Origin of the sequence: Aliidongia sp. (assembly GCF_035943795.1) — a bacterium.
In the GTDB taxonomy this organism is placed as follows: Bacteria; Pseudomonadota; Alphaproteobacteria; order ATCC43930; family CGMCC-115725; genus Aliidongia.
Genome location: NZ_DASZBY010000153.1, coordinates 56,526 through 103,294, shown reverse-complemented (window position 1 = coordinate 103,294; position 46,769 = coordinate 56,526). Strand labels below are relative to the sequence as shown.

The 46,769-nt window shown below is 65.2% G+C and carries 53 protein-coding genes and 1 tRNA gene (1 of these 54 only partly in view); 35 read left to right on the top strand and 19 right to left on the bottom strand.

The genetic code is table 11. The features are described 5' to 3' along the window. Nucleotides 1–83 precede the first annotated feature (83 nt). From VGV37_RS29650 to VGV37_RS29640, 3 genes are all read right to left on the bottom strand, one after another. Nucleotides 84–509 (bottom strand): hypothetical protein, encoded by a 426-nt coding sequence (locus tag VGV37_RS29650; RefSeq protein WP_326883479.1) that lies wholly within the window; start codon nt 507–509, stop codon nt 84–86. Between the two features lie 107 nt (nt 510–616). Continuing rightward, entirely contained in the window at nt 617–1,093 is a 477-nt protein-coding gene (locus VGV37_RS29645) for a hypothetical protein (protein ID WP_326883478.1), read from the bottom strand. Beyond that, entirely contained in the window at nt 1,086–1,256 is a 171-nt protein-coding gene (locus VGV37_RS29640; RefSeq protein WP_326883485.1) for a helix-turn-helix transcriptional regulator, read from the bottom strand. Before VGV37_RS29640 ends, VGV37_RS29645 begins: the two co-directional genes overlap by 8 nt. A 160-nt stretch (nt 1,257–1,416) precedes the next feature. On the opposite strand from VGV37_RS29640, the gene VGV37_RS29635 reads away from it, so the two are divergent. Continuing rightward, nucleotides 1,417–2,043: a hypothetical protein gene (locus VGV37_RS29635; RefSeq protein WP_326883477.1), complete on the top strand. Its 627-nt coding sequence runs from the start codon at nt 1,417–1,419 to the stop codon at nt 2,041–2,043. A gap of 44 nt (nt 2,044–2,087) precedes the next feature. Here the strand turns inward: VGV37_RS29635 and VGV37_RS29630 are convergent. Continuing rightward, nucleotides 2,088–2,161 (bottom strand) — tRNA-Gln (locus VGV37_RS29630). Nucleotides 2,162–2,329: 168 nt separating this feature from the next. Here VGV37_RS29630 and VGV37_RS29625 point away from each other — a divergent pair. The 8 genes from VGV37_RS29625 (at nt 2,330) to guaA (ending at nt 10,965) form a co-directional block, all read left to right on the top strand. Beyond that, nucleotides 2,330–3,367 (top strand): Ppx/GppA phosphatase family protein, encoded by a 1,038-nt coding sequence (locus tag VGV37_RS29625; RefSeq protein ID WP_326883476.1) that lies wholly within the window; start codon nt 2,330–2,332, stop codon nt 3,365–3,367. 30 nt (nt 3,368–3,397) lie between these two features. Beyond that, nucleotides 3,398–4,141: an RlmE family RNA methyltransferase gene (locus VGV37_RS29620; RefSeq protein ID WP_326883475.1), complete on the top strand. Its 744-nt coding sequence runs from the start codon at nt 3,398–3,400 to the stop codon at nt 4,139–4,141. Between the two features lie 43 nt (nt 4,142–4,184). Next, on the top strand, nt 4,185–5,003 hold the full coding sequence (locus VGV37_RS29615) for a hypothetical protein (protein WP_326883474.1): 819 nt from the start codon (nt 4,185–4,187) through the stop codon (nt 5,001–5,003). A 55-nt stretch (nt 5,004–5,058) separates the two neighbouring features. Continuing rightward, nucleotides 5,059–5,826, top strand: coding sequence for a hypothetical protein (locus VGV37_RS29610; RefSeq protein ID WP_326883473.1), 768 nt, complete (start codon nt 5,059–5,061; stop codon nt 5,824–5,826). Nucleotides 5,827–5,933: 107 nt separating this feature from the next. Then, nucleotides 5,934–7,397, top strand: coding sequence for an IMP dehydrogenase (gene guaB / locus VGV37_RS29605; protein WP_326883472.1), 1,464 nt, complete (start codon nt 5,934–5,936; stop codon nt 7,395–7,397). A 54-nt stretch (nt 7,398–7,451) separates the two neighbouring features. Further along, complete coding sequence (locus tag VGV37_RS29600; RefSeq protein WP_326883471.1) at nt 7,452–8,861, top strand: RsmB/NOP family class I SAM-dependent RNA methyltransferase; 1,410 nt, start codon at nt 7,452–7,454, stop codon at nt 8,859–8,861. Next, nucleotides 8,858–9,394 (top strand): GNAT family N-acetyltransferase, encoded by a 537-nt coding sequence (locus VGV37_RS29595; protein ID WP_326883470.1) that lies wholly within the window; start codon nt 8,858–8,860, stop codon nt 9,392–9,394. The genes VGV37_RS29600 and VGV37_RS29595 overlap by 4 nt, the downstream gene beginning before the upstream one ends. Nucleotides 9,395–9,396: 2 nt before the next feature. Further along, nucleotides 9,397–10,965 (top strand): glutamine-hydrolyzing GMP synthase, encoded by a 1,569-nt coding sequence (gene guaA / locus VGV37_RS29590; protein WP_414638133.1) that lies wholly within the window; start codon nt 9,397–9,399, stop codon nt 10,963–10,965. Nucleotides 10,966–11,015: 50 nt separating this feature from the next. Here the strand turns inward: guaA and VGV37_RS29585 are convergent, their stop codons facing one another. The 4 genes from VGV37_RS29585 to VGV37_RS29570 form a co-directional block, all read right to left on the bottom strand. After that, nucleotides 11,016–12,458, bottom strand: a complete 1,443-nt coding sequence (locus tag VGV37_RS29585; protein WP_326883466.1) for a hypothetical protein — start codon at nt 12,456–12,458, stop codon at nt 11,016–11,018. After that, on the bottom strand, nt 12,455–13,783 hold the full coding sequence (locus VGV37_RS29580) for a KGGVGR-motif variant AAA ATPase (RefSeq protein WP_326883464.1): 1,329 nt from the start codon (nt 13,781–13,783) through the stop codon (nt 12,455–12,457). The genes VGV37_RS29585 and VGV37_RS29580 overlap by 4 nt, the downstream gene beginning before the upstream one ends. Beyond that, a complete protein-coding gene (locus VGV37_RS29575) occupies nt 13,780–14,169 on the bottom strand; it encodes a hypothetical protein (RefSeq protein WP_326883462.1) in 390 nt (129 codons plus the stop codon). Before VGV37_RS29575 ends, VGV37_RS29580 begins: the two co-directional genes overlap by 4 nt. Before the next feature lie 405 nt (nt 14,170–14,574). Continuing rightward, nucleotides 14,575–15,249: a Type 1 glutamine amidotransferase-like domain-containing protein gene (locus tag VGV37_RS29570; protein ID WP_326883461.1), complete on the bottom strand. Its 675-nt coding sequence runs from the start codon at nt 15,247–15,249 to the stop codon at nt 14,575–14,577. Between the two features lie 112 nt (nt 15,250–15,361). Here VGV37_RS29570 and VGV37_RS29565 point away from each other — a divergent pair, with 112 nt between their 5' ends. The 5 genes from VGV37_RS29565 to VGV37_RS29545 all read left to right on the top strand — a co-directional run bounded on the left by VGV37_RS29565 (nt 15,362) and on the right by VGV37_RS29545 (nt 19,578). Then, on the top strand, nt 15,362–15,727 hold the full coding sequence (locus VGV37_RS29565; protein ID WP_326883460.1) for a dihydrofolate reductase family protein: 366 nt from the start codon (nt 15,362–15,364) through the stop codon (nt 15,725–15,727). Between the two features lie 302 nt (nt 15,728–16,029). Further along, nucleotides 16,030–17,061: an RNA polymerase subunit sigma-70 gene (locus tag VGV37_RS29560; RefSeq protein WP_326883459.1), complete on the top strand. Its 1,032-nt coding sequence runs from the start codon at nt 16,030–16,032 to the stop codon at nt 17,059–17,061. 85 nt (nt 17,062–17,146) lie between these two features. Beyond that, the gene (locus tag VGV37_RS29555) at nt 17,147–17,725 is read left to right on the top strand and encodes a dihydrofolate reductase family protein (RefSeq protein ID WP_326883458.1); all 579 of its coding nucleotides are present in this window, start codon (nt 17,147–17,149) and stop codon (nt 17,723–17,725) included. Between the two features lie 231 nt (nt 17,726–17,956). After that, nucleotides 17,957–18,304, top strand: a complete 348-nt coding sequence (locus VGV37_RS29550) for a YciI family protein (RefSeq protein WP_326883457.1) — start codon at nt 17,957–17,959, stop codon at nt 18,302–18,304. 11 nt (nt 18,305–18,315) lie between these two features. Beyond that, nucleotides 18,316–19,578, top strand: coding sequence for an RNA polymerase sigma factor (locus VGV37_RS29545; protein WP_326883484.1), 1,263 nt, complete (start codon nt 18,316–18,318; stop codon nt 19,576–19,578). Between the two features lie 196 nt (nt 19,579–19,774). Here VGV37_RS29545 and VGV37_RS29540 read toward each other — a convergent pair whose 3' ends face one another. Then, nucleotides 19,775–20,224, bottom strand: coding sequence for a hypothetical protein (locus VGV37_RS29540; protein ID WP_326883456.1), 450 nt, complete (start codon nt 20,222–20,224; stop codon nt 19,775–19,777). A gap of 192 nt (nt 20,225–20,416) precedes the next feature. Between VGV37_RS29540 and VGV37_RS29535 the strand changes: the two genes are divergently transcribed. Then, nucleotides 20,417–20,962 (top strand): dihydrofolate reductase family protein, encoded by a 546-nt coding sequence (locus VGV37_RS29535; protein WP_326883454.1) that lies wholly within the window; start codon nt 20,417–20,419, stop codon nt 20,960–20,962. Between the two features lie 16 nt (nt 20,963–20,978). Here the strand turns inward: VGV37_RS29535 and VGV37_RS29530 are convergent, their stop codons facing one another. Beyond that, a complete protein-coding gene (locus VGV37_RS29530) occupies nt 20,979–21,914 on the bottom strand; it encodes a LysR family transcriptional regulator (RefSeq protein WP_326883453.1) in 936 nt (311 codons plus the stop codon). Nucleotides 21,915–22,044: 130 nt separating this feature from the next. Here VGV37_RS29530 and VGV37_RS29525 point away from each other — a divergent pair, with 130 nt between their 5' ends. The 5 genes from VGV37_RS29525 to VGV37_RS29505 all read left to right on the top strand — a co-directional run bounded on the left by VGV37_RS29525 (nt 22,045) and on the right by VGV37_RS29505 (nt 27,038). Then, nucleotides 22,045–22,776 carry an ABC transporter ATP-binding protein gene (locus VGV37_RS29525; RefSeq protein ID WP_326883452.1) on the top strand — a complete coding sequence of 244 codons (732 nt, stop codon included), beginning with the start codon at nt 22,045–22,047 and terminating at the stop codon, nt 22,774–22,776. Further along, nucleotides 22,773–24,176: an ABC transporter permease gene (locus VGV37_RS29520; RefSeq protein WP_326883451.1), complete on the top strand. Its 1,404-nt coding sequence runs from the start codon at nt 22,773–22,775 to the stop codon at nt 24,174–24,176. Before VGV37_RS29525 ends, VGV37_RS29520 begins: the two co-directional genes overlap by 4 nt. Next, complete coding sequence (locus tag VGV37_RS29515; protein WP_326883449.1) at nt 24,169–24,954, top strand: outer membrane lipoprotein-sorting protein; 786 nt, start codon at nt 24,169–24,171, stop codon at nt 24,952–24,954. Before VGV37_RS29520 ends, VGV37_RS29515 begins: the two co-directional genes overlap by 8 nt. After that, the gene (locus tag VGV37_RS29510) at nt 24,951–26,363 is read left to right on the top strand and encodes a hypothetical protein (RefSeq protein ID WP_326883448.1); all 1,413 of its coding nucleotides are present in this window, start codon (nt 24,951–24,953) and stop codon (nt 26,361–26,363) included. Before VGV37_RS29515 ends, VGV37_RS29510 begins: the two co-directional genes overlap by 4 nt. A 156-nt stretch (nt 26,364–26,519) precedes the next feature. Next, complete coding sequence (locus VGV37_RS29505) at nt 26,520–27,038, top strand: hypothetical protein (protein WP_326883447.1); 519 nt, start codon at nt 26,520–26,522, stop codon at nt 27,036–27,038. Nucleotides 27,039–27,316: 278 nt separating this feature from the next. Here the strand turns inward: VGV37_RS29505 and VGV37_RS29500 are convergent, their stop codons facing one another. After that, entirely contained in the window at nt 27,317–28,843 is a 1,527-nt protein-coding gene (locus VGV37_RS29500) for an FAD-dependent monooxygenase (RefSeq protein ID WP_326883446.1), read from the bottom strand. A gap of 294 nt (nt 28,844–29,137) precedes the next feature. Further along, nucleotides 29,138–30,079 (bottom strand): LysR family transcriptional regulator, encoded by a 942-nt coding sequence (locus VGV37_RS29495; RefSeq protein ID WP_326883445.1) that lies wholly within the window; start codon nt 30,077–30,079, stop codon nt 29,138–29,140. Nucleotides 30,080–30,210: 131 nt separating this feature from the next. Between VGV37_RS29495 and VGV37_RS29490 the strand changes: the two genes are divergently transcribed. Next, complete coding sequence (locus VGV37_RS29490; protein ID WP_326883444.1) at nt 30,211–31,584, top strand: MFS transporter; 1,374 nt, start codon at nt 30,211–30,213, stop codon at nt 31,582–31,584. A gap of 140 nt (nt 31,585–31,724) precedes the next feature. Further along, on the top strand, nt 31,725–32,462 hold the full coding sequence (locus VGV37_RS29485; RefSeq protein WP_326883443.1) for a DUF899 domain-containing protein: 738 nt from the start codon (nt 31,725–31,727) through the stop codon (nt 32,460–32,462). Nucleotides 32,463–32,547: 85 nt separating this feature from the next. Here the strand turns inward: VGV37_RS29485 and VGV37_RS29480 are convergent, their stop codons facing one another. Further along, a complete protein-coding gene (locus VGV37_RS29480; RefSeq protein ID WP_326883442.1) occupies nt 32,548–33,411 on the bottom strand; it encodes a GlxA family transcriptional regulator in 864 nt (287 codons plus the stop codon). Here VGV37_RS29480 and VGV37_RS29475 point away from each other — a divergent pair. The 5 genes from VGV37_RS29475 to VGV37_RS29455 all read left to right on the top strand — a co-directional run bounded on the left by VGV37_RS29475 (nt 33,325) and on the right by VGV37_RS29455 (nt 36,766). Then, nucleotides 33,325–34,425, top strand: a complete 1,101-nt coding sequence (locus VGV37_RS29475; RefSeq protein WP_326883441.1) for a dienelactone hydrolase family protein — start codon at nt 33,325–33,327, stop codon at nt 34,423–34,425. The genes VGV37_RS29480 and VGV37_RS29475 overlap by 87 nt on opposite strands. A gap of 208 nt (nt 34,426–34,633) precedes the next feature. Next, entirely contained in the window at nt 34,634–34,783 is a 150-nt protein-coding gene (locus VGV37_RS29470) for a CopG family transcriptional regulator (protein WP_326883440.1), read from the top strand. A 37-nt stretch (nt 34,784–34,820) separates the two neighbouring features. Beyond that, nucleotides 34,821–35,165 (top strand): hypothetical protein, encoded by a 345-nt coding sequence (locus VGV37_RS29465; protein ID WP_326883439.1) that lies wholly within the window; start codon nt 34,821–34,823, stop codon nt 35,163–35,165. Continuing rightward, complete coding sequence (locus tag VGV37_RS29460) at nt 35,162–36,037, top strand: class I SAM-dependent methyltransferase (protein WP_326883438.1); 876 nt, start codon at nt 35,162–35,164, stop codon at nt 36,035–36,037. Before VGV37_RS29465 ends, VGV37_RS29460 begins: the two co-directional genes overlap by 4 nt. A gap of 30 nt (nt 36,038–36,067) precedes the next feature. Further along, on the top strand, nt 36,068–36,766 hold the full coding sequence (locus VGV37_RS29455; RefSeq protein ID WP_326883437.1) for a hypothetical protein: 699 nt from the start codon (nt 36,068–36,070) through the stop codon (nt 36,764–36,766). Between the two features lie 14 nt (nt 36,767–36,780). Here VGV37_RS29455 and VGV37_RS29450 read toward each other — a convergent pair whose 3' ends face one another. Further along, nucleotides 36,781–37,434, bottom strand: coding sequence for a PQQ-binding-like beta-propeller repeat protein (locus tag VGV37_RS29450; protein ID WP_326883436.1), 654 nt, complete (start codon nt 37,432–37,434; stop codon nt 36,781–36,783). 10 nt (nt 37,435–37,444) lie between these two features. Beyond that, nucleotides 37,445–38,665 (bottom strand): hypothetical protein, encoded by a 1,221-nt coding sequence (locus VGV37_RS29445; RefSeq protein ID WP_326883435.1) that lies wholly within the window; start codon nt 38,663–38,665, stop codon nt 37,445–37,447. Nucleotides 38,666–38,910: 245 nt separating this feature from the next. On the opposite strand from VGV37_RS29445, the gene VGV37_RS29440 reads away from it, so the two are divergent. From VGV37_RS29440 to VGV37_RS29420, 5 genes are all read left to right on the top strand, one after another. Further along, a complete protein-coding gene (locus VGV37_RS29440) occupies nt 38,911–39,222 on the top strand; it encodes a hypothetical protein (protein ID WP_326883434.1) in 312 nt (103 codons plus the stop codon). Beyond that, nucleotides 39,219–39,707: an SRPBCC domain-containing protein gene (locus VGV37_RS29435; protein WP_326883433.1), complete on the top strand. Its 489-nt coding sequence runs from the start codon at nt 39,219–39,221 to the stop codon at nt 39,705–39,707. Before VGV37_RS29440 ends, VGV37_RS29435 begins: the two co-directional genes overlap by 4 nt. A 67-nt stretch (nt 39,708–39,774) precedes the next feature. Then, nucleotides 39,775–40,434: a glutathione S-transferase family protein gene (locus VGV37_RS29430; RefSeq protein WP_326883432.1), complete on the top strand. Its 660-nt coding sequence runs from the start codon at nt 39,775–39,777 to the stop codon at nt 40,432–40,434. A gap of 178 nt (nt 40,435–40,612) precedes the next feature. Beyond that, entirely contained in the window at nt 40,613–41,371 is a 759-nt protein-coding gene (locus VGV37_RS29425; RefSeq protein ID WP_326883431.1) for an SDR family oxidoreductase, read from the top strand. Further along, complete coding sequence (locus tag VGV37_RS29420) at nt 41,368–42,300, top strand: sigma-70 family RNA polymerase sigma factor (protein WP_326883430.1); 933 nt, start codon at nt 41,368–41,370, stop codon at nt 42,298–42,300. Before VGV37_RS29425 ends, VGV37_RS29420 begins: the two co-directional genes overlap by 4 nt. On the opposite strand, the gene VGV37_RS29415 is transcribed toward VGV37_RS29420, so the two are convergent. Continuing rightward, nucleotides 42,290–43,189 (bottom strand): LysR family transcriptional regulator, encoded by a 900-nt coding sequence (locus tag VGV37_RS29415; protein WP_326883429.1) that lies wholly within the window; start codon nt 43,187–43,189, stop codon nt 42,290–42,292. The two genes, VGV37_RS29420 and VGV37_RS29415, sit on opposite strands and share 11 nt — an antisense overlap. Before the next feature lie 102 nt (nt 43,190–43,291). Here VGV37_RS29415 and VGV37_RS29410 point away from each other — a divergent pair, with 102 nt between their 5' ends. Next, nucleotides 43,292–44,281, top strand: coding sequence for a zinc-dependent alcohol dehydrogenase family protein (locus tag VGV37_RS29410; protein ID WP_326883428.1), 990 nt, complete (start codon nt 43,292–43,294; stop codon nt 44,279–44,281). A 53-nt stretch (nt 44,282–44,334) separates the two neighbouring features. On the opposite strand, the gene VGV37_RS29405 is transcribed toward VGV37_RS29410, so the two are convergent. Genes VGV37_RS29405 through VGV37_RS29395 form a run of 3 tightly spaced genes read right to left on the bottom strand, consistent with a single transcriptional unit; the run spans nt 44,335 to nt 45,853 of the window. Then, the gene (locus VGV37_RS29405) at nt 44,335–44,808 is read right to left on the bottom strand and encodes an SRPBCC family protein (protein ID WP_326883427.1); all 474 of its coding nucleotides are present in this window, start codon (nt 44,806–44,808) and stop codon (nt 44,335–44,337) included. Then, nucleotides 44,805–45,158, bottom strand: a complete 354-nt coding sequence (locus VGV37_RS29400) for a metalloregulator ArsR/SmtB family transcription factor (protein ID WP_326883426.1) — start codon at nt 45,156–45,158, stop codon at nt 44,805–44,807. Before VGV37_RS29400 ends, VGV37_RS29405 begins: the two co-directional genes overlap by 4 nt. Then, nucleotides 45,155–45,853, bottom strand: a complete 699-nt coding sequence (locus tag VGV37_RS29395; protein WP_326883425.1) for a glutathione S-transferase family protein — start codon at nt 45,851–45,853, stop codon at nt 45,155–45,157. The genes VGV37_RS29400 and VGV37_RS29395 overlap by 4 nt, the downstream gene beginning before the upstream one ends. A 149-nt stretch (nt 45,854–46,002) precedes the next feature. Between VGV37_RS29395 and VGV37_RS29390 the strand changes: the two genes are divergently transcribed. Next, entirely contained in the window at nt 46,003–46,569 is a 567-nt protein-coding gene (locus VGV37_RS29390) for an XRE family transcriptional regulator (RefSeq protein WP_326883424.1), read from the top strand. Between the two features lie 4 nt (nt 46,570–46,573). Further along, nucleotides 46,574–46,769, top strand: the 5' end (the start) of a protein-coding gene (locus VGV37_RS29385; protein ID WP_326883423.1) for a GNAT family N-acetyltransferase. 332 nt of this gene lie beyond the right edge of the window; only the first 196 of its 528 coding nucleotides appear in the window; it begins with the start codon at nt 46,574–46,576; the stop codon falls past the right edge of the window.

Below are 46,769 nucleotides of genomic sequence, written 5' to 3'. Positions count from 1 at the left end.
GACCTTCGCCTTGAACTCAGCCGTGTACCGCTTGCGCGTAACCTTGCCCATCCAAACCCGTCCTTCTCATCGACGGGAACAGCTTAACCGACTGTCCGGATTTCAGGGGCCAGCTCTGTGACACCGTCGGGATCGAAGATGACCGCCGTAGCCGTGTCATATCCGGGCCGGTTCAGCACCGAACCATCTGGCCTCAAGGTCGGTGCGTTGATGACGCCCAGAAGGCGCCGAACGCGCCATTTTCCAAGCATCTCGAGATAGGTATCGGCGATCTTCTTGGGCGCATCTTTTGGGACCCAGCCATCCGATCTGGCATCCCATCCGAGCCACTGCGCGCAGCGGGTAAACTCGCACGTCAGGTAATTTACGCCCGCCCGGATGATGCGTGGCGTGCGGGCTGCCGCGTCGCCTGGAAGGTCGGCCATTGTCGCCGGCCGGACGATCCAATCGCCCCGCTGATAGATCTCGTAATCGTTGGCGATGATAGCGCTTTCGATCTCCTCGATCATGCGCGGCATTTCTCCATTGACGATGAAGATCTGCGGTCGGCCGTCATCGGGCGGCTTGGCCGACGGCTCCTTTTTGGTGCGGCGCCGGCCGGCTTTGTATTCTCTCATCAGGCACGGCCTTCCACTGACGTGGAGAGCAGGACCCTCGCGTCCGGCGCGAGGCGTTTGATTGCGGCGAGCCAGTCGGCCTCAAACCTCGCCGTCGTTTCGATCAGGATCGAGCGTTGGCCAGAGACGAGCGCCAATCCGGCCACAGACAGGGCGGCCTCGGTCGCTGTGGTCGAGGTGACGCAGACGCCGGCAGCGGCCCTGAGCGCTCGGCCGATCGATGCCTCGTCAAATTGATCGGGACCGCAGGAAGCGCTCGCGATCAACAAAGCAAGCGCGCCGTCCGAGGGCGGCAAGTCAAAGGGGCCGCCGCCCCGCCGGCAGATCACCAGTTTCATGCCGAACTTCAAGCCCTGGAGCAGGGGCTCAAGATGGTCCGCACGCATCGACGGGAGGCGTTCAATCAAATGATCGATCGCCGCATGCGAGGTCGTGAATTCTTCGACGTCGGGGAGGTCGCTGACAGGCCTAAGCAACGCGCTGGCCCTCTCGTTCCGCGATCTCATATGGCGGGCGCCGCTCAGCGATACGCCGCTGCAACCACTCGTCGATTTCGCCTTCGACCCACGCAACCGTGCCCGGAGTGAGGTGAACACGCAGAGGGAACTTTCCGGCCTTTTCGAGCCGGTCGATGTGCATCCGGCTGTAGGGAATTCCCTTTACCGATTTTAGCTGTCCGACAGTGAGCATCCGCACGGTCATCACCTTATATGTTGTATACAGCAACAAGATATAACATGTGTAAGCTTCCGCAAGCGATATCTTGTTGTCGTCAACACGATTTATGATAGGGTGCGTAATGACCGCGAACCTGCCCATGCTCGCTAAGCCGGAGGACGTTTTTTTTGTTCTCGCATCGCCGTTCGGCAAAAGCGTTAGAGATGTGGCGCTTTATGCGCGCCATCTACGGGAAGGGGGGCGCCGCGCGGGCAAAGATCTATGGCCTTCTGTCACGCCTGGCCGCGGTGCCAAATTCGAGGTGACGTTGCGTCACGCCGGCGCACTGCTCATAGCGATGGCGACATCTCCTGCAGCAGCGACCTCGGCCGACGCCGCGCTGATCTACGGAGATTTAGTTTCAACCGTCGAACCCAAAGATAGTGACGCTGTCACCTTGTTCGAAGCGTTGGCTGTTTCGATTGCCAGGCCAGACACGGCTGGATTTCTCGATTTTAGCCTGGACGCACCTCAGGCTTTGTTCCGATCTAGCATCAATCAACTCACCAAAGAGTTCCTGCCTGCCCGGCGAAACGATGGCCGAATGCTATTTCCCGCCTGGCACCACGCGATCGTGCAAAATCCGGAAACGGCATTCACCAGAGTTGGAAGGGTGAGGCCTGCGCTGCTTTCGGCGCTGCGCCACGTCTTTGTGCCGGGCGCTGGCGCCGCCTTGCCTGTTACCCAAGATGTTACCCAGAATGACTAAGGGCGGCTTGCGCCGCCCTCGATAGGGTAACTAAGTCATTGATTTGGCTGGGGGACGAGGACTCGAACCTCGATTGACGGAGTCAGAATCCGCTGTCCTACCATTAGACGATCCCCCAATGCGTCGCGGCATTGGCCTTGCTGACGGGGCGGGTAACTAGCATGGGCCGGGCCGGGGCGGAAGCCCTTTCCATCGGATCAGCGTTGCGCGGATTGCGCATCCGGTCATCTCTAGGCATGCTTGGGCCGGTCGCGACCGGTTCCCGGTACGACCTGGGAGAGGCTGGATGAATTTTTTCCGGCGCAGCGAGATTTTCGCGGCCCTCGATCTCGGCACCACGAACTGCCGGCTGCTCATCGCGCGGCCGGCGGGCGAGCGGCTGCGCGTGGTCGACAGCTTCTCGCGGATCGTGCGCCTGGGCGAGGGGCTGCAGGCGAGCGGCGTGCTGAGCGAGGCCGCCATGGCCCGCACCATCGACGCACTGTCGGTCTGCGCCGAGAAGCTCGACCAGCGCGAAGTGACCCATGCCCGGTTCGTCGCGACCGAAGCCTGCCGGCAGGCAACCAATTGCGGAGAATTCCTGGCGCGGGTCCATGAACGAACCGGTCTCGACCTGGAAATCATCCCGATGGAGGAGGAGGCGCGCCTGGCGCTGGCCGGCTGCGCGCCGCTGCTCGATCCGGACCGGCCGCATGCTGTCGTGTTCGACATCGGCGGCGGCTCGACCGAGTTGCTGTGGGTCGCCATATCGCCGGCGGCCGACGGCGGGATCGAGACCCAGATCCGCGACGTCATCTCGCTGCCGCTGGGCGTGGTCTCTCTGACCGAGCGGTTCCAGCCGCGCCCGGGCGATGCGACGGGACCGGCCGTGTTCGCCCAGATGGTCGACACGGTGCGGGACGCGTTCGCCGATTTCGATCGCCAATGGGGCATCGCCCAGCAGGTCGCGGCTGGCGGGGTCCAGATGCTGGGCTCGTCCGGCACGGTCACCACGCTCGCCGGCATGCGCCTGGGATTGCAGCGCTACGAGCGCCAGCGGGTCGACGGCACCGTCCTGGATTTCGCCGACATCCGCAAGATCACCCGGCGCCTGGTCGTCATGAACGCGGCCGAACGGGCGCGCGAGCCCTGCATCGGTGCGATCAGGGCCGACCTGATGATCGCCGGCTGCGCCATCCTGGAGGCGATCTGCCGGACCTGGAAGGTCGGCCGCCTGCGGGTCGCCGACCGCGGCGTGCGCGAGGGCATCCTGGCCGGCCTGCATGCCGCAACCCGGGCCGGCGTTCCCGACGCTTGCATCCGGCCGGCTGCGCTGTCCACATAGCGCCGCCATGAACAGATCGATCCAGAAGCCATGACCGGCGCCAAGAAAAAGGGCGGCGGGGCCAGCAGCCGCATGGACGCGCCCTCGGGCTCGCGCCAGATGGTCGTGCGCGTCAAGACCGCCAAGCAGCGCTCCACCAGTTCGACCCTGTGGCTGCAGCGCCAGCTGAACGACCCCTACGTTTCCGAGGCGAAGCGGCTGGGCTATCGCTCGCGCGCCGCTTTCAAGCTGGCCCAGCTCGACGACAAGTTCCACATCCTGGCCAAGGGCAAGCGCGTGGTCGATCTCGGCTGTGCGCCCGGTGGCTGGTGCCAGATCGCGGTCGAGCGGGTCGGCGCCGTCGGCAAGGTCGTCGGCATCGACTATCTGGAGATGGATGCGGTCGAGGGTGCAACCCACATCCAGCTCGATTTCCTCGACGACAGCGCTCCGGCACGGCTCAAGGAACTGCTCGACGGTCCTGCGGACATCGTGCTGAGCGACATGGCCGCGCCGACCACCGGCCATTCCGCGACCGACCATATCCGCGTGATGGCGCTGGCCGAAACCGCCTATGAATTCGCGGCCGAGGTGCTGACCGTCGGCGGCGCCTTCGTCGCCAAGGTGTTCCAGGGCGGTACGGAGAAGACCCTGCTCGATCGCTTGAAGCGCGATTTCGACAAGGTGAGCCACGCCAAGCCGTCGGCCAGCCGCGCCGACAGCGCCGAGGTCTATGTGGTCGCGACCGGGTTCCGGCACGCCCATTCGACGTCCGTTGCCGACTCCGACACGTAATCCGATGCCGCCGACCACCCCCCCTGGCGCCTAGGGCTACGCCATGCTGCCCGACGCCTTCTGGCTGCCGCTGATCGTCAAGATCGTGGCCACCGCCTCGGTGGTCGTCGCAGCGTCGATCGTCGCGGAGCGGGCAGGGCCGTTCTGGGGCGCGCTCATCGCCTGCCTGCCGGTAGCCGCCGGCCCCGCGTATGTGTTGCTGGCGCTCCAGGCCGACGCCGGGTTCATCCGCGACAGCGCGCTCATCGGTGTCGCGGGCAATGCGGCGACCGGCCTGTTCATCCTCGTGCTGCATCGTCTGGCACCGCGCCGCCGGCTGGTTCCGTCGCTGCTCGGCGCGGTTGCCGCCTGGGGCATCGCGATCCTCGTCGTTCGGCAATGGGCGCCCTGGTCGATGCCGGCCGGCGTGCTGCTCAATCTCGTGGTCTATGGCGGCGCGTTGCTGATGGCCGACAAGGCGACGTCGGCGACGACGGCAGCAGCGTCACCGCGCTGGTTCGAGATGCCGCTGCGCGCGGTGACCGTCGGGCTGCTGGTCGCCGGCACGGTCACGCTCAGCCGGGCGATCGGGCCGGCGGCGACCGGCCTCGCCGTTGCCTTTCCCATCAGCATGACCAGTCTCGCCATCGTGCTGCACCGGCGCCTGGGCGGTGCGGCGGTGGCGCTGGTCATGGCGAACAGCCTCAAGGCCATGCCGGGCCTGGGGCTCGCCTTGCTGATCCTGGCCGAGGCCGCGGTGCCCCTCGGCGTGCCGACGGCGCTGGCCTTAGGCTTGCTGGTGTCGATCGGCTGGTCGCTTGGCCTCATGGCCTTGCGCACGGGACTGCCGCAAAGACGAGCGGCGCGCACCCGCGCCCTCTAGCGCGAAACCTCTCGGGTATGCTACTTCCGGCTGAGTGAAGCAGGAGGTGAAGGCAATGCGGTTGTGGCCGGTTCGAAGCCGATCCTTTCTCGAAACCGACGACGAGATCTGGCAGGCCGAGACCTGGCGCTGGCTGTTGGATCGGATGGGCGGCCTCGACGACCTGAAGCGGTCGCCGCTGGTCGTGGCCTCGCGCAGTTTCTTTCCGCCGACCGAGGCGACCGGCGAGGCGCGGGTCGCCCATGTGTTCGACAGCGTCAAGCGGCACGCGCGGATGCCCGAACACGAATGCCGCCTGATGGCCCAGCCGGAACGGCCGGAGTCGCGGGTGGCGCAGTTCACCCATTTGAAACCGATCGAGGGGCATCTGCCGCTCGGCACTTTCCGGGTCGACGGCAACGGCGCGCTGATCACCTATGATCCGGCGATGATCGACCAGCCGGTGAAGCTGGTGGCGACCCTGGCTCACGAGTTGGCGCACTACCGCCTGGCCGTGTTGGGTGAGATGCCGCCCGGCGGCGAGCCGAACCTGGAATTCGCGACCGATCTCGCGACGGTCTATCTGGGCTTCGGCCTGTTCGGCGCCAACACCGCGTTTCAATTCGAGCAGCATGGCGATGCCTTCTCGCAGGGCTGGCGCTGGTCGCGGCAGGGGTACCTGACTGAGCGGGAATGGCTGTTCGCGCTCGCCGTGTTCTTCCACCTGCGCGGCGAGCCGGTCGCGGTAGCGAAGCCGCACCTGACGCCGACCCGCTACAAGGACCTGCGCCGCGCCGGCGGCCATGTAGGGCGGCATCCCGAGTTCGCGGCATTGGCCCGCTAGCCGCGCGAAATTTTATTACCAGCCATGGCGCGGGGGCGGGCACCGTATCCTTTCGGAAATTCGCGCACTGTGTATATTGCGATGCCACTCGGTTTTCCGGAGGCGGCATGCAGTTCAAAGAAGCTTTCACGTTCGATGACGTCCTGCTCGTGCCGGCCGCATCCAACGTCCTGCCCGCGATGGTGAGCACCAAGACGCGCCTCACCCGGACGATCGAGCTGGGCATCCCGCTGCTCTCCGCCGCCATGGACACGGTCACCGAAGCGCCGCTCGCCATTGCCATGGCCCAGGCCGGCGGCATCGGCGTCGTGCACAAGAACATGGATGTCGAAGCCCAGGCCAACGAAGTGCGTCGGGTCAAGAAGTTCGAGGCCGGCATGGTCGTCGATCCGGTCACCATCACGCCCAACGCCACGCTGGGCGACGCGCTCGACCTGATGGCCGCCAACCGCATCTCGGGCATTCCCGTGGTCGAACAGGGCACCAAGCGCCTGGTCGGCATCCTGACCAACCGCGACGTGCGCTTCGCCGACAACAAGGCGCAGCCGGTGTCGGAACTGATGACCAAGGACGGCCTGGTCACGGTGCGCGACGGCGTGTCGCGCGACGAGGCGCGGCGCATCCTGCATCAGCATCGCATCGAGAAGCTGATCGTGGTCGACGATGCCTATCGCTGCATCGGCCTGATCACCGTCAAGGACATCGAGAAGGCCCAGCAATATCCGAACGCGTCGAAGGACGCGCAGGGCCGCCTGCGCGTCGCCGCCGCGACCGGTGTCGGTCCCGAGGGCAAGGCCCGGGCCACCGCCCTGTTCGATGCCGGGGTCGACGTGCTGGTGATCGACACGGCCCACGGCCATTCCTCGGGCGTGCTGGAATCGATTGCCGAGATCCGCAAGCTGTCGAACTATACCCAGATCATCGCCGGCAATGTCGCGACCGGGCCCGGCGCCCGTGCGCTGATCGACGCCGGGGCCGACGCGGTCAAGGTCGGCATCGGACCGGGCTCGATCTGCACGACCCGCATCGTCGCGGGCGTCGGCGTGCCGCAGCTGACCGCGATTTCGGACTGCGTCGACGAATGCCGCCGGTCGGGCATTCCGGTCATCGCTGACGGCGGCATCAAATATTCGGGCGATCTGGCCAAGGCGATCGCGGCTGGCGCCGATTGCGCCATGCTGGGCTCGCTGTTCGCCGGCACCGACGAGGCGCCGGGCGAGGTGTTCCTGTACCAGGGCCGCACCTACAAGTCCTACCGTGGCATGGGCTCGGTCGGCGCCATGGCGCGCGGCTCGGCCGACCGCTATTTCCAGGCGGAAGTGTCCTCGGCCCTGAAGCTGGTGCCCGAAGGCATCGAGGGCCGCGTACCGCACAAGGGCCCGGTCGGCCAGGTCATCCACCAGCTGATCGGCGGCCTCAAGGCCGCCATGGGCTATACCGGCAACGGCACGATCGCCGACATGCAGCACAAGTGCCAATTCGTGAAGATCACGAACGCCGGCCTGGCCGAAAGCCACGTGCATGACGTTTCGATCACGCGGGAGGCGCCCAATTACCGCCAGGGGATGTGAGATAGAAACCCTCACGATGCGTCCGTCTTCGTCTTCCGGTTCGGACCTGACCCGATGACCCCCGGCGCCCGCCTGCAGACCGCGATCGAACTGCTCGCCGAAATCGGCGAGGGCCATGGCGCGGCCGACGACGTGGTCGGCGGCTTCTTCCGCCGGCACCGTTTCGTCGGCGCCAAGGACCGTGCGGCGATCTCGGAGCACATCTATTCGATCCTGCGCCACCGCGCCTCGATCGACTGGTGGATCCGCCGGGTCAACGGCAACCAGCAGCCGGATGCGCGCCAGCGCCTGTTCGCGACCCTGATCATGATCGAGGGCTGGGAGCCCGAGACCGTCGCCAAGGCGTGTGACGGCGATCGCTTCAGGCCTAACCCGCTCGGCATCCTGGAACAGCAGGTCGTGAAGGGCCTGAAGGGCCGCAGCCTGATCCATCCCGAGATGCCGCGCCCGGTGCGGCTCAACTACCCGGAATGGCTCGACCCCCATTGGGAAGCGCTGTTCGGCGACAAGGTCGATGCCGAGATGGCGGTGATGACCGAAACGGCACCGCTCGACCTCCGCGTCAACCGCCTGAAGGGCAATCGGCTGGACGCCCGCTCGGCGCTGTCGAACGAAGGGGTGGAGGCGATGCCGACCCCGCTGTCGCCGACCGGCCTGCGCGTCTACAAGCGCATTCCGCTGGCCACGCTCGACGTGTTCAAGAGCGGCCGGATCGAGGTGCAGGACGAAGGTTCGCAGATCGCCGCCCTGTTGGCGCTGGCCAAGCCCGGCATGCGCGTCGTCGATTTCTGCGCCGGCGCCGGCGGCAAGACCCTGGCGCTCGCCGCCGGCATGCAGAACAAGGGGCATCTGGTCGCGTGCGATATCTCGGCGCCGCGGCTCGAACGCGCGGTCGTGCGGCTGCGCCGTGCCGGCGTCAGCAACGTCGAGCGGCGGCCGCTGACCAGCGAGCGCGACAAGTGGGTAAAGCGCCATGCCGAGAGCTTCGACCGCGTGTTCGTCGACGCGCCCTGCACCGGCACCGGCACGTGGCGGCGCAATCCGGACGCCAAGTGGCGGCTGCGCCCGCTCGATCTCGAGGAACTGTCGGTGCTGCAGGGTAGCATCCTCGACAGCGCCGCGCGCCTGGTGAAGCCCGGCGGCCGGCTGATCTATGCCACCTGCTCGATGCTGCCGGCCGAGAACGGAGGGCAGATCCAGAACTTCCTGGCCAGCCATCCGGCCTTCGCGCTGCTGCCGATCGCTCAGGTCTGGAAGGACGCGATCGGCACGCCGTGCCCGGTCGAGACCGATACCCTGCAGCTGACCCCGGCGCGCCACGGCACCGACGGGTTCTTCGTCGCCGTGATGGAGCGGCGGGCACCGGAACCGGTCGCCGTGGTCGAAGGCGAGGCCGAACCGGAAACGACCGAAGCGGCTGTGCCCGACGAGGCGGCTGAAACGCCGGTCGTGGACGCGGCATGATCGCGCTGCGCCGCGCCGCCGCTGGCGATGAAGCGGCGGTCGCGCGCGTCAATGTCGAGGCCTGGCAGCAGGCTTATGGCGCGCGCGTGCCCTCGGCGATGGCCGACCTGGTGACGATTGAGCGGCGGGCGCCGATGTGGCAGGCGCTGATCGGCGCGCATCAGGCGACGCATCCGACCTGGGTCGCGGTCGACGATGCCGCCGGCATCGTGGGCTTCGCGACCGGCAGTCCGTCGGGCTCCGCCGTCGAGGGCGTGGCGGGCGAGCTGCACATGCTGTTCGTCGCGCCCGGTTTCCAGCGCCGCGACGTCGGCCGCCGTCTGTTCCATGCCATGGCCGGCGGGCTGGTCGCCGCCGGCGGCAGTTCCGCCGTTGCGACCGTGCTCGATGCCCCGGCCGCTCTGGGCTTTTGCCGCGCGCTGGGCGGCATCGAAATCACCGAGACCGAGCTGGCGATCGCCGGCCGATCGGTCGCCCAGACCTTGTTCGCCTGGCGGGATCTCGCCGCCCTTCCGCCCCAACCCGGATCCTGATGATGACCCTCTCCGTTCCCGCCCTTCACGACCGCGTGCTGATCCTCGATTTCGGCAGCCAGGTGACGCAGCTGATCGCCCGCCGGGTGCGCGAGAGCGGCGTCTATTGCGAGATCCAGCCGTTTTCGATGGCGGCGGACAAGATCCGGGATTTCGGCGCCAGGGCGATCATCCTGTCGGGCGGCCCGGCCTCGGTGGCGGACGAGGGCAGCCCGCGCGCCGCCGAAATCGTGTTCGAGCTGGGCGTGCCGGTGCTGGGCATCTGCTATGGCGAGCAGACCATGTGCCAGCAGCTGGGCGGCAACGTCACCGGCAACCACAACCGCGAATTCGGGCGCGCCTTCATCGAGATCGTCAAGACCTCGGCGCTGTTCGACGGGCTGTTCGATGTCGGCCACAAAGAACAGGTCTGGATGAGCCATGGCGACTGGATCGACGCCATTCCCGAAGGCTTCGAGGTCGTCGCGGTCAGCGACAGCGCACCCTATGCCGCCATCGCGAACGAGGAAAAGCGCTTCTACGGCGTGCAGTTCCACCCGGAGGTCGTGCATACCCCGCGCGGTGCGGCACTGCTGCGCAACTTCACCCACAAGATCGCCGGTTGCAAAGGCGACTGGACCATGGCCGCGTTCAAGGCCCAGGCGATCGCCCGCATCCGCGAGCAGGTGGGATCGGGCCGGGTCATCTGCGGCCTGTCCGGCGGCGTCGACAGCTCGGTCGCGGCCAAGCTGCTGCACGAGGCGATCGGCGACCAGCTGACCTGCATCTTCGTCGATCATGGCCTGCTGCGCGGCGACGAGGCGGCCGATGTGGTCGAGATGTTCCGCGACCATTTCAACATTCCGCTGGTCGCGGTCGACGCTTCCACCCTGTTCCTCGAGCGCTTGGCCGGTGTCACCGACCCGGAGCAGAAGCGCAAGATCATCGGCTCCAGTTTCATCGACGTGTTCGACGAAGAGGCGAAGAAGCTGGGCGGCGCCGATTTCCTGGCCCAGGGCACGCTCTATCCGGACGTGATCGAGAGCGTCTCGTTCACCGGCGGGCCCAGCGTCACCATCAAGTCGCACCATAACGTCGGCGGGCTGCCGGCGCGCATGAAGTTGAAGCTGGTCGAGCCGCTGCGCGAACTGTTCAAGGACGAGGTCCGCGTGCTGGGCGTCGAGCTGGGCCTGCCGGCCCGCATGGTCGGCCGCCACCCGTTCCCCGGCCCCGGCCTCGCCATCCGCATCCCGGGCGAGATCACGGCCGAGCGCCTGACCGTGCTCAGGAACGCCGACCGGGTCTACCTGGACGAGATCCGCAAGTCCGGCCTCTACGACCAGATCTGGCAGGCCTTCGCGGTCCTATTGCCGGTCAAGACCGTCGGCGTGATGGGCGACGGCCGGACCTACGATCATGTCTGCGCGTTGCGCGCGGTCACCTCGACCGACGGCATGACCGCCGACTATTACCCGTTCCCCCACGACTTCCTGGGCCGCGTCGCGACGCGGATCATCAACGAGGTCCAGGGCATCAACCGCGTGGTCTACGACATTACGTCGAAGCCGCCAGGGACGATTGAGTGGGAGTAGAGCTTAGCTGAGTGCGGCCAAGTTCACGCGCAACGCGCTGGGATCAGCCACTACCGCTCGCGCCTCGGCGCGATCCCGCCACGGCGTTTGATTTTGGCTGCTACGCGGAAAATGTCGGGAACATTAATGATATCGGCCGACCGTCGCTCGATCACGGCAAGATCGATCAGGGCTTCCAGCAAAGCTTTCTCCGGGGCCGCTGTAAACTCGGGTGCGTCCAACTGAATGGGCGCAGCAGGCCGTTCGGCATTGGTTCGAGACACGATCAATCCCACAGTTCCCGCCTCGCGCCAAAGATCAGTCACGTCGCCCTCTGCACAGGGCACGGTCAGGCCGCTTAGTGCGTTCAATGCGTCATCCACCCACGGGTGATCCTCGCGCAGTTCTTCCAGACGTGTGTCAGAGGCTTTCAGCACTCCAGCATTGATTCCGACATGATCAATGGCCGTCTCGATCGAACTGCTAGAGCGATCAGCTGCTTCCTTTAAGGAGATCAGGAAGCTTCTGAGGCTCGTTTCGTTGTGTGCGTCCGCTAGGTGCTTTGGCATCCACGTATAGGTTCGACCCCGCTTCTTGTTTGTTCCCATGAACTCGCCGGCGATCGTCGCAAACAGCGCTTCTTGAGTGGTTGGGTTTACCTTCACCGATTCGGGGAGGTCGGGTTTAGAGATATCGAGTTGCAGGCCGGCTCCGAGTTTCGCCAACACCGGACGCGCAGCTTGGTCACGCCAAATCCGGGTAAAGAGGACCCCGTAGAGATCTTCTGGCTTCCAGTTTAATTCAACCGCAGCCGTGCGAAGCTTCGAGAAATCTGCGAACGTCTTGCGCCGCATGTCTTCGAACTGGTCGCGACGCATGAACATTTTAAGGCGGATGGCCTTGCGCGCGCTGAGTTCCAAGGCGAGCCGTGCCAGTCCGCGCGTGAGTGTGCGGATGGAGTCCCAATCGGTTGCGAGGACATCGAGCGCATCGAAAAGGATGAGCAGAGTACGGCCTTCCGCTGCCTGCCTTTGATCGACCTCGAGCAAGGCATCTTCGAAGGCCTCAGGCGTGCCCTCGATCCATCTCACCCGGTCGTTGAAGGTTGATGGTCCGACCTCGGGCGCCAACCTTTTCAGAATCACACTTCTCCAGATCGAGGCCGGATCATCCGCGATCTTTAAGGCCGCCTTTAAAGTCGATGCTGACGGGGCGACATTTTCGCTACCCATTGCCCCTTCGTAAAAGCCCAGTACAACGTCGAGATTTTCAAGCCCAAGGAAAGGATAAGCCTGAGCGGCTGCGGCGCGGGCCTCCTCATTAAAGAGGACGGATGCCCAGAAGCTTTTCCCGACGCCGCGCCCTCCGACGACGAGGGTTCGGTTCGGATCGAGCGCGTTGGCATGATGCGGCGGCGAGTAGATATCAGCCACGTTTGGTTTGTCCGCCGCGCGGTGCGCGACTGACGGGCTCAGAGAACGTAAAACGTTCCGGATTTCTTCTTGGCCGTTCAAGTCACCTGTCCTTGGAAGGTAGTTACGTTATTGATCACATTGCGGACGAACAGGCCAAAGCTGCGATCAAAGAACTCCCGGCTGAGTTGGTCACGGCGGGAATGTGGGTCGAATTCCACAAAATCGGCGTCAAACGAAATTGGCCATGCATAGTGCGGCGCGGAATCGTCATCGATGTCAAAATTGAACCCGATAAGATCCGATGGTGCTGCCTCGTCATAGAGGAATTCGGCAAAGAGATTGAGTGCTTGGTCGCGAAAGTGCTCATAGGCCTCGGTACCGCGTCCAGCCTTAGCGTGCACCATCTGTAAGCCGAAGCGCCAGTCCTGAGGGACGTCTGGGTCCAAAGCATACCGATTCATCTGCGCGAAGAGATAGCGATAGCACTCGAACGTTTGTGGAGTGTCGACGCCGAACATCAGGACAGTGCCGCCTAAGCCGACAACTGCTGCAGCTGAGCTTTCACTCAATCCCGCGCGAGCATCGACGAGGATGACGGACGTACGGCCGCGCTCGGCTATTGCCTTCATGAGCGACTGTACTTGGCCCATGAACGAGTGCGTTTCCCCGTCCGGTCCCACGCGGTCGATAAACGCGCGCCCCAGCTTTGGAAGCACGTTTTGCGGGTTTCCAACACCGCGTTGACCGACGGCAGGCATGACCTCAACGAGGCCTCGGCCCGCAGTTAGGGGAGAGGGCGAGATGCAGTCTTCCAGAAACTGACTATCGATGGGGCTAAGGCCCTGTTCGACAAGGTAATCCAGCACGCCGTACTCGGGTAGGCCGTCAGATGGAAGGAGGATTGTTCCAATGCCTGGAGCTTCAAGGTCGAGGTCCACGATCATGACGTTTTGGCCAATATCGGAAAGTGCAGCTGCCGCGACCGCAAGCGCCGTCGATCGCCCGACACCGCCTTTGCAGCTAAAGAAACTCAAGATTGGTATTTTCAATTCGAACGAAAAGCTCGGCGTGTTCCAGTCTTGGCCAACGATGCGGCGATCGAGAATTCGGACAAAGCCTGGGCCGCTAGAAAACTCCACGGGCTCAAGTAGGCCTGCGGCTAAGTTCTCAAGGCGCGAATCATAAAGTTCGTCGGCCGTGGCAGAGGGCCCCTGCACATAGCTGCCGAGGGTTTGCTTTGCCATTTGATCGAACTTGGCACGTGCCTCAATCTCGACAGCCGACCGGAGGATGAAGGTCAATGTCCCGTTCGCGTCACGAAGAAACAGTCCTTGGGTAGCCACCTCGCGCCCAAAAGACTCGTCGGCGATCTGAACGAGGGCGGTCAAAGCGGTGTCAAACCGAATATTGGTATGTTTGGTCATTGTCGAATCCCCGCCGCGCCGAAAGTTCGCTTCGCGAGCGACTCCCATTGCTCGTACATCGCACTCGTCACGGTGCCGTTAGGCGAATACCGATCCGAAACATCGTAATCGTGGAAGAACGTCGCTTGGCCTTGAAGCAGGAGCGTCCGAAGCGTCGCGGCTTTTGGATTACGCGAACTCAGCCGTTTCAACATCACGCTGACGATTTGTGGCAGATGTAGTTTTGGGTTTTCCTTCTGCGGCTCGTGAAGACCTAAAGCATGCTTGAGAGCACATTCGGTGGCAAACCCGATCAGATGGCCCGCATTGTCGAAACGCTGTCCCGCCGCGAGGATTTTCGCGTCGGTATAGTGGCGCTTGGCTGCTTCTTCATAAGCTTCGGGCATTCGATCACTCAGAATTCGGGCAAGCCAAACCCCTAACACGCTGGATGGATCACCGGATTGGAGAAACCTGATGCCGAGCGGCTTGTCGGAGAGAATTATGATTCGGCGGTTATATTTAAACAAGAGCGGCTGTGGTGGGCCACAAGATCTCTAACCTTCCAGGCTTCCTGGATACCAACGAAATTTCTTAAAGAACGCGCTTGCCGCAAGAGATGCCAACTTTGTTGATGCTGCTCTACGACGCTGAAGGAAATTGCTGCGCGTGGCTGGCTCTGTCGACGTCCGTCACGAAGCCGATGAGCGCGCGCCGGCCCTCGGCATGTGGGGCCGCGTCGAACAATCTGAGGCTGACGGCGGGCGCACAGGCGCTCGGCCCAAGTGGAAGCGGTGTTCATCTCGAGCGGCTCAGCCGGCAAAACAGCGCCAGTTGCCCTCGGAGATCACCTCGACCTCGCCGTCGACCACCTGGATGGCCGTCTGGTCATCGATGGCGTAGGCCAGGCCGCCAATCTCAGTTGCCCATTTCTCGGCGCAGGCCATCGTGTTTTCGTCGAAGCCCGGATGGTCCAGGTGAGGAAAGATTGAGAAATCGACGATGCCGAGCGCCCGATCTTCACCGGTGATTGGCGGCTTCGTTTCGATGAACGCCTCGCCCACCATCGGCGTCATCACCATGCTGCCGGCGCTCAATCCCACCCATACCGTGTGTTCCAGTGAAGGAAGGAGCGCCGCCAGCCCCGACTCCCGCATCCAGTGCGCCAGATAGAGCGCGTCGCCGCCGTTCACCAACAGCGCATCGGCACCACGAACCCAAGGTTCCCAGCGTGCGGCCCCGATGCTCGGCAACGCAGTGAGTTCCAGCAGGCCGACCGACTTCCATCCAAGTTCGACCATCGGACAGATGCTCCGGCGGCCTGTGACGAAGCGCCACGCTCCCTCCGGGCTCCCCATGGGATGCCCGTAGCCTGCCGTTGGAATGCATAGGGCCGTGCACTCGTCGATAGGCTTACTAAGCAGATCGAGCAGTGCTTTGTGAATGCTGGCGTTACGGACACCGCCAGACGTCAGGAGAAGTTTCATCGTGCACTGTCCATCGGTCGTTGCAAATCCGAGGTCCGTGAGGGACCTCTAGGGTCTACTGTTGTTCTCTCTCGCAGGACGAGCACCGTCAAGGTTCGTAAGAGCGGCGGCCGTGTACGCAGAGACAACGACGAGTGCCAAGCAGCAAAGCCTCAAAATGCTACGACAATATCAACTCGGAACCATTACATATTGCCACTCCAGTGCAAATATGTCGGTCGAATGGAGAAGATTATCATCACCATCCCTAGGTAAAGCCGCCGCCGGGGATCGAAACGATTTGGTGCATGGTGCGTACACCGCGCAACGGGTGCTCGAGGCCGGCGTGCTGGACGAGCTGAAAATTCATCAGATCCCGGTGTTGTTCGGTGCCGGCCGTCGACTGTTCGATGGGCTGCCATCGCGCGTCGAGCTGGAGATCGTTCGGGTGATCGACACGCCGGAGGCCACACACATCCGCTACCGCGTCCGTCGGTGAGTGGTTTAGCCTCATGACGGTCTTTTTTGGTTGCCGATCGTGAGTTCCCACCGATCGGAATTCGTTCGCCGCGATCGAGCCCATGCGTCGTCGACGCGACCTCGTATTGCTCGCTGAGCGCCCAGTTTCCCAGCGTCGCGGTGTCTGCATCAGCGCGCGAGAGGGAGACGAAGATGTTACAGCAGGGAAACCCTCTCGGAGAGGAGCACCCGGATGTTACGGCACAAGAGGCGTGGCGACTTGGCAAGCGTGGGGCGAGGGGGGCGACGATGTCAGGGCAGGTGACCGGTTCCGAACCGGCCATGACGGACGAACTCATTTCGCGGGCACGGGCCGGGGACGCCGTCGCGTTCCAAAAGTTGACCGAGCGCTACCGCCGTGAGCTTCGCGTGCATTGCTACCGGATGCTCGGATGTCTCCAGGATGCGGAGGACACCCTCCAAGAGACGCTTCTGGCCGCATGGCAAGGCTTCAGGGGCTTCGAAGGGCGCGCCTCGCTCCGCACCTGGCTCTATCGGATCGCTACCAACCGGTGCCTCAACGCGCGCCGGTCGGCGAGCCGGCGCCCTGCCAAAGCGTGGGACGTTCCCGGCGTGGAACCGCCCGAGCCGACCCGGCTCGGCGAGGTACCGTGGCTCGATCCGTTTCCCGACAGCCTTCTGGACGAAGGGGCGACCGACGCGTCGCCCAGTCCGGAGGACCGCTGCATACAGACCGAATCGATTTCCTTGGCATTCGTGGCAGCGCTCCAAGTCCTCCCTCGCCGCCAACTCGCCGTTCTCATCCTGGCCGATATCCTCGGCTTCGAGGCGAGCGAGGTGGCGAGCATGATCGACTCGACCGTCGATTCGGTAAACAGCGCTCTGAAACGGGCACGCGCCAACCTGCGGCAGAGGATGCCGGCCGGTGCCGACCGCCCGCGGCCTCCCGCGATGGGTTCGCCCGCCGAGGAGGCGATCGTCACGAAGTTCGTTCGAGCGTACGAGGGCGCAGATCTGGACGCTCTCGTGGCCCTTTTTACGGAAGACGTCTTCCTGTCGATGCCACCCGTGCCCCTCGAATACGAGGGTCGGGATCCCGTGGCCCGCTTCTGCGCCATGCTCTTCCGCGCGCTTCCCAGGTTCAGCCTGGTGCCGACGAGAGCCAACGGTCAGCCGGCGTTCGGCGCGTATGTGCACTCGGATTCGGGCGTCCTCCAAGGGATCGGCGTGATCGCCGTCTCCCTCAGCGGTGAGCGGATCTGCGCTCTCACCTGCTTCGAGCAAAGCGCCTTCCCGTGGTTCGGCCTACCTCCGTCGCTCCCGACGTCCGCATCCGATGCGCGCGCGAGATGAGCGGAGGGGCGCAGCGCCCAATTTCCCGAAGTCGCGGTGTCTCCATCAGCGGCGGTGCACAACGCCGAAAACTGGAGAAGCTGCGATGGGAAAGATTGTCGTTTCGGCCAACGTCTCGCTGGACGGGGTCACTCAGGACCCGGACGGTCAAGAGGGTTTCAAGCACGGCGGCTGGTTCAAGCAGTTTGTGGGAAATGATCTCGAAGCATGGGCCAAAAACGAGACCGAGGAGACATTACGTGCCGAGGTCATGGTACTGGGCCGAAAGAGCGACGAGTGGTTCGCGACGCGGACGCCGGGTCGGACCGAGCCATGGGCGGAACGGATGAACGGCCTGCCAAAATACGTCGTGTCTTCCACATTGGAGAAGCCCTTGTGGACCAATGCGGCCGTGGTCAAGGATGTCGAAGAGGTCTCCAGGCTGAAACAGGAGACGCGTGGTGAGATCCTCATCTACGGGAGCTACCAGCTGGTGCGAACGCTGATCGAGCATCGCCTCGTCGACGAATTCCGACTGCTCGTCTTCCCGGTCGTCGTTGGGTCCGGCGAGCGACTCTTCCGCGAGACCACGGACAAGACGCCGCTGCGCCTCGTCCGTAGCCAGACTATCGGGGAAGGGCTGCTGTTGGTCACCTACGAGGTAGTCCGAGCAGCCTCACACTGACGGCTCGCCGACTGCGAGGGGTACGTGCGCCAGGAGCACGTGCCCATCGAAGAGCTGAACCTAGGTCTCGGTACGCAGTCCGGAAGCGGTAGAGAGCGGCTTCAGCGCCGGCGATGGGCGGCGTCGACGCCGCTGCGATTTCTTTTTGAGCCCTGTCAAAATCGCCTTGGTTCAAACGACATTGGTGCAGCGGGGCGTCGTGCCCCGTGCAACGAGGATGAGGATTGAACGATGCAATATATGCTGCTGGTGTATTGGGACGAAGCCAGACAGGCGGTTGCCACGACAGAGCAAAAGGCCGCGACGTTCGCGGCCTACAGCGCCTATACCGAGGCGATGACGAAGGCCGGCGCGTTCGTGGCAGGCAGTGGTTTGCAGGATTCCACGACGGCGACCATCGTGCGGGCCCCTGACGGCAAGGCCCAGGTGCTCAACGGGCCCTATGTCGAAAGCAAGGAGCAGTTGGCCGGCTATTATCTCATCGAAGCGGCGGATCTCGACGACGCGCTCGCCTGGGCGGCGCGTTGTCCCGGTGCCGAGCAGGGCACGGTGGAGATTCGCCCCCTCATGATCTACTGATCTGTTCTGCCATGCCGCGAGAAGACGACCAGTCCGCCGTCAAGATTGCCGAGGCGGTCGCGCGCCGAAGCTACGGCAAGCTGGTCGCCATTCTCGCGGCGCCTACGCGCGATGTCGCCGGTGCCGAAGACGCCTTGTCGGAGGCGTTCACCTCCGCTCTGGCGGAGTGGCCGGTCAACGGCGCGCCACGAAGCCCCGAGGCGTGGCTGCTTGCGGTCGCCCGGCGCAGGATGGTGGATGCGGTCAGACGCAGGCAGGTGGGTACCGCCGTCTCCGACCATCTGCAGCTCCTGGCGGCGGAGTGGGAGGCCAGGGCGAGCGAAGCGCCGCACATTCCCGACGAGCGTCTGGCTTTGATGTTCGCTTGTGCGCATCCGGCGATCGAGCCTGGCATCAGGGCGCCGTTGATCCTGCAGACGATCCTCGGGTTCGACGCGCAGGCGATCGGTTCTGCCTTTCTGGTCTCGCCTGCGGCGATGGGCCAGCGACTGGCGCGGGCCAAGAACAAGATCAGAAGAGCCGGCATTCCTTTCCGCGTACCCGATCGCACCGACATGCGCGCCCGCCTGGGTGCCGTATTGGAAGCGGTCTATGCGACTTATACGGAAGGCTGGAGCGATCCGACCGGCGCCGTCGTCCGCCTGCGCGATCTCGCGGAGGAAGCGATCTGGCTCGGTCGACTGATCGTAGCCCTCTTGCCCGAAGAGGCCGAAGCGTATGGCTTGCTCGCGCTGATGCTTTATTCGCACGCGCGGCGCGGCGCCCGGCGCGACCTTGCAGGCGAATTCGTGCCGCTGGCCGACCAGGACCCGGCCGTCTGGGACGACGGGCTGATCGACGAAGCCGAGGCGTTACTTTCTCGCGCGAGTGCGTTCGACGCCTTCGACCGCTATCAATTGGAAGCGGCAATTCAATCGGCGCATGTCGTACGGCGTCGCACTGGTGCCAGCGACTGGGCCGCAATCGAGCGGCTCTACGATGGCCTGTGCGCGATCACCGGTTCGGCGGTGGCGGCGGTCAATCGCGCCGTCGCGATCGCGCAGACGCGCGGTGCCGCCGCGGGATTGGCGGCGCTGCCGGAGCCCAGCCCCGGCAACCGGCTCGTCGAATATCAACCCTATTGGGCCGCACGCGCCGAGCTTCTCTCGCGGCTCGGCGATGTCGCCGCGGCGCACGAGGCCTATGACCAGGCGATCGGATTGGCGGCGGAGCCCGCCGTGCGCAGCTTCTTGCAAAAGCGACGGGCACAGAGTTCGATACCATCGAAAGTTTAGGCCGAGCCGCCCGGAAATCAGCAGCCCGAAGGTCTGAATCTCGGTCGCGGTATAGCAGATCAATTTCAACCGCTTTTCGTCATAGGGTAGCCAGACGACGACGCCCAGGCTGGTTTTTTGCGGCACGTCGATCGTGACCGGCTCGGCATCCAGAGACACCAGGAAGGTGTCGGCGACCATTCGCCGCCCGCAGCCGTCATGCGGCATGCATGTGGCTGTAGAACTGATACAGCCCCCACAGGATCAAGGCAGCGAACAACAGCAGTTCCCGCCAGGGTCGTGCCGGTCGCGCCTGGATGGCATAAGACATGATCTTGATGGGCGAGGCCGGTGGCGCGGGCGTTTCCTCTGCTCCAAGCGGCAGGGAAAACCGGTGGAAGTAGAGCTGGATCAGGGTCGCGCCGACGAGTAGCCCCGTGATGAAGCTGACGTGGTCTGCGCCCGCCGTGAAGAGAAGCCCGACCAGCACGAGGCACAGGCAGAGCAGGACGCCGTCGGATCCCTTGGTTGCACTCGCCCGGCCGTCATAGGCGCGATCGAGCGCGCGCCTTCTCACTCGATAGGGCAGGAAAAAGAAGAAAGCGAACTTGAGGAGTGCATGGATGGAGAACAGCACCAGCAGAACGGTGAGCGCTTGAGAAACCATTCCCGGAACCTCCATGATTGTGATCAGGTGCGCCTGGCAAGCGCGTCAGTGAGCCCAGACTGGCCAAAACTTCCTGCCAAGCCGAATGTCCGCCGATGGCGCGATACCGAACCCGCCGGGCTCGGCCGTTTCCTCGGCGGGTGAGGATGCTCTAAGCTGCCGTGCGGGCAGATCGTGCGGAGGTGTGAGGCTATGGGCAAGCTCGTCTTCGGAATGATGCAGTCTCTCGACGGCTATGTCGCCGGCGCGGCGGACGGGCCGCAGTTGCCGGCGCCCGGCGCGACGCTCCATCGTCATTTCAACGATCACGTTCGCAGCCTCGCCGGCAGTCTGTACGGTCGTCGCATGTACGAGGTGATGTGCTATTGGGACGAGGACCGGCCGGAGTGGGGCCCCGTCGAACACGACTTCGCGTCGGTGTGGCGGGCGCAGACGAAATGGGTCGCCTCCCGCTCGCTGAAGTCGGTCGGTGCGAACGCCACGCTCGTCGGTGAAGATCTCGAAGCGTTCGTGCGCAAGCTGAAGGCAGGCGTCGAAGGCGACATCGACGTCGCCGGGCCCGATCTGGCGGGAGGTCTCACCGAGCTCGGTCTCATCGACGAGTATCGTCTCTACTTCCGCCCCTTCGTGCTGGGCCGCGGCAAGCCGTATTTCATCGGTGCCCGGCCGCCGCTTCGTCTGATCGCCACCGATCCCGTCGGCGAGGACGCGGTCAGGCTGACCTGCGTTCCTGCGTGACCATGCTATTGGCTCGTCATCGATCCGGGTCCGGTTGGCAGCGCCCGCGGGAGCCCTTCACGTGATCGATGAAGGCCCGTAGTTTCGGCATCATTTGATGGCGGCTGGGATAGTACAGAAACATGCCCGGCGCCATCGGCGCGAACGGCTCCAGGACACTCACGAGTTTTCCCGCGACCACCGGTCCGATGGCCATCGGCTCGGGCAGTTGCGCAAGCCCGGCACCTTCGATGGCGGCACCCAGCAGGGTGGGAAAGTCGTTGGCGATCAGCGGTCCCGCAACGATCGCCTCGATCGGCGTGTTGCCGTCGATGAAGGACCAGGGGGCGATCGTCCCGTTGGAGCGGCGCATGCGCAGGCAGGCATGATCCCGCAGGTCGTCGATGCGCCCGGGCCGCGTCCGCCGGAGCAGATAACCAGGGCTGCCGACGACCGCAAGCGGGAAGGGCGGCGTCAGCCGGACGGCGACCATGTCGGCAGCGATGAACTGGCCCATTCGCACCCCGGCATCGAACCCTTCGGCCGCGAGATCGACCAACTCCGCGCTGGCGGCGATCTCCACCTCCACTTCCGGATAGGCCTGGGCGAAGGATGCGATCAGCGGCTCCAGCAGGATCGGCACTGCGGCGCGGGGCACCGTGAGGCGCAGGAGTCCGGATGGCCGCTGCCCGAGATCCCGCGCAACGGCGCTCGCGGCGACCAGCTCTTCGAACGCCGGCTTTGCGCGTGAAAGGAAGCGTTCGCCGGCCTCGGTCAGGCCGACGCTGCGTGTCGTGCGCATGAAGAGCGCTGCGCCGATACGCGCCTCGAGGGCGCGTATCGTCTGGCTCACGGCAGATGGAGTGACGCCCAGTTCCGCGGACGCTTTGCGGAAACTGCGGTGCTCGGCAACGCTCAGGAACGCCTCCAAGCCGTCGAGTGCGCCCTGCCGGACTGTGAAGTTCTGCTTCATAACCCATCGACATTAGCGCGAATAGTCGGGCGCGGGAAGGGGACGTACATCTAGCTCGCAAATCCGGAGTCAGGGTGATGGGAGGCTCCGGAGGCGCGACGACGGCCCGAAGACCAAGAGGGATCCTGCATTGACCGATGTCCTTGATGACGCGCGCGACCATCGTCACGCGACCGCGGTGAGGCTGACCGAGGTCACCAAGACCTACCGCGCCGGCACGGTGGAAGTGGCGGCCTTGCGGGGCATCAGCGGCGATATCCCGCTCCGCAGCTTCTCGATGATCGTCGGACCGTCGGGCAGCGGCAAAACGACCTTGCTCAACCTCGTGGGGTGCATCGATGTGCCGAGCACGGGGACGGTCGAGGTGTGCGGCCAGCGCATCGGTGAGCTCAAGGATAACGCGCTGGCCGATTTCCGCGCCCGGCATGTCGGCTTCGTGTTCCAGAACTTCAGCCTCGTTCCGGTGCTGTCCGCGTACGAGAATGTCGAATACCCGCTTCTTCTGATCGGCGTACCGGCGGCGAAACGCCGCGAGCGTGCCCTCGCCATGCTGGAAGCGGTGGGATTGGCGAACCAAAGCCGACAGCGCCCCAACGAGTTGAGCGGCGGCCAGAAGCAGCGAGTGGCGATCGCACGAGCGCTGGTCAAGGAGCCCTCGCTGGTCCTCGCCGATGAGCCGACCGCCAATCTCGACACCGAGACCGGGGCGGCGATCATCGACCTGATGCATCGGGTGCAGAGCCAGTTCCACACGACATTCGTGTTCTCGACCCACGACCCGCACCTGATGTCGCACGCGGACGAGACCTTCGTGATCCGCGATGGTCGGCTGGTCGATCACAAGGCGGGAGCGGTACAATGAGCCTTCTGTTCAAGATCGCGTTCCGCAACATCCTGCGCAACCGGCGGCGGTCCGCGATGACTGGTTCGGCGGTTGCGGCGGGCGCGCTGGCGATGCTGCTCTTCGGCGGCTTCACGACCTATATCTTCGCAGGCCTCGAGACCAACAACGTGCAGCGGATCGGCCATCTGACCGTCTTCCGCGCCGGCTATTTCCTCTTCGGGGCCGGCAATCCCGCAGCTTATGGCATCGACCGCTATGGCGAGGTCATGAAGTTGATCGGGAGCGATCCCGTCCTGAAGCCGATGATCAACGTCCTGACGCCGACGCAGTCGCTGGTCGGCATCGCCGGCAATTTCTCCGACGAGGTCGACGCATCGAAGACGTTTCTTGGCGTCGGATTGATCCCGTCGGATCGCGACCGGATGCGCCTATGGGATCAATTCGAGATCGGCGCCGCGCGGCCGCCCGATCACCGGTTGTCCGACACCGAAGAGACGTCTGGATTGATGGGCTTCGGTCTCGCCCGCATCCTCGGCCTGTGCGCGCGGTTGGGGCTTGCCGATTGCCCGCCCCTGCCGGACGCGGGTCGGCCGGCCGCTGACATTACCGCAGCGGTCGATCCCGATATCGTCGGCCTGGCGCGGCACGAAACTTCCACGGAAGTCTTGTCCGGCGCGCCGCAGATCCAGCTCCTCGCCGCTACGGCGGGCGGTGCTCCCAACGTGGTGAGCCTGTCGGTGAACGGGGCCGAGCCGCAGGGTGTCAAGGAGCTCGACGACAATTACATCGCGATGCATCTGGCGTTGGCCCAGCAACTCGTCTACGGCCGCGGCGAGCACAAGGTCACGGGGATCGTGCTCCAGCTCCACCGCAGCCAGGACCTGCAAGCGGCGCGGGCGCGGCTGGTGTCGCTCTTCCAGGAGCATCGCCTCGATTTGGACATCCGCGATTTCAGCGAATTGACGCCGTTCTACGGCCAGGTCGTGCGGCTGTTCAGCGGAATTTTCCTGTTCATCGCCCTGGTCATGAGCGTGATCGTGTTGTTCGCGGTGGTCAACACCATGACCATGAACGTCATGGAGCGGACCAACGAGATCGGAACGACCCGCGCCATGGGTGTGCGACGCGCCCGCATCCGCTGGCAGTTCATCCTCGAAGGGGCCCTGATCGGTGTCGCCGGCGCCACGGCAGGCGCCATCCTCGCCGTCGGCATCGCGTCGCTGGTGAATGGCGCCGGTCTCACCTGGGTGCCGCCCGGCAACGCCAACCCGTCGCCGCTTTATCTCTACGTCTTCGGCCGGCCTGGCCTCGTCATCGGGGCGTGGCTTGGCCTCGTGCTGATCGCCACGCTCGCCGCCCTCATTCCTGCCAATCGCGCAGCGCGGCTGCCGGTCGTGGATGCGCTGCGTCATGTCTAAGACAACAACCATGCGGGCCGTGGCCGCTGTCTTCCTCGCGTTCGCTGCGACGAACGACGCCGCCCGGGCCGAGACCGCGCAGGACATCGTCGTCGCCTCGGACAAGGTGCGGAACCCGGGCGAGCCGTTTCGGTCGACCAATACCCTGACCGAGTTCGTCGCCGGCAAGCCGCGCGACCAGAACGTGCTCGTCGTATATGCCAAGGAGGACCCGGCCACGCACCAGTTCCGCAACCTGATCCGCTACGTGGCGCCGCCGCGCGACCAGGGCAAGATGGTGCTGCTCGATGGCCGCGTGCTGTGGTTCTACGACCCCAATTCCAAGGCAAGCGTGCGCATCTCGCCACAGCAGCGCCTGATCGGCCAAGCCGCGATCGGCGACGTGCTGACCGTCAACTTTGCGGTCGACTACAGCGGCACCTTGCTCGGCGACGAAACGATCCAGGACGCCAGCCGCAAGGACCGCCAGTGCTGGCACCTCGACATGAAGGCGGCCAACGACCAGGCGGTCTATAATCGCGTCGAATATTGGGTGGAGCACGGAACCAACTACCCCGTAAAGGCCAAGTTCTATTCGGACAGCGGCCGGCTGCTGAAAATCCTGTACTATCGCGGCTTCGAAGAACAGCTCGGCCGCATCCGTCCGACCGAGGCCGTGATCATCGACGCGGTCGACACCTCGCTGGTCACGACCTTCAAATTCGGCGACTTCCATGCTCAGGCCATCCCGGACGCCTGGTTCCAACGCGATTATCTGCCGCGGTTGCAGCCGGAATGATTGCGCGCCTATGCGGCCTGGCACTTCTCGGGCTGGCCCTGGGCGACGCCGTCGCATTGGCGGACGAGAACAGCGACCTCGACCTCATCCCCCAGGCGGCGGGGCAGCCGCAGACGCCGACGGTCGCAGTGTCGCCCGGCGGCGCGCCCAATCAACGCCTCTATCTCGAGAACGCCCTCACCGGTTCGGGGCCGCGCGGTGGGCTTCCGGTTCCGTTTCCGCCGCCCAAGCCGGCGACCTGGCAGGAGCGCCTGTTCCTCGACGCGCGCAAGCAATGGGTGCTCGGTGATCGGGTGACTTTGACGCTCAGCGACCGGCTCAACCTCAGGGCTGAGAGCAACCTCGATGGGCCCGGTCACCAGAACACGATCAACGATTTCCGCGAAGGCTATGTGAGCTGGGAAGCGCTCGACCGCACCTATCTCGATGCCGGCCGCATCAATCTGAAGAACGGGGCGGCCGTCGGCTTCAACCCGACCGATTTTTTCAAGACCCGCGCGGTCGTCGATCCGCTGTCGGTCGATCCCACCGTGCTACGCGAGGACAGGCTTGGCACCGTGATGGGTTTCGGCGAGCGCATCTGGCAGGGCGGCACCTTGATGGTCGCCGTGGCGCCCAAGCTCACCAATCCGACGGCGGTCTATAAAAGCACGGACTTGCGGAGCTTCGATCCGTCTTTCGACCGCACCAATGCGCACGCCCGGTTTATGGTCAAGGGCAGCGCCGACCTGGCCGAGGATTTCGCGCCCGAGCTGTTGCTCTATCACGAAGCCGACCGCACATCGGTCGGAACCAACCTCACCCGGAGCGTCAGCCAGGATGTCGTCGTCTATGCCGAGTGGGCGGGCGGAACGCGGTCGAGCCTGGTTGACGAGGCGTTGCGCTACGGGCGCCAGACGGGGACGTTGCCGATGAACGCATCGAGTGCGATTCCGGAGAGTTCGATCAGCGGGTTCCAAAGCGAACTCTCGGTCGGCGGCTCCTACACCACCGAATCGAAGATCACCTTCAACCTCGAATATCATTTCAATCAGGCCGGGTTCTCGCGGCGCGACTGGAACAATTGGTTCCGCGCCGGCTCGTCACCCGGCGCGCGCGCGGCCATTACCAGGGAACTCTGGTATCTCCGATCCTATGCGGCCGAACAGCAGGAACCCCTCAGCGAGCATTCCGTGTTTCTGCGCGCCGATCGGGTCGATGCGTTCGTTCCCAACCTCGAGATCACCGGCTTCATCAACGCAGATCTCTACGACGGCTCAAGTCTCGCTCAGGTCACGGCCGACTACTACCTGTCGAACGCATGGACTGTCGGTGGGTTGGTCATCGCCGATCTCGGCCGTGCGCATTCGGATTTCGGCAGTCTGCCACAGACCGCAAGCGTGCTGTTCAGGCTCGCCCGGTATTTCTGACGAGCGCGGCGCCGGATTGTGAAGTTCTGCTTCATGGCCCATCGACAATATCGCGAATAGCCGAGCGCGGGCAGCGGCCCTACTCATGGGAGGCCGGCTCGGTGTCCTGACCGCGGCGTTCGAGGCCGCGCCGATCAATAGCTGACAGGAGGCCAAATGTCGCCGGAACCGCTCTTCCAGATCCATCTCGTACTCGGCTATGTCGCGTGGCTGCTCTGCTTTGGTGCGTATGTCTGGCCTTGGTTGAGGTCGATGGGCAGGGTCGAAGCGCAGCGCGCCATCGCTACCCTGCATAGTTTCCGTTTCTTCGGCCTCGTCTTCATCCTTCCGGGCGTCGTCGGTCCCGATCTGCCCGCGGGCTTCGCCACTTTCGCCGCCTACGGTGACCTCGCGACCGGGGTGCTGGCCATTCTGGCGCTTCTCGCGGTGAGGGTACGTCCGCTCTTCTGGCTTTTCGTCATCGCCTTCAATCTCGTGGGGATCGCCGACCTCATCCTCGACTATTTCCACGCGATCCAGGCCAATCTTCCAGCGATGGCCGGGCAATTGGGCGCCACCTACGCGATCCCGATCATCTACGTGCCCGCGCTGATGATCACGCATCTGGCGGCGCTCTATCTGCTGGTGCGTCCCACGGCGGCCCGGGCGCTCGCCGACATTGCGGCCGCATCGTAAATGGGACAGCATGCGCGACGGCCCCCCTGCTTTCGAAGAAGATGAAGACGCGTTTGAGGCCGTATCGACATCTCGATATCCGATCGTGGAACGGCGATGGACATGTCGCGACGGCTGGCATCCCAAGCCCCGGGACCTGCTCGCGGTCTATCCGGCGTCGCGCCAGCTTTCACCCAAAGTTCGTGCTGCGACAGAGTTCGCGCTCAAGGGCCGCGCGGTCGACAGTGCATAAATCGGCTTCATCTGGAAGTCCGCGGCCCTGACCGGGCCGGGTGCGGCTACGCCGCCCTCGGCGGTCCGGACCAGGTGGTCAGCGCGTCCGCCAGCCCCAGCGGGGTCGGGTCCCCCACCCAGGCCACATAGCCGTCCGGCCGAACCAGCACGGCTGCCGGCGCGGCGATCGCCCCGATCACCGGAAGCTCCCATACACCATCGTATTTGGCGTCGACCAGCTGGACCCGATCCGCCCAGGGCGTGATCTCGATGCTGCCGGGCTCGCCGAGATTGATCAGCACCGGCCGGGCATCGTGCAGCAAGGTGAAGGCCCGCACCGGGCCGTCGGTAGTGGCCAGGTCGAGGTCGGGCATGCGGCGCCCGATCAGCGGATGGCCGTCGCCGAGGTCGTACCGAACGCCCAGACCGGATATCTCCGCGGCGAGGTTTCTGCGCGGCTCGTCCAGGCCCAGGAGCCCGGAAACGACGTCGGCCAGGGCCTCGCTGCGGTCGTCGGTTCGACGAAGGGCGACCTGCGCCATCGTGTTGCGCAGAACACGGGCACCTACCGGGTGGCGCTCGGCGTGGTAGGTGTCGAGCAGGCTTTCGGGCGATATCCGCTTGACCACCTGGGCCAGCTTCCATCCCAGGTTCACCGCATCCTGCACACCGATGTTGAGACCCTGTCCTCCCATCGGGGGATGCACATGCGCGGCGTCGCCCGCCAGCAGGACGCGCCGATCGCGGTAGGCGGCGGCCTGCCGTGTCATGTCGGTGAACCGGGAAATCCAGAGCGGGCTGTGGATCCCATGGTCGGTGCCATAGACCTCGACGAGCGCCTCGCCGACCTCGCGCAGGGTGGGTTCCCTGTCGAGATGCAACTGCCGTTCGCTCAGCACGACCCGAGCCCGCGCGGTATCATCCACTTTGCCGATCGCATGCATGCCGGCTGCGTCCTGGTGGAACCCCCATTTCGGTTCTTCGGCGAACTCGGCTTCGGCGATCAGCCAGCTCGTCGTCGGATCCCACCCGGGGAACTCTATGCCGGCTGCCTTGCGGACCAGGCTGCGGCCGCCGTCGCACCCGACGAGATACTCCGCCCGGAGCGACCGGCCGTCGGAGCATGCGATGTCGACGCCAGTGTCGTCCTGCACGAAACCCGTGACCTCCCGTTCGCGATAGACCGTCACCGGCAGCTCGTCGACCCAGCCGGCCAGGATGTGCTCGATCTGGTTCTGCCACAGCCCGAGCACGTAGTTGTGTCGGGTTGGAAAATCGCTGATGTCCAACGGGATCATGTGGAAGCGCAGGGCAGGATAGGCCTGGCCCTGGGAGACGAACCGATCGGCGATGCCGCGCTGATCGAGAACCTCGATGGTGCGTGAATGCAGGCCGCCGGCGCGCGCGCCGACGAGGTCCGGGCTCGTGCGGCGCTCGACGATCGCGACATCAATGCCTGCCAAGGCGAGCTCGCCGGCCAGCATCATCCCGGTCGGACCGCCCCCGGCGATCACGACCTGATGCTGCCGCACCTCCCGGTCAGCGATGGATGCATCGATGCCCTTGGCGACGTTGTCCCGTATTGCAACCATTTCGCACTCCTCGAACTCGCGGTCGAACGGGGTTCTTCTCGGCCCGGACGATCGATGGCGGGAGCAGCTTTTTGGCTATTTTTCCAAGATGATCAATGCTTTCCGCAGCGGCATTTTGCGGGCTTGCCGGACGGTCCGGCGCCGTGCGAAATTACCTCCACACGATGGATCAAGCGAGATTTCGGCGGGGCTTGCGGCAGCGCAGCCGGACGATCCGGCGCAGACGGGCTGCGATCGCCGATGGATCGGGATCGCCATAGGCGGTCCGAGCATGCCGGCCTGCAATCGACGGATTCATGTTTCCACGTCGGATGGCTCGGGACCGATCCTGCAGGCGTTCCGCACCAGACCGCGGAACCAGCGATGGGCCGGGTCGGCCTCCATGCGGGGATGCCACATCTGCGACACCGTGATCGGTTCGGTTCGCACCGGCAGCGCAAAGCTCTCCAATCCTTTCCGGATTGTGCCCGACAGGCGCTTGAGCTCCGCCGCGATGAAGGATGCCGGGACCAGCGCCACGAGGTCGGACGCCCTCGCCAGCGTCAATGCGGCCGGGAAGCTCGGCACGGTGACCACCACGTTGCGCGCGAGGCCCATTCCCGCCAGGGCTTCGTCGACCGGACCGTGCATGCGGCCGCGGCGCGACGTGATGACATGGTCGCATGCGGCATAGCGTTCCGGCGTGACGGGTCCGGCCGTCAGCGGATGGCCGCTGCGCACCACGCCGACGAAGTGGTCCTGGAACAGCGCCTGCAGGCGCACTTCTGGTCCCGTCCGTCCGAGGACGCCGATTTCGAGATCGACGAGGCCTTCCCGCAGCGGCCGCACGTCCTTGTCGGGCTTGGGCGCGAAACGCAATCGAACGCCGGGTGCCGCCGCCGTCACGGCCTGTACCAGCCGCATCCCGAACGTCTCCACGAAACCTTCATTGGCGCGCAAAGTGAAGACACGGTTCAGCATGGTCGCGTCGAACCCTTCGTCGGCCGGCTGCAGGACCGAGCGGGCCTCATGAGCCAGATCGCGGACACGCTCGCGCAACGTGCCGGCGTGGGGCGTCGGCACCAGCCCGCGGCCCGCGCGCACCAGCAACGGGTCGCCGGTTGCGGCGCGCAGGCGCGCCAGCGTCCGGCTCATCGCCGAGGCGCTCAACCCCAGCCTGCGTGCGGCGCCGACCACGCTTCCCTCCTGCAGCAGGGCGTCGAGCGCGGTCAGAAGGTTGAGATCGATATCGAGCATGGGCATCCCGGCAAATGAGCGACGCTCGAGAAGTGGCGTCCGGTGCATCTATTCACTGTATACGGTGCGCCTACCGCCATCCATGCCGGTCGCTATGTTCTCTCGAACGAATTGGACAGACAGGCCCGACCGTGACCCAGACGAACGAGACCGACATTCCCGAAGAGGGCCTGCCGATGCCGCAGCGCCATCTGGCCCTTGCGGCCGTCCTGGCGGCGATGGTGCTGGTCGTGCTCGACGGCGCGATTGCGAACGTCGCCTTACCGACGATCGCGGGCGCGCTGCAGGTTTCGCCCGGCGCGTCGGTCTGGGTCGTCACCGGGTACCAGCTTGCCCTGGTGATCGCCATTCTTCCGTGTGCGGCGCTCGGCGAAAGCCTGGGATATCGACGGGTGTTCGTGGGCGGGGCGCTGGTGTTTACCGGGGCGTCGCTCCTGTGCGCCGTTTCGCCGTCGTTGCCCTGGCTGGTCGCGGCGCGCTTTCTTCAAGGACTGGGCGGTGCCTGCCTGATGGCGCTGGGCGTGGCCCTGCTCCGGTTCACCTATCCGCACCGGCGTCTCGGTGCCGTCATCGGCTGGAATTCGCTCGTGATCGCCTTGTCGGCGGCCATCGGGCCGACGGTCGGTGCCACGATCATTTCACTATCGAGCTGGCCGTGGCTGTTTGCGGTCAACCTGCCGGTGGGCGCCGTTGTCCTCTTGATGAGCAGAGCCTTGCCGAAGCCGCCGGGAAGCGCGCGAAAGCTCGACCTCATCAGCATCGTACTCAATGCCGCGACGTTCGGATCGCTCGTGCTCGCGGCGGAGTTCATGGTCGCGCAGCCGTGGCTCGGCGGCCCGCTGCTCGCCGTGGCGGCCGTTTGTCTGGCTGCCTTGATCCGCCGGGAGATGCCGCGCCAAGCGCCGCTCATCCCGCTGGATCTGCTGCGAGACGGGTCGTTCCGCATCTCCGTAATCGCTTCGGTGCTCTGCTTCGCCGGCCAGATGGCCAGCTACATCGCCTTGCCGTTCTACCTGCAGCATGGACTGGGTCAGGACGCCTTCACGACCGGACTCTACATGACACCCTGGCCGCTGACCGTCGCCTTCGCCGGCCCGATCTCCGGTCGCCTGGCCGACCGCTTTGCGACCTCGTGGCTCTGCGCGGCCGGCGGCACCTGCCTCGCCCTCGGGCTGGTGCTCGCATGCTTATGGCCGCTCAGCGGCAATCTGCTACCGATCGTGCCCATCACCATGCTGAGCGGGCTGGGTTTCGGCTTTTTCCAGGTGCCCAACAACCGCAACATGTTCATCTCGGCACCGCGGGCGCGGAGCGGGGCGGCCGGCGGAATGCAGGGAACGGCCCGGCTCGTCGGTCAGACGATGGGCGCCGTCATCATGACGCTGCTGTTCTCGCTCGCGCCGGTGGATGCGGCCCCGCGCATCGGCCTTGCTGTGGCGGCCGTCTTTGCCTTGGCAGGCGGCCTCGTCAGCGTGCTGCGCGTCGGCCGCACGTTCGGCAACTGAAATCCCGCCACACTTGTCACTCCCCCAACCGGATGCCCGGCTCCCACATTCTCCCATGACCGACGACGAGCATCGCTCTGGAAGGTCGCGATGGCTACGACGTCGTCGCCAGACAAGATTTGTGGGAAGGACAGCACACCATGAACACGCCCCCTATCGTGTCGCCGCAGGAATGGACGGCCGCGCGCGACCAGCTTCTCGTCAAGGAGAAGGCCATGATCCGCGCGCGGGACGCGCTCGTCGCCGAGCGGCGGCGGATGCCCTGGGTTGCCGTGGAGAATTCCTATGCGTTCGACGGCCCCCAAGGCAGGGCGACCCTGGCCGACCTGTTCGAGGGCCGGCGGCAATTGATCGTCTATCGCGCCTTCTTCGAGCCCGGTGTCCATGGCTGGCCGGACCATGCCTGCATCGGCTGTTCGCTGGGCGCCGACCAGGTCGCCCACCGCGCTCACCTGAACGCGCGCGACACGACCCTCGTCTATGCCTCGCGGGCGCCGCAGGCGGACATCGCCCGGCTCAAGGCGCGGATGGGCTGGGACATGCCCTGGTACACCATCACCGACGGCTTCGATGTCGATTTCGGGGTGGACCAATGGCACGGCCATAACGCATTCATCCGCGATGGCGAGCGTGTGTTCCGCACCTATTTCATCAATGGTCGCGGCGACGAGGCGATGGGCACGACCTGGAGTTATCTGGACATGACGGCGCTCGGGCGCCAGGAGACGTGGGAGGATTCGCCGGAAGGCTACCCGCAGAACCCGCCGTACAAGTGGTGGAACTGGAACGAGAGCTACGTCCCCGATGCCGCGCCAGACCCGAAATGGGTCAAGGTGTCGGACGCCGGAGTAGCGGCGTTCCGTAAAACCGACGGCTAGTCCGATGCAGCGCCTCTCGCGGAAGCGAGGGGCGCCCATGCCTGCCGACGAGCCGCCTTCGGCCCGATGCATTGTCGCGATCCGCTCAGGCGATGGGGCGGAAATATCCAGGCGCATGCCGCGTATCTCGTCGAATGAGCCGGCGGAGGGTGGAAGGCTCGGCATATCCCACGCGCCGCGCGATCTCGTCGACGGGCAGGCGGGTGGTCTCCAGCAGATGCCGGGCCTTTTCGATCCTTATCCGTTGAACGAATTGGATGGGGGAAAGACCGCAGACCGCTTTGAGCCGTCGGGCGAAGGTGCGGGGCGTGGCGGCGGCGACTTCGGCAAGCTCGTCGATCCCGAAGTCGCGCGCGATATTCTCACGGACCCAGCTCTCCGCTTTGGCGATCTTCGCGTCCTGCCCTGCCAGATGGCCGATCGCCATGAACGGTGCCTGGGATCGCCGTTCGTCGAGAAGCAGATAGTTGGCACAGGCTTTCGCCAGGCCTGGACCGGCAAACCGCTCCACGACAGCAAGCATCAGATCCATCTGCGCCATCGCGGCGCCTCCGGTCGCCAGGGGCCAATCGGCCACGACGATCCGATCGCTCATCAATTCGACTTTGGGATAGCGGCGCCGAAAGACGGGTGCCAGCCACCAGGTCGTGGTCGCCCGCCGGCCGTCGAGCAATCCTGTCTCCGCAAGCAGGAACGTGCTCGTGCAGGATGCGGCGATCGCCGTGCCGGCCTTGGACGCGTCGACCAGCATGTCGAGCGCGCGCCGGCAGGCCGGACTCTTCAGGGTTTCGTCCAAGGCTTCTGTCGACGCTGCTCCCAGGCCGGGAATGATGATGAGCTCCGCACGGCCCGGTTCCGCCCCGTGTCGAAGCGGCCGTGCGCGAACCGTTTCGACGTCGAACGGTGCGCTTCGTTTCACGATTTCGCTGATCCGATTGGCGGTCGCCATGACGTCGTAGGTGATGGCCGCGCTCGACGCCATGCGGCCCGGAATCTCGAGAACGGCCACGGATGTCATGTCGGAAAACCCCCGATAAATGTCATTTTCGACACTAGTGGCACTGGCGTTTCGCCGCAATCATGCCGGCTCATCGTCCGGGAGATCCAAGCAATGCCACAGCGGTCCATGAAACAGGACGATCCGCTGGAGGATTTCAAACATCGCGCGATCGCGTGCGACGGCGTCACCAAGCTGGTGCATGTGGCGGGCAGGGGACCGGCGGTCATCGTGATGCCGGAAATGCCCGGCATCAGCCCCCACGTCGCGCGTTTTGCTCGCTGGGTTCGCGACGCCGGATTTACCACCTACATGCCCTCGTTGTTCGGTCGCGATGGCGCCGTTCCGGGAGCGGAGGAGGGGGCGGCCATTTTTCGGCGGGCCTGCGCGAGCGCCGAGTTCCGCGCCTTCGCCGCGAACGGATCGAGCCCGGTGACCCGATGGCTCCGATCGCTGGCGCGATTGGCACATGAAGAGTGCGGCGGCCCCGGCGTCGGCGCCATCGGGATGTGCTTCACCGGCAATTTCGCCCTGACGATGATGCTCGAGCCGGCGATGCTGGCGCCCGTTCTCTGCCAACCGTCCTTGCCGCTGAACGATCGTGGCGGCATCGAAATCGCGCCAGACGACGTCAAGGCGGTCCGCGACCGGCTCGAACGGGACGACTTGACCGTGCTGGCCTATCGGTTCGAGGGCGACCCGTTCTGCGCGGCCCAACGCTTTGCGGCCTATGCCGAGGCGCTGGGCGAGCGTTTCATCGGACGCGAGGTTCCGGACAGTGCGGCGAACCGGGATGTCGCCCCATTCTTCCGGCAACATGTCGCGTGCCCGCATAGCGTGGTGACCGCGCACCTGATCGACGAAGCCGGACAACCGACGATCGCGGCCCGCGACGAGATACTATCGTTCTTCGCTCTCAGGCTCGGTGCTGCTGCCGGAGGACGGCAAAGCTGTCGGCCCCTCTGAGAGCGGGAAAGGCGCCGGCCCGGATCGAGACGACGGCCCGCGTGCCGATCCCGCCCAAGATCACGGCCTGCGCCCGCGCTGCCACCGCCGCCGACGGGTAGGTCACGGCGAAGGCATTCACCGATGTTCCGCGGCGAACTCCCGACCATGTCTCCACCGGTGTCTCCACCGGTTGACATCACGCTAGATTGCTAGTATTCTAGCGGTCATGGCCAACGAGGATGTCAAACAGTTCAACGTCTATCTGCCGATCGAGCTGATCAGGCAGGTAAAGCATCACGCCATCGAAGCGGAACTCTCGCTTTCGGCGTTGGTTGCCGATGCACTGCGCGCTTATCTCGAGACCGCAAAGGAATGACGTAGTCCGTCCGCGAGACCAGACAAGGAGATGTGACATGACGACCGATGGCATCGAGGCCGTATATCTGACGACCCACAATTGGGGAAAATCGGCCAAGTTCTTTCACTCGCTCGGCTTCTCTCTGGACTTCGAGACCGATCACAATTCTGGCCAGCTCCGCAACGGCACGGGTCCGTACCTGTTCATTGCAGAGATCCCCGAGCAGGAGCGGCCCGAGGCACATGTCGTGCTGACGGTGCCCGACGCGGATGCGGTCCGGCTCGACCCCGCGTTCGTCGTCACGCCGTTCGAGGACACCCATTGGGGGACCCGGGAGATGACCGTGCGCGACCCCGACGGCCGCATCTGGCGGCTCCAGGCGGCGAAATCGGCGGAATGAACGCGCCGACCAGCGATCTGCCCATAGCGGCGCCCGACGGCACGGCGCTGCGGACGGCCTTGTGGCGTGCCCTGCACATCCAGATCGACCCACCGCCGCATGTGCTCGAAGACGAGATCGGCCTCAAGCTGGCGGGTCCGGAAGACGACTGGCGTCGACGTCCGGACATGGACCCGCAGTTCACGCGCCCCTTCCGCGCTTCCATCCTGGCCCGGTCCCGTTTCATCGAGGATCTGGTCGCGCAGGAGGCGGGCCGCGGCGTCGCTCAATATGTCATCCTGGGCGCGGGGCTCGACACGTTCGCCCAGCGCAAGCCGGGGATTGCGTCCCGCCTGACGCTGTTCGAGGTCGATCAGCCGGGGCCCCAGGCCTGGAAACGGCAACGCCTGATCGAACTCGGCTTCGGCGTTCCCGATTGGCTGCGGCTGGTGCCGGTCGATTTCGAAGCAGGCGATGCCTGGTGGCACCGGTTGGCGGCGGCCGGCTTCGATGCCGGCAAGCCCGCGGTGGTGGCCTGCAGCGGCGTCAGCATGTATCTCACCAAGGATGCCATCATGGCCATGTTGCGGCAGGTCGCAGCCCTCGCGCCCGGCTCGACGTTGGCCATGACGTTCCTGGTTCCGCTGGAATTCGCGGACCCGGAGGTGCGCCCTGGTCTGGAATTGGCCGTGAAGGGCGCGCGCGCCAGCGGAACGCCGTTCGTCAGCTTCTTCACGCCGACCGAAATGCTGGCGTTCGCCGGCGAGGCCGGCTTTGCGGAATCCCGGCACGTATCGGCGGCGATGCTCGCCCAGCGCTACTTCGCCGGCAGAGCCGACGGGCTTCGGCCGCCCGATAATGCGGAGGAACTGCTCGTCGCGACGACGGGATGATGCGGGAGAGAATGCATGAGCAAGGTGGGAGTGCGGGAGCAGGCGGCCATCGCGATCGTCGCCAAGCACTTTTCTGCGAACCGGGAAAACGGAACCGGGGAGGCGCCCGACGCCTATATCACGATCGGCGGGAGGCGAATTGCCGTCACGGTCGCGGTGATCGAGCGCGCGCCGGCCGACCGACGCGACCTTGCGAAGCCACGTTTGCGGTTCGACAGGGTCGCATTGCGGCTTGTCGACCGGTTGCGAACCGCTTTGTCGGCGTCGGTCCCGGACGGCGAGGCGGTGGTCCTGACCGTGACGGCCCCCATACGCTTGCCGTCGAAGGCGGCGGCGGCGCTGGAGGGCAGGGTCCGGGACGGTCTCGCGCACCGGTCCGCGCCGCTGGCGATCGACGACACGATCTGCGGGAACCAGATCCGGGTCCGTCTCGTGAAAGGCATTTCGGGACGAACCGCAAAGGTGATCGGCTTCGTGCACAATCGCGAATCCGATCCGGACATTCTCCTGCATCTGACGCAGTCGATGCTCCGGCTCGCCGGTGCGGCAGCAGCGAAGCGTCCGCCGGAAAATTTCACCGGCGATCGGTGGCTCGTCCTCGACGATCAAGACGGCCTGCCGTCCGTCGAGACCTACCGGCAGGTCTATGCCCAGTTCGCCCCGTCGACCGACTTCAGAAAGATTCTGGTGGTGCTTGCCGGCGGACGGGTCGAAGCCCTGACCGAGTGACGGCGGCGCCGCGTTCAAATGCCGTCAAGGCGGCCGCGGCTGGGCCTGCGGATGGCTCTCACCTTCCCGCTGGTGCCGCCGCCGCAGAAGAATCGATCGCCACCATCGGACTCGAGCCCCGACACGCCCACGCCGGCCGGCATTTCGAGACTTTCCAGCACCTCGCCCGTATCGGGATCGATCCGCCGTACGTCGCTCTCGTCGCCTTCCCAGGTGCCGTGCCACAGCTCGCCGTCGGTCCAGGTGACGCCGGTGACGACGCGGTTGGACTCGATGGTGCGCAGGATCTCGCCTGTTTCCGGATCGATCTTATGGATCTTCCGGGCTCGGTGCTGGCCGACCCAGAGCGCCCCTTCGGCCCATGCGAGCCCTGAATCGCCGCCATCGCCGGGCGCCGGGATCGTGGCGAGCACCTGGCCGGTCTTGGGATCGATCTTGTGAATGCGATCCTCGGCGATTTGGAACAGATGCTGGCCGTCGAAGGCCGTTCCGGCATGCGAGGCGACATCGATCGAGCGCCGCACCTCTCCGCTGGCCGGATCCAGGGCGTTCAGCTTGTCGCCGGTGGCGAACCAGACGTGCTGGCCGTCGTACGTCACCCCATTCACCCGGTCGATGCCGGGAAAGGGGCCATATTCGCAGAGAATTTCGGCTGCTGATCGTTTCATGATGTCCATCCTAATCGCTGGGCAGCGGGCCGGGGAGTAACAAGACTGTCGGGAATCCCGGCACCGGCGGGGTAATCCAGCGACGCGCCCGCCCGCGACCGAACGACTGCACCTTGCCGGCGGTCGCAAGCGCATCGAGCGCCCGCTGCACGGTGCGCGAGCTGGCGCCCAGTGCAATCGCCAGGGCCGAACTCGACCAGGATTCGCCATCCGCGAGGAAGGCCAACACCGCCGCGTACTGTTCCTCGACGGGCGGTGCCAATACGACGATCTCGCGTGCCTGGCGTGGGGCCAAGGCAAAGCCGTCCTTCGTCGCGCTTACCTCCGCCAGAGACCGAAGCTCGACGCGCAGCCGCCCGACTTCGACGCGCAACCGGGCGCGATGCGACTCATCGGCATGCTTCGCGCGGAAGGCCCGGGCGACGAGCGTGCCTCGCGACACGTCGGCCGGCCAGGCCTCGCCCAGCGCGCGGGCGAGCGCGAACAGGACGGGGCGCGTCGCGAGCGAGACCATTGTCGCCGCGTCCCGCACCATATGGCGGCACGCGTCCACGACGAGCACCCCCGACGCCAGCAGCGCTTCGACGTCGGCGAGCAGCAGGGGGCGCTCCTCGCCCCGTGCGATCAGCCGGGCGGCAGGGGTGGTCAGGACGAGAGATGCGGTTTCAACCTCTGCCGTCAGCGCGGGGATATCCGCGGCGCGCGCGGCCTTCCGGGCTCGGGCCAGCGCCGCGTGCGCCTCCTGCGTCCGCAGGCGCCGGATCGCGATGCCCGCGACCACCAGCTCATGGGCGGCCTGCGACGCGGGGGGCAGCGGCGTGGGATCGAGTTGGGCGATCAGGCGCTCTGCCTCGTCGAGCTGACCGATCAGCAACAGACGCCGGATTTCGAGATTGCGCGCATGGGCGGCATTGACGTGGTCGCCGTGCGCTTCGAGCGTCGCCCGCGCCATGTCGAGCGCCTTGGCAGGCCACCCCAGGTCGCGCGAGACGAGGGCGATCTCGGCCTCGGCAACGACACACCGCGCACGGGCCATCGTCTCTTTCGGACCGAACGCGCGGGCGGCCTGGCGAAGGAGGTTCTTCGCGCGAACGAGATCGCCGAGCTGCGCCATCGCGATGCCCCGGAGTGCCAGCGCAGGCGCGTCGTCGCGCAGGGCGACCCGCTTCAAGGCGCCGAGCAGATCGCCGGCCGCAAGCGCGCGCGCTGCGGCTGTAATCAGCGAGTCCATTGGAATCCCGCCACACTTGTAACTCCCTCCGTTCGCTACCTGGCGCCAATCTACCCCAAGATCAGCAAGCGGCACGTCGTCTCGCGAATGCAACGGATGACGGCGGCGGGAGAAGAACGATGACGACACACTCCATGTCCCCGGCGAACGCAGCGAGACGTGCGTCTGGTGGTGCCGCCACGACGATTGCGACGAGCGGGGCGCGAACGCATGACCCGACCAGGCTCCATTGCAGGAGAGAGGACATGAGCAATGCTCACCGCGACGAGAGCGATGTCCGCCATGAAAACGGCAAGACGGCAGTCCTCGGGGCCGCCGACTGGCTATGCCTCGCGGCCGCCCCGACTTTCGCTCTCATGGCGCTGTTGACGGGTGTTCTCGGAAGCGGCCGGCCGGATCTGCTGTGCTCGGCCATGCCGGGCGCGTCGGCGCTCGGCGGAATGGTTCCGATGTACGTGCTGATGAGCGCCTTCCATTCCGCCCCCTGGCTGAAGCGGATCGCCAGCCGGGTCCCTGCTTCCCGGCCTCGCGACCGCCTCGAGGGCATCAAGTCATGAACCACGCCGCATTGAGGAGCCCTACGCAGGACATCGTGGTCGATGGTGCGTTTCCGCACGCGCCGGAGGCGTTTTGGAAAGCGCTCACGACCGGCGAACTGATCGGCCGTTGGCTGCAGATGACGCCGACGGGATTCGAGCCGGTGAACGGCACGCGGTTCACCTTCCAGACGACGCCCGCCGGCGTCTGGGACGGTGTCATCCGCTGCCGGGTGTTGGAAACGGTTCCGAACGAGCGCCTCGCCTATGCCTGGAGCAGCGGTCACGCGGCAAACGTCGGATATGGCTCGCCCATGGACACCGTCGTCACGTGGAGCCTTGCGGCTGCCGAAGGCGGCGGCACGCGCCTTCGTCTCGTCCATTCCGGCTTCCTGCTGCCGAAGAACGAGACGGCTTTCAATAACATGGGCCAGGGCTGGAAGAAGGTCGTCCGGAATCTCGACGTCGTCGCGGCCGAACAGACCCTGGAAATTTCACGACGCTAAGGCGCCCGCCGCGATTGCGGGTGCGCCACTTGACGAAACACCACCCACCAAACGCAAAGGAACAAAAATGGACAACATCATCGTCACAGGATTCCGCTGGGCTCCGCCGTTCGCCCAGGGGCTGGTGCGCGACGTGCGCGTGCGCTGGACGCTGGAGGAGGCCGGTCGTCCCTATGAAGCCAGGCTGATCGATTTCGGCGATCTCAAATCGGATGCTTATCGTCAGCAGCATCCCTTCGGGCTGGTACCGGCCTGCGAGATCGAGGGACGGGGATTGTTCGAATCGGGTGCGATCGTCCACCACATCGCCGCGGACGTCGAGGCTCTGATGCCCGCCGACCGGCACGAACGCGTCAACACCGTCACCTGGATGTTCGCGGCACTGAACACGGTCGAGCCGCCGATCCAGAACCTGTTGTCGATCGACCTGCAGCATGGCGATGAACCATGGGCGAAGCTGCGGCGGCCCGGTGCCGTCGACGAGGTGAACGTCCGACTGGGCGCGCTCGCCGCCTGGCTCGACGGGCGCGACTATCTGGTCGATCGCTTCACCGTGGCGGACATCCTGATGACGACCGTGCTGCGGTTCATCCGGCATACCGATCTGGTGACCGGATTTCCCGTGCTCGATGCCTACGTCAAGCGTTGCGAGGCGCGGCCGGCCTTCCAGAGGGCGTTGCGCGATCAGATGGCGGACTACGCCCGCAACGCCCCAGCCGCAGCCTGACAGCTTGGCAACCATGGCGTTGCCGACAGACCTCTTCGAAGGGGTCGTCGGCAACGCCAATACAAATCGCGCTTAGTATTTGACGTATCCTCGATCCGGCACCTGGTTTCGATGATGGGCTGGCTCCTTTCGCACGCCTCGATCGTCTTAGCTACTCCCCGACATCGGAGTAGAAGCGATGAACCTCACAGGTAAGAATGTCGTCGTCACCGGCGGAAGCCGCGGCCTTGGTCTTGGCATGGTCGAAGCGTTGGTCGCGCGCGGCGCGCGTGTGACGGCCATCGCCCGCGATGGCGCCGCGCTGGAAGTGGCCGGCGCTCGGCTGGGCGTTGCCACGATCTGTGCCGACGTGACCGACGAGACCGCCGCCCACCGTATCCTTGCCGAAGTCCGCCCGGACATCCTGGTGCTGAACGCCGGCACGCCGCCGCGGATGGCTCGGCTGGACAAGGTGAACTGGGCGGATTTTACGGCACCTTGGGAGACCGACGTGAAGGCCGGGCTCTATTGGCTGCAAGCGGTTCTCAACCTGCCGCTCGCCCCTGGCAGCCGCGTCCTGGTGGTATCGAGCGGGGCGGCTCAGCACGGGTCGCCGATGTCGGGCGGCTATGGTGGCGCCAAGCGCATGCTGTGGTTCATGGCGGAATATGCCGATACCATCTCCAAGCAAAAGGATCTCGGCGTGCGCTTCCAGACGATCGTGCCGCAGCAGATGATCGGCGGCACCGGCGTCGGCGATGCGGGCGCCAATGCCTACGCGCGCGCCCTGGGCGTCACGCCCGAGGCATTCCTGACGCGCTTCGGCGCACCGATGACGCCTCGGGACTTCGGCGAGAAGGTCGCTTCCGTGCTGGACGACCCGAAATACCTAGGGGGCTCCGCTTTCGGGCTGAAGGGCGACACGGGGATCACCATGCTTCAGGAGGCGACGGCTTGAGTGCAGGACGGCCTTCGCCGGACTGCGGCCGCCGGGCAGGGCTCATCGCCCTGGCCGGCGACTTGCGCCCGGAATTGCACCGCTATTGCGCGCGTCTCATGGGATCGGTCATCGATGGCGAGGATGTGGTGCAGGACGCGCTCGTCAGGGCCGTCGCGGCGCTGCAGGAGCTGGAAGAAGCGCCGCAGCTTCGGCCGTGGCTGTTCCGGATCGCCCACAACCGGGCCCTCGATCTGCTGCGCGGCCGGGCGGTCCGTCACGCCGAGCCGATCGATGCGGCCTCAGGCGTCGTCGACCTGGCCACCCCCGATCCGGTCGATCGGCTGCTGCGTCAGGAAGCGGTCCAGATCGCGGTATCGCGTTTTGCGGAGTTGCCCGTCGCTCAGCGGAGCGTCGTGATCCTAAAGGACGTGCTCGACGAATCGCTGAACGAGATCGCCACCCTCCTCGATCTGACGGTCGATGCGGTGAAGGGCCATCTGGCGCGAGGTCGCGCGCGCCTGAGGGAGATCAATGTCCAGGCCGGCAGATTTCCCGACGTGCGGCCGGCGTCGGCGGCGGTGGCGCGCTATGTGGCGCTTTTCAACCAGCAGGATTGGGATGGCCTGCGGGCGCTCCTGGCCGATGACGTCAAGCTCCATCAATCCCTCCATCCGCTTCGCGTCGGCCGGGCGGATGTCGGTCTGTTCTTCACCATCTACGCCCAGGTGGCCGGCGTCAGGCTCGCTCCGGCTTGGCTCGAGGATCGCGAAGTGATCGCGGTCTTCGAGGATCGCGCCGATCCGAAGCCCGGCTACGTGATGTGGCTGGAGTGGCGCAGCGGCCGGATCAGCTTCATTCGCGACTACCGCTATGTGCGTTATGTCGTCGCCGACGCAAAGCTGGCACTGGCGCCATGGCCCGGTGACGCCAGGACCATCACGTCATGAACCCGGGCAATGCGGCCGCCAGCGCATCGATGGCAAGGCGGACCTTCAGCGGCAGGCGAGGCGCCTTCAGCCATAGCGCATAGCCGTCGTAGAGGAATTCCGGCTGATCCGGCAATAACGAGACGAGCGCGCCTGCCTGGATGCGCTCGCGAACCAGCCAGGACGGCAGCCAGGCCAGCCCCATTCCGGCGACCGCCAGATCGGCGATGGCGTCGAGATCGTCGAGCCGCAATCGGCTGGCCGGCGCAATCTCCGCCGGCGGTTGGCCCGCGCGTGGAAACAGCCATGGGCGGACCCGGCCCGACCGGCGATAGACGATGGCCTGGTGCCCGCCCAGATCCTCGATCTGCCGCGGCCACCCGTGCTTGTCGAGGTAGGCCGGCGACGCACAGACGACCATGCGCTGGCGGGCGATGCGCCGCGCCACCACTCCGGCCTTCTCCTCCGGATCGCCGGTACGGATGGCAAGATCGTAGCCGTCCTCCGCAAGGTCGACGAAGCGATCGTTGAACGACAGGTCGAGTTCGAGCGTCGGATATTTCTGCGCGAGTTCCATGAGGATGGGGGTGACGCAGCGGCGACCGAACAGTGCCGGCATGGTGACGCGCAACTTTCCGCGCGGCTCGGACAGTTGCTCGGCCGCGAGCGCATCCGCAGCGTCGGCTTCGGCAAGGATCACCCGGCAGCGCTCGTAGTAGGCCCGGCCGAACTCCGTCAGGCTCTGGCGGCGGGTGGTCCGGGCGATGAGCGGCACCCTCAGCCGATCTTCGAGGAACCGGACATGCTTGCCGACCATCGGTCCGGACAGGTCGAGCGCGGCCGCGGCGGCGGCGAACGAGCCCAGGTCCACGGCTTTGACGAACACGGCCATGCTCATGAGACGATCCATGATTGAGAACCTCTGGTTTCTACTGTCTCGCTCAGGGCGCCATATATCCGGCAGATGGTCGGTGAGACAACTCATTCGGTAAAATTGTGATGGAGTTTACCGATGACACGGGTCGTTCGTTTTCATGAGCATGGTGGCCCCGAAGTTCTGCGCATCGAGGACGTCGACACCCGGGACCCCGGTCGCGGAGAGGTTCAAATCCGCGTCAAGGCGCTGGGCCTCAATCGGGCCGAAGCCTTGCTTCGGTCGGGCAACTACATCGAGACGCCGCCGCTACCGTCCGGCCTTGGTCTCGAAGCTGCGGGCCTCGTCGAGGCGGTTGGGGCCGGTGTGGACGATTTCGTGCCCGGCGAGGCCGTCAGTGTCGTGCCGCCGCTGTCGATGGTCCGCTGGCCGGCCTATGGCGAGCTTGCGACATTCCCGGCCCGGCACGTCGTCAAGCATCCACCCTCGCTCGGTTGGGAAGCGGCGGCAGCCGTCTGGATGCAGTATCTCACCGCGTATGGCGCGCTGATCGATCTTGCCAGACTCCGGCGAGGCGACTTCGTGGTCATCACCGCGGCATCGAGCAGCGTCGGGTTGGCCGCGATCCAGATTGCCCGCAAAGTCGGCGCCACGCCGATCGCGGTCACCCGGACGTCGGTCAAGAGGCAGGCCTTGCTCGACGCCGGTGCCACCCATGTCATCGCGCTCAAAGAGGAAGATCTTCCGGTCCGGCTGGCGGAAATCACCGGTCCGACGGGCGTTCGGGTCGTGTTCGACCCGATCGGCGGTCCCCTGTTCGAACCGTTGACGGCCGCGATGTCACCGGGCGGCATTCTCATCGAATATGGTGGCCTCAGCCCCGAGCCGACGCCGTTCCCGCTGTTCACCGTACTCAGCAAGTGCCTGACGCTGCGCGGCTACCTCGTCCATGAGATCATCGGCGATCCCGTCCGATTGGAAGCCGCCAAGGCGTTCATCCTCGGCGGGCTCGCGTCGGGGTCGCTCCGGCCGGTGATCGCCAGAACCTTCCCGTTCGACCAGATCGTCGAGGCTCACCGGTTTCTGGAGTCGAACGAACAGTTCGGCAAGATCGTCGTGACGATTTGACGTGGGGCCTCGCAGGCCCTCGGGCAGGCGCCGGCCGCCGATCCCTTGCCGGATCAGTGTCGGCCGATGCCGTCTTCGAGTTCCAGCGCGATCCGATCGAACAATTCTTCGGTGCCGTGGATACGGTCTTCCAGCGAATAGTGACCGTCCAGGAAGGCGATCTGTTCCGTGAAGATCATGCGCGTGCCGACGTCGCAGGGCTGGAACAGCACGGTGGCGAGCGAGGCCGACCCGCGGACCCCGTCGACGTGGATGTCGTAGGCGTAGATGATGCGCTCGTCGGCAACGATGTCGAGATAATGGCCTTGCAACAGGTGGACACGACCGTCCGGCGAGACGATCCGGTTGGTCTCCGAGCCCTGCGGCCGAAAGTCCAGACTGTAGGCCGTATTCACCATGTCGCCGTTGCACGCGGCCCACCGGCGTTTCGATTCCGGGGTCGACCAGGCGCGGAACACGCGTTGGGGTGAGGCCTTCAATCGACGCTCGATGACGAAAGTATGATGGGCAACGGACCGCTGGCTCATGCTTGCTCTCCTTCGTGGGCTTCTTCGGCCAGAAATGATTCCAATTGATCGAAGCGGCGATTCCAGGCCGCCTTTCGAACGGCGACCCAACGCTCGATCATCGTCAGCGCGTCGGGCGTCATGCGGTAGGTGCGAACGCGCCCGGTCTTGTCCGACTGCACCAGGCCGCCGGATTCGAGCACGGCGAGATGCTTCATGACAGACGGCAACGCCATGGCGAACGGGGCGGCCAGTTCCTTCACCGAGGTCGGTCCGGCACTCAGCCGGTCGACCAGGTCGCGGCGGGTGGAGTCGGCCAATGCATGGAACATCCGGTCGAGTATCGCCGGTTGGAATTCGGTTTGCATCATGGGGCCGCCGCCGCGTCGTCGATCAGCAGGTGGGCGGGAATGTCGGCGGCAAACGGATACAGATGGAAATACGGCCGCGCCTCGGCGAGCGTCCGCCTGAAGGACCGGCGCTCGGTCAGGCGATCGAAATAGGCCGCGACATTCGGGTAGGCGCCGGAGAATGGCGCGACGATGCCGGCATAGAACAGGGCCGGCGCTGCCGCGCAATCGGCCATGGAGAACGCGTCGCCGATGACCCAGGTCTTGTCGGCCATCCGCCGGTCGAGCATGGCATAGGCGGTTCGCAGCATCGCGCGGGCTTCATCGACGCCGAGCGGGTCTTTCCCGCCGTCCGCCCGACGATGGTCGCTGACGATCTTCTGCATCGGGGCATGTATGTAGAAATCGAAGAAGCGATCCCACAGCCGCGTTTCCAGACGGAGCGCCTCGTCCAGGGGCAGCAGCGGCTGCGCGCCTGGATAGTGCTGATCCAGATATTCGATGATGATCGTGGTTTCCGGCAGCGTGTGGCCCAACCGCTCGTCGCGCAGCACCGGGATCTTGCCGAGTGGCCAGAGCGCGAAGAATTCAGTCCGGCTTTTCTCGTCGCCGTAATCGACGATCGCGCCGCGGAACGGCGTGCTGTTCTCGTAGAGCGCGATCAGCACCTTGTGACAGAACGAGGCGAGCGGGTGATGGTGCAGGGTCAGGGACATCTGATTCCTCGGCAGGAGTGTGACAGTTATCTATACGGATAACTAAAGTCTTTTCATCGGCGGCGCAAGGAAAAGTTTTCCAAATGGATTACTATTCTCTGTGGGCGGCACGCCTTGCATTTTCCGAAATCGTAAAATAAAAGAGACGTATGGCTACTTTAGAAGATAATTCCGGCACGCAGATCGCGCGTCGCCTGCGCCTCGAGCGCGATATGCGCGGCTGGTCCTTGGCTGACCTCGCGGAGCGCTCCGGCGTTTCCAAGGCGACGATCAGCAAGATTGAGCGCGAGGAAGTCAGCCCGACCGCGGTGATCCTGGTACGGCTGGCCGGCGCGTTCGACTTGACCCTCGCCGGTCTGCTGCTGCGGGCCGAGGGGGAGGGACAGCGCCTGTCCCGTGTCGCCCAGCAGCCGGTCTGGCGCGACCCCGCGACCGGCTATCGGCGTCGGCAGGTGTTCAGCCGGCCGGATCATCCGCTGGAGATCGTGCAGGTCGAATTGCCCGCCGGCCAGCGGGTCGTGCTGCCCGCCTCGTCCTACGCCCATATCCGCCAGGCCGTCTGGGTCCAGGCGGGCGATCTCGTCATCCTCGAAGGCGGCGACCGGCTTGTGCTCGGCGTCGGCGACTGCCTGGGTTTCGGCCCGCCGATCGAGGTGACGTTCGCCAATGAAACCAACGTGCCCTGCATCTATGTCGTCGCCCTCGTCCGGAGCTAGCATCATGTCGGAAATCACCATCGCGCCCCTGAGCGCCGTGCCGGAAATCTGCGGCATGCTGAGCCGGCTGCTGGTCGAGGTCGTGGCGAACGGCGGCTCCGTCGGCTTCATGTACCCGCTCAGCCTGGAGGCGGCCGATGCCTTCTGGCAGGGCTCCCTCGCTGCCGCGGCCCGGGGCCAGCGGATCATGCTGGGCGCCT

What these genes read in the sequence shown, in the direction of transcription:
- VGV37_RS29550 (WP_326883457.1), top strand. Translation starts at nt 17,957, where the DNA reads ATGCAATATATGCTGCTGGTGTATTGGGACGAAGCCAGACAGGCGGTT.
- guaA (WP_414638133.1), top strand. Translation starts at nt 9,397, where the DNA reads ATGACCCTCTCCGTTCCCGCCCTTCACGACCGCGTGCTGATCCTCGAT.
- VGV37_RS29615 (WP_326883474.1), top strand. Translation starts at nt 4,185, where the DNA reads ATGCTGCCCGACGCCTTCTGGCTGCCGCTGATCGTCAAGATCGTGGCC.
- VGV37_RS29610 (WP_326883473.1), top strand. Translation starts at nt 5,059, where the DNA reads ATGCGGTTGTGGCCGGTTCGAAGCCGATCCTTTCTCGAAACCGACGAC.
- VGV37_RS29410 (WP_326883428.1), top strand. Translation starts at nt 43,292, where the DNA reads ATGACACGGGTCGTTCGTTTTCATGAGCATGGTGGCCCCGAAGTTCTG.
- VGV37_RS29495 (WP_326883445.1), bottom strand. Translation starts at nt 30,079, where the DNA reads ATGCTCGATATCGATCTCAACCTTCTGACCGCGCTCGACGCCCTGCTG.
- VGV37_RS29505 (WP_326883447.1), top strand. Translation starts at nt 26,520, where the DNA reads ATGTCGCCGGAACCGCTCTTCCAGATCCATCTCGTACTCGGCTATGTC.
- guaB (WP_326883472.1), top strand. Translation starts at nt 5,934, where the DNA reads ATGCAGTTCAAAGAAGCTTTCACGTTCGATGACGTCCTGCTCGTGCCG.
- VGV37_RS29640 (WP_326883485.1), bottom strand. Translation starts at nt 1,256, where the DNA reads ATGCACATCGACCGGCTCGAAAAGGCCGGAAAGTTCCCTCTGCGTGTT.
- VGV37_RS29465 (WP_326883439.1), top strand. Translation starts at nt 34,821, where the DNA reads ATGACGACCGATGGCATCGAGGCCGTATATCTGACGACCCACAATTGG.
- VGV37_RS29415 (WP_326883429.1), bottom strand. Translation starts at nt 43,189, where the DNA reads ATGGATCGTCTCATGAGCATGGCCGTGTTCGTCAAAGCCGTGGACCTG.
- VGV37_RS29425 (WP_326883431.1), top strand. Translation starts at nt 40,613, where the DNA reads ATGAACCTCACAGGTAAGAATGTCGTCGTCACCGGCGGAAGCCGCGGC.
- VGV37_RS29500 (WP_326883446.1), bottom strand. Translation starts at nt 28,843, where the DNA reads ATGGTTGCAATACGGGACAACGTCGCCAAGGGCATCGATGCATCCATC.
- VGV37_RS29430 (WP_326883432.1), top strand. Translation starts at nt 39,775, where the DNA reads ATGGACAACATCATCGTCACAGGATTCCGCTGGGCTCCGCCGTTCGCC.
- VGV37_RS29595 (WP_326883470.1), top strand. Translation starts at nt 8,858, where the DNA reads ATGATCGCGCTGCGCCGCGCCGCCGCTGGCGATGAAGCGGCGGTCGCG.
- VGV37_RS29395 (WP_326883425.1), bottom strand. Translation starts at nt 45,853, where the DNA reads ATGTCCCTGACCCTGCACCATCACCCGCTCGCCTCGTTCTGTCACAAG.
- VGV37_RS29560 (WP_326883459.1), top strand. Translation starts at nt 16,030, where the DNA reads ATGACGGACGAACTCATTTCGCGGGCACGGGCCGGGGACGCCGTCGCG.
- VGV37_RS29440 (WP_326883434.1), top strand. Translation starts at nt 38,911, where the DNA reads ATGAGCAATGCTCACCGCGACGAGAGCGATGTCCGCCATGAAAACGGC.
- VGV37_RS29530 (WP_326883453.1), bottom strand. Translation starts at nt 21,914, where the DNA reads ATGAAGCAGAACTTCACAGTCCGGCAGGGCGCACTCGACGGCTTGGAG.
- VGV37_RS29460 (WP_326883438.1), top strand. Translation starts at nt 35,162, where the DNA reads ATGAACGCGCCGACCAGCGATCTGCCCATAGCGGCGCCCGACGGCACG.
- VGV37_RS29575 (WP_326883462.1), bottom strand. Translation starts at nt 14,169, where the DNA reads ATGCCCGAAGCTTATGAAGAAGCAGCCAAGCGCCACTATACCGACGCG.
- VGV37_RS29405 (WP_326883427.1), bottom strand. Translation starts at nt 44,808, where the DNA reads ATGAGCCAGCGGTCCGTTGCCCATCATACTTTCGTCATCGAGCGTCGA.
- VGV37_RS29450 (WP_326883436.1), bottom strand. Translation starts at nt 37,434, where the DNA reads ATGAAACGATCAGCAGCCGAAATTCTCTGCGAATATGGCCCCTTTCCC.
- VGV37_RS29470 (WP_326883440.1), top strand. Translation starts at nt 34,634, where the DNA reads ATGGCCAACGAGGATGTCAAACAGTTCAACGTCTATCTGCCGATCGAG.
- VGV37_RS29650 (WP_326883479.1), bottom strand. Translation starts at nt 509, where the DNA reads ATGATCGAGGAGATCGAAAGCGCTATCATCGCCAACGATTACGAGATC.
- VGV37_RS29580 (WP_326883464.1), bottom strand. Translation starts at nt 13,783, where the DNA reads ATGACCAAACATACCAATATTCGGTTTGACACCGCTTTGACCGCCCTC.
- VGV37_RS29635 (WP_326883477.1), top strand. Translation starts at nt 1,417, where the DNA reads ATGACCGCGAACCTGCCCATGCTCGCTAAGCCGGAGGACGTTTTTTTT.
- VGV37_RS29625 (WP_326883476.1), top strand. Translation starts at nt 2,330, where the DNA reads ATGAATTTTTTCCGGCGCAGCGAGATTTTCGCGGCCCTCGATCTCGGC.
- VGV37_RS29540 (WP_326883456.1), bottom strand. Translation starts at nt 20,224, where the DNA reads ATGGTTTCTCAAGCGCTCACCGTTCTGCTGGTGCTGTTCTCCATCCAT.
- VGV37_RS29555 (WP_326883458.1), top strand. Translation starts at nt 17,147, where the DNA reads ATGGGAAAGATTGTCGTTTCGGCCAACGTCTCGCTGGACGGGGTCACT.
- VGV37_RS29570 (WP_326883461.1), bottom strand. Translation starts at nt 15,249, where the DNA reads ATGAAACTTCTCCTGACGTCTGGCGGTGTCCGTAACGCCAGCATTCAC.
- VGV37_RS29545 (WP_326883484.1), top strand. Translation starts at nt 18,316, where the DNA reads ATGCCGCGAGAAGACGACCAGTCCGCCGTCAAGATTGCCGAGGCGGTC.
- VGV37_RS29600 (WP_326883471.1), top strand. Translation starts at nt 7,452, where the DNA reads ATGACCCCCGGCGCCCGCCTGCAGACCGCGATCGAACTGCTCGCCGAA.
- VGV37_RS29400 (WP_326883426.1), bottom strand. Translation starts at nt 45,158, where the DNA reads ATGATGCAAACCGAATTCCAACCGGCGATACTCGACCGGATGTTCCAT.
- VGV37_RS29435 (WP_326883433.1), top strand. Translation starts at nt 39,219, where the DNA reads ATGAACCACGCCGCATTGAGGAGCCCTACGCAGGACATCGTGGTCGAT.
- VGV37_RS29445 (WP_326883435.1), bottom strand. Translation starts at nt 38,665, where the DNA reads ATGGACTCGCTGATTACAGCCGCAGCGCGCGCGCTTGCGGCCGGCGAT.
- VGV37_RS29515 (WP_326883449.1), top strand. Translation starts at nt 24,169, where the DNA reads ATGTCTAAGACAACAACCATGCGGGCCGTGGCCGCTGTCTTCCTCGCG.
- VGV37_RS29390 (WP_326883424.1), top strand. Translation starts at nt 46,003, where the DNA reads ATGGCTACTTTAGAAGATAATTCCGGCACGCAGATCGCGCGTCGCCTG.
- VGV37_RS29620 (WP_326883475.1), top strand. Translation starts at nt 3,398, where the DNA reads ATGACCGGCGCCAAGAAAAAGGGCGGCGGGGCCAGCAGCCGCATGGAC.
- VGV37_RS29535 (WP_326883454.1), top strand. Translation starts at nt 20,417, where the DNA reads ATGGGCAAGCTCGTCTTCGGAATGATGCAGTCTCTCGACGGCTATGTC.
- VGV37_RS29520 (WP_326883451.1), top strand. Translation starts at nt 22,773, where the DNA reads ATGAGCCTTCTGTTCAAGATCGCGTTCCGCAACATCCTGCGCAACCGG.
- VGV37_RS29510 (WP_326883448.1), top strand. Translation starts at nt 24,951, where the DNA reads ATGATTGCGCGCCTATGCGGCCTGGCACTTCTCGGGCTGGCCCTGGGC.
- VGV37_RS29485 (WP_326883443.1), top strand. Translation starts at nt 31,725, where the DNA reads ATGAACACGCCCCCTATCGTGTCGCCGCAGGAATGGACGGCCGCGCGC.
- VGV37_RS29480 (WP_326883442.1), bottom strand. Translation starts at nt 33,411, where the DNA reads ATGGCGACCGCCAATCGGATCAGCGAAATCGTGAAACGAAGCGCACCG.